The organism is Xanthomonas sp. WHRI 7945 (assembly GCF_035026585.1).
Window position 1 is genome coordinate 1 of record NZ_JAYIQP010000007.1, and the last position, 54,923, is coordinate 54,923.

53 protein-coding genes (1 of these 53 running past the window's edge) are annotated in these 54,923 nt (G+C 70.6%); 24 read left to right on the forward strand and 29 right to left on the reverse strand.

Annotation, left to right across the window (positions count from 1 at the left end; all coding sequences use genetic code 11):
- Nucleotides 1-83: 83 nt before the first annotated feature.
- From VDQ83_RS07455 to VDQ83_RS07465, 3 genes are read right to left on the reverse strand one after another with little or no spacing between them, the layout of a single operon-like run.
- Nucleotides 84-2,642 (reverse strand): ATP-binding protein, encoded by a 2,559-nt coding sequence (locus VDQ83_RS07455; protein ID WP_455434419.1) that lies wholly within the window; start codon nt 2,640-2,642, stop codon nt 84-86.
- A 2-nt stretch (nt 2,643-2,644) separates the two neighbouring features.
- Nucleotides 2,645-4,564: an EAL domain-containing protein gene (locus VDQ83_RS07460; RefSeq protein ID WP_455434420.1), complete on the reverse strand. Its 1,920-nt coding sequence runs from the start codon at nt 4,562-4,564 to the stop codon at nt 2,645-2,647.
- A gap of 41 nt (nt 4,565-4,605) precedes the next feature.
- Nucleotides 4,606-5,238, reverse strand: coding sequence for a DUF4126 domain-containing protein (locus tag VDQ83_RS07465; protein ID WP_455434421.1), 633 nt, complete (start codon nt 5,236-5,238; stop codon nt 4,606-4,608).
- Nucleotides 5,239-5,431: 193 nt separating this feature from the next.
- Here VDQ83_RS07465 and VDQ83_RS07470 point away from each other — a divergent pair, with 193 nt between their 5' ends.
- The 5 genes from VDQ83_RS07470 to VDQ83_RS07490 all read left to right on the forward strand — a co-directional run bounded on the left by VDQ83_RS07470 (nt 5,432) and on the right by VDQ83_RS07490 (nt 8,995).
- A complete protein-coding gene (locus VDQ83_RS07470; protein WP_455434422.1) occupies nt 5,432-6,166 on the forward strand; it encodes a DUF6776 family protein in 735 nt (244 codons plus the stop codon).
- Nucleotides 6,167-6,173: 7 nt separating this feature from the next.
- Nucleotides 6,174-6,626 carry a bactofilin family protein gene (locus VDQ83_RS07475; RefSeq protein WP_263396914.1) on the forward strand — a complete coding sequence of 151 codons (453 nt, stop codon included), beginning with the start codon at nt 6,174-6,176 and terminating at the stop codon, nt 6,624-6,626.
- A gap of 31 nt (nt 6,627-6,657) precedes the next feature.
- Nucleotides 6,658-7,044 (forward strand): iron-sulfur cluster insertion protein ErpA, encoded by a 387-nt coding sequence (gene erpA, locus VDQ83_RS07480; RefSeq protein ID WP_053836095.1) that lies wholly within the window; start codon nt 6,658-6,660, stop codon nt 7,042-7,044.
- Between the two features lie 47 nt (nt 7,045-7,091).
- A complete protein-coding gene (gene nudC, locus VDQ83_RS07485; RefSeq protein WP_455434423.1) occupies nt 7,092-8,030 on the forward strand; it encodes an NAD(+) diphosphatase in 939 nt (312 codons plus the stop codon).
- Between the two features lie 68 nt (nt 8,031-8,098).
- Nucleotides 8,099-8,995, forward strand: coding sequence for a hypothetical protein (locus tag VDQ83_RS07490; protein ID WP_309918535.1), 897 nt, complete (start codon nt 8,099-8,101; stop codon nt 8,993-8,995).
- Here the strand turns inward: VDQ83_RS07490 and VDQ83_RS07495 are convergent.
- From VDQ83_RS07495 to VDQ83_RS07525, 7 genes are all read right to left on the reverse strand, one after another.
- Nucleotides 8,992-9,399, reverse strand: a complete 408-nt coding sequence (locus tag VDQ83_RS07495; protein WP_309918537.1) for a DUF2752 domain-containing protein — start codon at nt 9,397-9,399, stop codon at nt 8,992-8,994. The two genes, VDQ83_RS07490 and VDQ83_RS07495, sit on opposite strands and share 4 nt — an antisense overlap.
- 5 nt (nt 9,400-9,404) lie before the next feature.
- Nucleotides 9,405-9,746: a CD225/dispanin family protein gene (locus VDQ83_RS07500; protein WP_263396918.1), complete on the reverse strand. Its 342-nt coding sequence runs from the start codon at nt 9,744-9,746 to the stop codon at nt 9,405-9,407.
- 93 nt (nt 9,747-9,839) lie between these two features.
- Nucleotides 9,840-10,262, reverse strand: coding sequence for a DUF2752 domain-containing protein (locus VDQ83_RS07505; protein WP_309918540.1), 423 nt, complete (start codon nt 10,260-10,262; stop codon nt 9,840-9,842).
- A gap of 67 nt (nt 10,263-10,329) precedes the next feature.
- Nucleotides 10,330-10,611 carry a CD225/dispanin family protein gene (locus tag VDQ83_RS07510; RefSeq protein ID WP_455434424.1) on the reverse strand — a complete coding sequence of 94 codons (282 nt, stop codon included), beginning with the start codon at nt 10,609-10,611 and terminating at the stop codon, nt 10,330-10,332.
- A 56-nt stretch (nt 10,612-10,667) separates the two neighbouring features.
- Nucleotides 10,668-10,955 (reverse strand): CD225/dispanin family protein, encoded by a 288-nt coding sequence (locus VDQ83_RS07515; protein WP_455434548.1) that lies wholly within the window; start codon nt 10,953-10,955, stop codon nt 10,668-10,670.
- Between the two features lie 104 nt (nt 10,956-11,059).
- Nucleotides 11,060-12,982, reverse strand: a complete 1,923-nt coding sequence (locus VDQ83_RS07520) for an MFS transporter (protein ID WP_455434425.1) — start codon at nt 12,980-12,982, stop codon at nt 11,060-11,062.
- A gap of 360 nt (nt 12,983-13,342) precedes the next feature.
- Nucleotides 13,343-14,233 carry a LysR substrate-binding domain-containing protein gene (locus VDQ83_RS07525; protein WP_455434426.1) on the reverse strand — a complete coding sequence of 297 codons (891 nt, stop codon included), beginning with the start codon at nt 14,231-14,233 and terminating at the stop codon, nt 13,343-13,345.
- A 106-nt stretch (nt 14,234-14,339) separates the two neighbouring features.
- Here VDQ83_RS07525 and VDQ83_RS07530 point away from each other — a divergent pair, with 106 nt between their 5' ends.
- Nucleotides 14,340-15,551 (forward strand): MFS transporter, encoded by a 1,212-nt coding sequence (locus tag VDQ83_RS07530; RefSeq protein WP_263396924.1) that lies wholly within the window; start codon nt 14,340-14,342, stop codon nt 15,549-15,551.
- On the opposite strand, the gene yccS is transcribed toward VDQ83_RS07530, so the two are convergent.
- The 5 genes from yccS to purH form a co-directional block, all read right to left on the reverse strand.
- Nucleotides 15,496-17,754 (reverse strand): YccS family putative transporter, encoded by a 2,259-nt coding sequence (gene yccS, locus VDQ83_RS07535; protein WP_455434427.1) that lies wholly within the window; start codon nt 17,752-17,754, stop codon nt 15,496-15,498. The two genes, VDQ83_RS07530 and yccS, sit on opposite strands and share 56 nt — an antisense overlap.
- Nucleotides 17,755-17,776: 22 nt before the next feature.
- Nucleotides 17,777-18,451 carry a uracil-DNA glycosylase family protein gene (locus VDQ83_RS07540; RefSeq protein ID WP_455434428.1) on the reverse strand — a complete coding sequence of 225 codons (675 nt, stop codon included), beginning with the start codon at nt 18,449-18,451 and terminating at the stop codon, nt 17,777-17,779.
- Between the two features lie 124 nt (nt 18,452-18,575).
- Nucleotides 18,576-19,865: a phosphoribosylamine--glycine ligase gene (gene purD, locus VDQ83_RS07545; protein WP_455434429.1), complete on the reverse strand. Its 1,290-nt coding sequence runs from the start codon at nt 19,863-19,865 to the stop codon at nt 18,576-18,578.
- 27 nt (nt 19,866-19,892) lie between these two features.
- Nucleotides 19,893-20,750 carry a hypothetical protein gene (locus VDQ83_RS07550; protein ID WP_455434430.1) on the reverse strand — a complete coding sequence of 286 codons (858 nt, stop codon included), beginning with the start codon at nt 20,748-20,750 and terminating at the stop codon, nt 19,893-19,895.
- 21 nt (nt 20,751-20,771) lie between these two features.
- Entirely contained in the window at nt 20,772-22,358 is a 1,587-nt protein-coding gene (gene purH, locus VDQ83_RS07555) for a bifunctional phosphoribosylaminoimidazolecarboxamide formyltransferase/IMP cyclohydrolase (RefSeq protein WP_455434431.1), read from the reverse strand.
- Nucleotides 22,359-22,436: 78 nt separating this feature from the next.
- On the opposite strand from purH, the gene VDQ83_RS07560 reads away from it, so the two are divergent.
- The 8 genes from VDQ83_RS07560 (at nt 22,437) to VDQ83_RS07595 (ending at nt 30,415) form a co-directional block, all read left to right on the forward strand.
- Complete coding sequence (locus tag VDQ83_RS07560; RefSeq protein WP_455434432.1) at nt 22,437-23,051, forward strand: CDP-alcohol phosphatidyltransferase family protein; 615 nt, start codon at nt 22,437-22,439, stop codon at nt 23,049-23,051.
- 87 nt (nt 23,052-23,138) lie between these two features.
- Complete coding sequence (locus VDQ83_RS07565; RefSeq protein ID WP_455434433.1) at nt 23,139-24,893, forward strand: bifunctional alpha/beta hydrolase/class I SAM-dependent methyltransferase; 1,755 nt, start codon at nt 23,139-23,141, stop codon at nt 24,891-24,893.
- Complete coding sequence (locus tag VDQ83_RS07570) at nt 24,890-26,227, forward strand: phosphatase PAP2/dual specificity phosphatase family protein (protein ID WP_455434434.1); 1,338 nt, start codon at nt 24,890-24,892, stop codon at nt 26,225-26,227. Before VDQ83_RS07565 ends, VDQ83_RS07570 begins: the two co-directional genes overlap by 4 nt.
- Nucleotides 26,224-26,658 (forward strand): hypothetical protein, encoded by a 435-nt coding sequence (locus VDQ83_RS07575; protein WP_455434435.1) that lies wholly within the window; start codon nt 26,224-26,226, stop codon nt 26,656-26,658. Before VDQ83_RS07570 ends, VDQ83_RS07575 begins: the two co-directional genes overlap by 4 nt.
- A 13-nt stretch (nt 26,659-26,671) precedes the next feature.
- The gene (locus VDQ83_RS07580) at nt 26,672-28,162 is read left to right on the forward strand and encodes a TIGR04222 domain-containing membrane protein (RefSeq protein WP_455434436.1); all 1,491 of its coding nucleotides are present in this window, start codon (nt 26,672-26,674) and stop codon (nt 28,160-28,162) included.
- Nucleotides 28,162-28,815 carry a CDP-alcohol phosphatidyltransferase family protein gene (locus VDQ83_RS07585; RefSeq protein ID WP_455434437.1) on the forward strand — a complete coding sequence of 218 codons (654 nt, stop codon included), beginning with the start codon at nt 28,162-28,164 and terminating at the stop codon, nt 28,813-28,815. Before VDQ83_RS07580 ends, VDQ83_RS07585 begins: the two co-directional genes overlap by 1 nt.
- Nucleotides 28,812-29,444, forward strand: coding sequence for a lysophospholipid acyltransferase family protein (locus VDQ83_RS07590; RefSeq protein ID WP_455434438.1), 633 nt, complete (start codon nt 28,812-28,814; stop codon nt 29,442-29,444). The genes VDQ83_RS07585 and VDQ83_RS07590 overlap by 4 nt, the downstream gene beginning before the upstream one ends.
- Nucleotides 29,441-30,415, forward strand: coding sequence for a phosphatidate cytidylyltransferase (locus VDQ83_RS07595; RefSeq protein ID WP_263396939.1), 975 nt, complete (start codon nt 29,441-29,443; stop codon nt 30,413-30,415). The genes VDQ83_RS07590 and VDQ83_RS07595 overlap by 4 nt, the downstream gene beginning before the upstream one ends.
- Nucleotides 30,416-30,733: 318 nt before the next feature.
- On the opposite strand, the gene fis is transcribed toward VDQ83_RS07595, so the two are convergent.
- From fis to VDQ83_RS07610, 3 genes are all read right to left on the reverse strand, one after another.
- The gene (fis, locus tag VDQ83_RS07600) at nt 30,734-31,006 is read right to left on the reverse strand and encodes a DNA-binding transcriptional regulator Fis (protein ID WP_003471008.1); all 273 of its coding nucleotides are present in this window, start codon (nt 31,004-31,006) and stop codon (nt 30,734-30,736) included.
- Between the two features lie 115 nt (nt 31,007-31,121).
- Nucleotides 31,122-31,622 (reverse strand): DUF3426 domain-containing protein, encoded by a 501-nt coding sequence (locus VDQ83_RS07605; protein ID WP_455434439.1) that lies wholly within the window; start codon nt 31,620-31,622, stop codon nt 31,122-31,124.
- A gap of 614 nt (nt 31,623-32,236) precedes the next feature.
- On the reverse strand, nt 32,237-32,605 hold the full coding sequence (locus tag VDQ83_RS07610; RefSeq protein ID WP_263396941.1) for a helix-turn-helix transcriptional regulator: 369 nt from the start codon (nt 32,603-32,605) through the stop codon (nt 32,237-32,239).
- Between the two features lie 161 nt (nt 32,606-32,766).
- On the opposite strand from VDQ83_RS07610, the gene VDQ83_RS07615 reads away from it, so the two are divergent.
- Nucleotides 32,767-33,252 carry a hypothetical protein gene (locus VDQ83_RS07615; RefSeq protein WP_455434440.1) on the forward strand — a complete coding sequence of 162 codons (486 nt, stop codon included), beginning with the start codon at nt 32,767-32,769 and terminating at the stop codon, nt 33,250-33,252.
- A gap of 43 nt (nt 33,253-33,295) precedes the next feature.
- Here the strand turns inward: VDQ83_RS07615 and prmA are convergent, their stop codons facing one another.
- Nucleotides 33,296-34,216: a 50S ribosomal protein L11 methyltransferase gene (gene prmA / locus VDQ83_RS07620; RefSeq protein ID WP_455434441.1), complete on the reverse strand. Its 921-nt coding sequence runs from the start codon at nt 34,214-34,216 to the stop codon at nt 33,296-33,298.
- Between the two features lie 194 nt (nt 34,217-34,410).
- Here prmA and VDQ83_RS07625 point away from each other — a divergent pair, with 194 nt between their 5' ends.
- Entirely contained in the window at nt 34,411-35,340 is a 930-nt protein-coding gene (locus tag VDQ83_RS07625) for a hypothetical protein (protein ID WP_455434442.1), read from the forward strand.
- Nucleotides 35,337-35,690 (forward strand): hypothetical protein, encoded by a 354-nt coding sequence (locus VDQ83_RS07630; RefSeq protein WP_263396945.1) that lies wholly within the window; start codon nt 35,337-35,339, stop codon nt 35,688-35,690. The genes VDQ83_RS07625 and VDQ83_RS07630 overlap by 4 nt, the downstream gene beginning before the upstream one ends.
- 104 nt (nt 35,691-35,794) lie before the next feature.
- Here the strand turns inward: VDQ83_RS07630 and VDQ83_RS07635 are convergent, their stop codons facing one another.
- A complete protein-coding gene (locus VDQ83_RS07635; RefSeq protein WP_455434443.1) occupies nt 35,795-36,538 on the reverse strand; it encodes an SDR family oxidoreductase in 744 nt (247 codons plus the stop codon).
- A 100-nt stretch (nt 36,539-36,638) separates the two neighbouring features.
- Here VDQ83_RS07635 and VDQ83_RS07640 point away from each other — a divergent pair, with 100 nt between their 5' ends.
- Nucleotides 36,639-37,529, forward strand: coding sequence for an AraC family transcriptional regulator (locus VDQ83_RS07640; RefSeq protein ID WP_455434444.1), 891 nt, complete (start codon nt 36,639-36,641; stop codon nt 37,527-37,529).
- A gap of 236 nt (nt 37,530-37,765) precedes the next feature.
- Here the strand turns inward: VDQ83_RS07640 and accC are convergent, their stop codons facing one another.
- From accC to VDQ83_RS07660, 4 genes are all read right to left on the reverse strand, one after another.
- Nucleotides 37,766-39,133 (reverse strand): acetyl-CoA carboxylase biotin carboxylase subunit, encoded by a 1,368-nt coding sequence (gene accC, locus VDQ83_RS07645; RefSeq protein ID WP_263396948.1) that lies wholly within the window; start codon nt 39,131-39,133, stop codon nt 37,766-37,768.
- 144 nt (nt 39,134-39,277) lie between these two features.
- The gene (gene accB, locus VDQ83_RS07650) at nt 39,278-39,757 is read right to left on the reverse strand and encodes an acetyl-CoA carboxylase biotin carboxyl carrier protein (RefSeq protein WP_263396949.1); all 480 of its coding nucleotides are present in this window, start codon (nt 39,755-39,757) and stop codon (nt 39,278-39,280) included.
- A gap of 93 nt (nt 39,758-39,850) precedes the next feature.
- A complete protein-coding gene (aroQ, locus tag VDQ83_RS07655) occupies nt 39,851-40,297 on the reverse strand; it encodes a type II 3-dehydroquinate dehydratase (RefSeq protein ID WP_455434549.1) in 447 nt (148 codons plus the stop codon).
- Between the two features lie 305 nt (nt 40,298-40,602).
- Complete coding sequence (locus VDQ83_RS07660) at nt 40,603-40,926, reverse strand: winged helix-turn-helix transcriptional regulator (RefSeq protein WP_309918618.1); 324 nt, start codon at nt 40,924-40,926, stop codon at nt 40,603-40,605.
- Nucleotides 40,927-41,071: 145 nt separating this feature from the next.
- On the opposite strand from VDQ83_RS07660, the gene gstA reads away from it, so the two are divergent.
- Both gstA and VDQ83_RS07670 read left to right on the forward strand, forming a co-directional pair.
- Nucleotides 41,072-41,701: a glutathione transferase GstA gene (gene gstA, locus VDQ83_RS07665; protein ID WP_455434445.1), complete on the forward strand. Its 630-nt coding sequence runs from the start codon at nt 41,072-41,074 to the stop codon at nt 41,699-41,701.
- A gap of 267 nt (nt 41,702-41,968) precedes the next feature.
- A complete protein-coding gene (locus VDQ83_RS07670) occupies nt 41,969-43,372 on the forward strand; it encodes an FAD/NAD(P)-binding protein (protein ID WP_455434446.1) in 1,404 nt (467 codons plus the stop codon).
- A gap of 435 nt (nt 43,373-43,807) precedes the next feature.
- Here the strand turns inward: VDQ83_RS07670 and VDQ83_RS07675 are convergent, their stop codons facing one another.
- The 5 genes from VDQ83_RS07675 to VDQ83_RS07695 form a co-directional block, all read right to left on the reverse strand.
- Nucleotides 43,808-44,335 carry a hypothetical protein gene (locus VDQ83_RS07675; RefSeq protein ID WP_455434447.1) on the reverse strand — a complete coding sequence of 176 codons (528 nt, stop codon included), beginning with the start codon at nt 44,333-44,335 and terminating at the stop codon, nt 43,808-43,810.
- A gap of 493 nt (nt 44,336-44,828) precedes the next feature.
- Nucleotides 44,829-45,407: a TlpA disulfide reductase family protein gene (locus tag VDQ83_RS07680; RefSeq protein ID WP_455434448.1), complete on the reverse strand. Its 579-nt coding sequence runs from the start codon at nt 45,405-45,407 to the stop codon at nt 44,829-44,831.
- Nucleotides 45,404-47,695 carry a protein-disulfide reductase DsbD family protein gene (locus VDQ83_RS07685; RefSeq protein ID WP_455434449.1) on the reverse strand — a complete coding sequence of 764 codons (2,292 nt, stop codon included), beginning with the start codon at nt 47,693-47,695 and terminating at the stop codon, nt 45,404-45,406. Before VDQ83_RS07685 ends, VDQ83_RS07680 begins: the two co-directional genes overlap by 4 nt.
- Before the next feature lie 4 nt (nt 47,696-47,699).
- Nucleotides 47,700-48,032: a divalent-cation tolerance protein CutA gene (gene cutA, locus VDQ83_RS07690; RefSeq protein ID WP_263396957.1), complete on the reverse strand. Its 333-nt coding sequence runs from the start codon at nt 48,030-48,032 to the stop codon at nt 47,700-47,702.
- Between the two features lie 446 nt (nt 48,033-48,478).
- A complete protein-coding gene (locus VDQ83_RS07695) occupies nt 48,479-50,245 on the reverse strand; it encodes an endonuclease (protein ID WP_455434450.1) in 1,767 nt (588 codons plus the stop codon).
- Nucleotides 50,246-50,518: 273 nt separating this feature from the next.
- Here VDQ83_RS07695 and VDQ83_RS07700 point away from each other — a divergent pair, with 273 nt between their 5' ends.
- The 4 genes from VDQ83_RS07700 to VDQ83_RS07715 form a co-directional block, all read left to right on the forward strand.
- Nucleotides 50,519-50,806, forward strand: coding sequence for a co-chaperone GroES (locus VDQ83_RS07700; protein ID WP_263111158.1), 288 nt, complete (start codon nt 50,519-50,521; stop codon nt 50,804-50,806).
- A gap of 137 nt (nt 50,807-50,943) precedes the next feature.
- Complete coding sequence (groL, locus tag VDQ83_RS07705) at nt 50,944-52,590, forward strand: chaperonin GroEL (RefSeq protein ID WP_263396959.1); 1,647 nt, start codon at nt 50,944-50,946, stop codon at nt 52,588-52,590.
- Nucleotides 52,591-53,049: 459 nt separating this feature from the next.
- The gene (locus tag VDQ83_RS07710; RefSeq protein WP_455434451.1) at nt 53,050-54,123 is read left to right on the forward strand and encodes a 3-deoxy-7-phosphoheptulonate synthase; all 1,074 of its coding nucleotides are present in this window, start codon (nt 53,050-53,052) and stop codon (nt 54,121-54,123) included.
- A 612-nt stretch (nt 54,124-54,735) separates the two neighbouring features.
- Nucleotides 54,736-54,923: the 5' portion of a GIY-YIG nuclease family protein gene (locus VDQ83_RS07715; RefSeq protein ID WP_455434452.1), read on the forward strand. Its footprint extends 97 nt past the window's final position; 188 of the gene's 285 nt are visible here — the first part of the coding sequence; its start codon is at nt 54,736-54,738; the stop codon falls past the right edge of the window.

Genomic DNA, 54,923 nt, shown 5'->3' on the forward strand with positions numbered 1-54,923 from the left:
GACTTCAGTCGCGACGGGCTTTACCGGGAAGGCCCGTCGCGACTGAAGTCGCTCCCACAGGTATTCCCACAGGTCTAAGCGAGCTAGGGCGCGGGGCTTTCGGCCGCGTCGCGCAAGGTGTTGCGGTAGCCGTTCAAGGCCAGCCGCGCGCGTGCGAATTCGGCGATGACCAGCGCCACCGCGACCGCGGGGCGCTCCAACTGGTGGGCACGCACGCCGGCCTCGATGCGCAAGGCCGCGGCCGACAGCGCCAGTGCGCCGACGTTGGCCGCCGAGGACTTCAGCGTATGCGCCGCGTCGCGCAGCGGCTCCAGTTGCGGGATCACGGCGGCCTGCTCCAGGCGCTGGATCAGCTGCGGCGCATCGCCCAGGAACAGTTCCACGATCTGCGCGGTGGTCGCGCTGCCGGCAAGCTCGCGCAATTCGTCGAGCACGGCGATGTCCAGCACCGGCAGCGGTGTCGGCGGCAGCGGTGCCAGATCGGCGGTGCTGATGCTGGTACTGGTGGCGCCGTCGCTATTGTTGTCGCTGCTGCTATTGCTATTGCTGGAAGCGGACGCTGCGATTGCCGCTGTCTGCGTCTGCGTCTGCGTCTGCGTCTGCGTCTGCGTCTGCGCGGATTGCGCTGTCTGCGCACTCGCCGTCTCCGCATCCGCCGGCAGCGCGGCACTCTCCGGCGCGGTCTGCGCCGGCGCGGCATTGGCGGCGCGGTGCGGCAGCCAGCGCTGCAGGCATTGCGCCAGCAGCTCGCGGCCGACCGGCTTGGACAGGTAGTCGTCCATGCCGGCCTCCAGGCAGCGCTGGCGGTCGCCGGCCATCGCATTGGCGGTCATCGCCACGATCGGCAGCCGCGTCCGTCCTGCCGCCGCTTCGGACTGGCGCCATTGGCGGGTGGCGGCGTAGCCGTCCAGCACCGGCATCTGGCAGTCCATCAACACCAGGTCGTAGGCCTGCGTGGCCAGTTGCGCCAGCGCGGCGGCGCCGTCGGCGACGCTGTCGCTGCGGTAGCCGAGCACGTCGAGCAGTTTCTGCGCGACCAGCAGGTTGACCGGGTTGTCCTCGACCAGCAGCAGCCGGTAGTCGGCGGCCGGCGAGGCCGGCCCGATCGCGTCGGCCGGGCCCGCGGCGGTGGCGGATGCCGATGCCGATGCCGCCGCGGCATCGCGCTGCGGATCGGAAGCGGGTTCTTCGGGCAAGGCCGGCGCGGCCGCGGAGGCGAGGGCCGCCGCCGGCGCCAGCGCGAGCATGCCGCGCAGGTCCAGGTCCGCCGCCTGCCGCGACAGCAGCGCGCCGTGGGCGCGGATTTCCTCGGGGATCTCGGTGTCGCCGTACAGCCAGATCAGGCGCATCGCGTGCGGCGCCGGCAACCGCGTCACCGCGCGCTGCAGCGCCCGCGCGCTCTGGCGCAGCCCGTCGAGGTCGCCGATCACCAGGTCGTAGGGCGGGGCGGCGGCGTTGCCGGCGCGCAGCCGCTCCAGCGCTTCCTGGGTCGAGTCGACCTTGCTCAGCTGCACGCCCCAGTTCGGCAACAGCGTTTTCAGCCGCTGGTACAGGCGCTGGTCGGCGCCGACCAGCAGCGCGTGCAGCCGCGGCAGGCTGCCTTGGGCCTGCGGCAGGTCGCCGATCACCTTCAGCAGCGGGATCTCGAACCAGAACGTGGCGCCCTGGTCGCTGCCCGATTCCACGCCGATGCGCCCGCCCATCAGGTCGACGATGCGTTTGCAGATCGCCAGGCCGAGCCCGGTGCCGCCGTACAGGCGGGTGGTGGACGCATCGGCCTGGGTGAAGGAGCGGAACAGCCGCTCCTGCTGCTCGGGGCTGATGCCGATGCCGGTATCGCGCACCTCGAAGCGCAGCAGGTGTTGCGCCGGGGTCTCGCCGAGGCGGCGCACGCGCAGCTCCACGCTGCCGCGCGCGGTGAACTTGATCGCGTTGCCGATCAGGTTGCTCAGCACCTGCCGCAGCCGCAGCGGATCGCCGCGGACCGGCAGGCGCACCGCCGGATCCAGCTGCAGCGCCACGCGCAGGCCCTTGGCCTCGGCCGCGCGCTGCATCAGCTGCAGCATGCCGTCGAGCAGTTCGCGCAGGTTGAAGCTGGTGATCTCCAGCTCCAGCCGGTTCGCTTCCAGCTTGGAGTAGTCGAGGATGTCGTCGACGATGCGCAGCAGCTGCAGCGAGGAGTCGTTGGCGGCGCGCAGCATCTCGCGCTGCTCGGTGCCGAGCTGGCCGCGCGCGATCAGTTCCAGCATCGGAATGATGCCGTTGAGCGGGGTGCGGATCTCGTGGCTCATCGTGGCCAGGAATTCGCCCTTGGCCATCACCGCGGCCTCGGCGGCCTGCTTGGCCTGCACCAGTTCGCGTTCCAGCCGCTCGCGCAGGTGCACGTCGCGCTGCAGCGCGTCGCGTTCGGACTCGGCCAGCGCCGCGCGTGCCGACGCCGCATCCAGTGCGCGCGCCTGTTGCCGTGCGCGCCAGGCGGCGAGCGCGGCCAGCAGCGCGGCGGCGCCGATGCAGGCCGGCGCCAGCAGGTGCCACGGCGGCGGCGGCGCCAGTGCCGGCAGCGCCAGCGGCGCGGCGGCGAGCGCGAGCGCCGCGCTCGACGCGGCCAGCCACGGCAGGGGCCGGCGCCGGCGTGCGGGCATCGCTACAGCACCGCGTTCTGGAAATCGAAGTTCAGTTCGTCGCCGACCGACTGCACCAGGTTGCCCTGGATGAAATCGACCCCGCCCATCCACATCGCCGCGGCGGCCTGCGCTTCCTCGATCTGCTGGCCGATGATCATCAGCCCGGCGCGGTGCGCCAGGTCGATCGTGGCGCGCAACTGGTCGCGCAGTCCGGCATCGGCATGCGCGTTGGCGAAACGCGCCGACAGGCGCAGGTAGCCCAGCGGCAGCTGGCCGAGCAGCGCCTCGTTTTCGGCGCCGGGCTCGAACTGGCTGAGGCAGAACTGCACGCCCAGCGGCATCAGCCGGGCGCAGAACTGCTGCAGCGTCACCGTATGGATCAGTGCGTCGTCCAGGCGCAGGTCGATCACCAGCGAGGTGCCGGTGACGCCACGGCGGCCGATCGCCTCGACCAGCCAGTCGGCGAAGGCGCCGCGCGCCAGCGTGCGCGAGGACTGCGACACGAACAGGCGTAGCGGCGGCGTGGCGTGCTGGTACAGGTGCAGCAGGCCGAGCGCGTGGTCCAGCACCTGCTGGTCGAGGTCGGCGATGCGCCCGCCGGCCTCGGCCGCGGGCAGCACCTGCCCGGCCGACAGCAGGGTGCCGTCGCGCTGGCGCAGGCGCAGCAGCACCTGGTATTGCGCGGTGTCGCCGCCGGCGACGGCGACGATCGGCTGGTAGGCCGGTTCCAGCTGGCCTTCGAACATCGCGATGCGACCCAGGTCCTCTTCCTCGCGCGGCGGCGCGTACGCGGCCACGCCCTGCGGATGCAGGCGCGCCTGCAGCGCGGTGCGCTCGACCGCTTCCAGCGCGCTGCCGGCGTCTTCGAACCCTTGCGCCAGGTCGGCGTAGCCGATCGCGCAGCGCAGGTGCACCGCTTCGTCCTCGCGCAGCGGGAAGGCATGGTTGGCCAGGGCTTCGCGCAGGGCCTGCGCGCGCTGCCGCAGCGCGTCCAGATCGTCGCCCTGGGCCAGCAGCAGGAAGCTGTTGTCGTTGAGCCGGGCCAGCGGCTGCGGCGCGGTGACGCTGGCCAGGCGGCGCCCGGCCTGGGTCATCAGGCGTTCGAACGCGGCATAGCCGTAGCGCTCGCGCAGGCCCAGCGCGCTGGCGATCTCGATGAAGAACAGGCCGCCGCCGCGGGTGCGCAGCGACTCGCCGAGCAGCTGCAGCACGTGGCTGCGGGTCGGTAGGCCGGTCTCGGGATTGTTCAGCGGCACGCCGTCGCTGGCGCTCTGCTGCGCCTGCTGGCGCGCGCGGCGGATGCGGTTGGAGACGGCGGCGATCAGGTGCCGCGGCCGGATCGGCTTGGTCAGGAAATCGTCGGCGCCGCTGTCGAGCACTTCGTACTGCAGTTCCGGATCCGGATCGCCGGTCAGGAACACGATCGGCAGCAACTGGTGCTGCGGTTGCTGGCGGATCAGCGCGGTCAGGCGCATGCCGTCCAGGCCGGGCATGTGCAGGTCCATCAGGATCAGGTCGGGCCGGTACTCGGCGATCGCCTGCTGCACGCCTTCGGCCTGCATCTCCACCTGCGCCTGCATGCCGGCGCCGTGCAGCACGCTCTGCGCGAACAGGGCCTGCGAGCGGTCGTCCTCGACGATCAGGATCCGGTACGGCGCGTCCAGTGGCTGCGGCGGCGTGGTGGCGGCGTTCGGCGTCTCCGTCGCGCCTGGCGGACTCGGCGCCACGTCGGCGGCGGCCTGGTGGTCGGTGGCGGGTGCGGCCGGCGCTGCAGCGTCCTGCGCGTTCGGCACCGCAGCGGGCGCCGTCACTTCTTGCGCCTCGGGCACGGCATCGGCGGCCCAGCGGCGCCAGTAGTGCGGCGGCGGGGTTTCGGCACGGACGTTGCGCGAACGCGGGTCGTCGCGGCTGGGAAGCGGTGCGGTGTCTCTGGCGGCCATCGCGTCTTTATCCTGGTGCACGCGCAATTATGCGATGAAGTTCACGAAGACAGGGAGCCGTCCCGGTTCGGCCTGGCCACGGCGGCGTCCGCAGGCACCGCCAGCAGGCGGCGCACGCCGCGCCACAGGGTGCGCCACACCCACCACACCAGCAGCGCTCCCAGCACGCTGGCGCCCAGCACCACGATCAACGCCAGCCACGGATGCGCCAGGGCCAGCGCCAGCGTGGCGATCACCACCGAATCCTCGGTCAGCGAGGCGATCCAGTTGCTGGCCGGTTCCGGCGAGGTGTTCAGCAATGCGCGCGAGCCGGATTTCAGCACATGGCTGGTGAGCGCGATGCCGGCGCCGGTGGCCAGCGCGCCGGCGCCGAACTGGCCATCCGGCGACAGCGTGGCCGCGGCCAGGAACGCGCCGGCGGGGATCCGGGTCAGGGTCTGCAGCAGGTCCCACACCGAGTCCACGCCGGGGATCTTGTCGGCGAAGAACTCGGCCAGGGCCAGCGCGCCGGAGGTGCCGAGCACCCACCACGACTCGGTCGCCTGCAGCGCCTGCGGCAGGTCCAGCCAGCCGAGCAGACCGGCCATGCCGACCCCGAACACGGTCAGGTAGACGCGGATGCCGGCCAGCCAGGCCAGCAGGATGCCGATTACGAAGAGGTGGGCGTCGGTCATGGCGAGGCGCTCCTGGGTGCGCGCGTGTGGCGGCCACTATCGGCCAAGCGTGCGGCGAAGGCCAGCATGCGGCGCGCCGCTGCGCTGGCGGCGATTGGTCCGGCGCCGGTCGGGAGCCTGGCTTACACTAGCTGGCCGGCCGAACCCCCGCGAGGATCGACGCCGCTGCCGCCTCGGTGGCGCGGCTTTGACGATGAACCGACCCGTCCCCCGTTTCCAGATCGTGCCCAACGGCGCCGCGCCAGTGCGCGGGCGCGGCCTGTGGCTGCTGATCGCCGTCGCCTGGCTGCTGTCGCTGGCCGGGACCTGGCTGCTGGCCAGCCGCCAGGCCGCGCCGGAACTGGGCGATGTGCGCACCCAGTTGCGCGAGGCCGAACGCAAGCTGCAGGCCCAGCAGCGGCAGATCGAGACCCTCAACCAGCGCCAGGCCACGCTGGCGCGCTCGGACCAGATCAGCCGCGCCGCCAACAACGCGGTGCAGAGCTCGCTGGCCGAGCGCGACGAGGAGATCGCCGGGCTGCGCGCCGACGTGGCCTTCTACGAGCGCCTGGTCGGCGCGACCAGCCAGCGCAAGGGCCTGACCGTGCATTCGGCGGAGTTCTCGGCCGAGGCCGGCGGCACCTGGCACTACAACGTGGTGCTGACCCAGAACCTCAACCGCGGCGCGATCAGCCAGGGGCAGATGCGCCTGGCGGTGGAAGGCGTGCGCGGCGGCAAGCTGACCAGCGTGGGCTGGGACGAGCTGCACCAGAAGAGCGACGTGCCCGGCCAGGACTATTCGTTCCGTTATTTCCAGCAGTTGGACGGCAGCGTGATCCTGCCCAAGGATTTCACCCCGCAACGGGTGCGAGTATCGCTGTCCGGCGGAGGGGCGCCGGTCACCCAGAGTTTCGATTGGACACTGGCCGGCAACGGCAAAGGGGAATAGGCAGCTTATGTTCGGAAGCAAGAACGGTCGCAGCAGCGGCCAGACCGTGGTCGATACCTTGATCGGCGCGCAGGTGGTGATCCGGGGCGATCTGGTGTTCAGCGGCGGCCTGTACGTGGAAGGGCGCATCCTCGGCAAGGTACTGGCCGAGGACGGTGCGCCGGCGACGCTGACCCTGTCCGAGCACGGCAGCATCGAGGGCGAGGTACGTGCGCCGATCGTGATCATCAACGGCCAGCTGATCGGCGATGTGCATGCCGCCGAGCGCGTGGAACTGGCGCCGAAGGCGCGGGTGCAGGGCAACGTGCACTACCAGGTGGTGGAGATGAACGCCGGCGCGCAGTTGACCGGGCGGCTGATCCACGCCGGCAGCATGGCCGCGCTGGCCCCGCCGGAACACCTGCACGAGGAGCCGCAGGCCGAGCCGGCGCAGCGCGTGCTGACCAAGGCCGAGGCTTGATTCGGCCAGCGGCCGCCCCCATCCTGCTGCCATGAGCACTCTCGTTTCCCTGCCCAGTGCCGCGCCCGCGCCCGACTACCAGTCGCTGGAGCGGCCGCTGAACTTCACCCAGGCCGCCGCGGCCAAGGTGCGCGAGCTGATCCGCGAGGAAGGCAACGACGCGCTGGCGTTGCGCGTGTACATCCAGGGCGGTGGCTGTTCCGGTTTCCAGTACGGCTTCGAGTTCGACGAGAACCGCGCCGAGGACGACCTGTCGGTGCGGACCGACGAGGTCACCCTGCTGGTCGATCCGCTGAGCCTGCAGTACCTGATGGGCGCGGAAGTGGATTACAGCGAAGGCCTGCACGGCGCGCAGTTCGTGATCCGCAACCCCAACGCCAAGACCACCTGCGGCTGCGGCAGCAGCTTCAGCGTGTAACACGCTGCGGCTTGCCGGATGCGTGGTTTGCCTGCACCCTGCGCCGCATGTCCGAACTGACCTCCGCTTCCTTCGTTTTCGCCGACGCGGCCGTCGACCGCGCCGATGCGCTGCGCAACGATCCCGAGGCGCTGCGCCGCGCTTGGCCCACCGCGCGCCTGCTGCTGCTCGATGCCGACGGCAACGCCTACGCCGACGCGCAGGGGCAGCCGCTGACGCTGACCGGCGCATCGCTGGGCGACGCGGTCGCGCAGGCGATCTTCCTCGGCCTGCGCGACGGCACGGCCTGGTTCGCGCTGGCCGCGGCCGCGCTCGATGCCCAGCTCGACCCGCCGCAGCGCATCGACCTGCGCCGCGCCGCGGCCGAGTGGCCGGCCGCCGCGTCGGGCCTGTTCGCCTATGCGCGCGGCATGCTCCACTGGCAGTCGCGCACCCGCTTCTGCGGGGTCTGCGGCGGCGCCATCGCGTTCGGCCGCGGCGGCTTCCTCGGCACCTGCACGCAGTGCGCCAGCGAACACTATCCGCGCGTGGATCCGGCGGTGATCGTCGCGGTCAGCGACGGCCGCCGGCTGCTGCTGGGTCGCCAGGCGAGCTGGCCGGCGCGGCGCTATTCGGTGATCGCCGGGTTCGTCGAACCCGGCGAGTCGCTGGAACAGACCGTGGCGCGCGAAGTGGCCGAGGAAACCCAGGTGCGGGTCCGGCCCGGCAGTTGCCGCTACTACGGCGCGCAGCCATGGCCGTTCCCCGGTGCGTTGATGCTCGGGTTCCGCGCGCTGGCCGAACCCGATGCGCCGCAGGTGGATGGCGAACTGGAAGACGCGCGCTGGGTCGAGCGCGACGAGATCGGTGCCGCCCTGCAGCGTGCGGCTACGCTCGGCGACAGCGACAGCGCCGACGACGGACACGGCCTGCGCCTGCCGCCGCGGATCTCCATCGCGCACGCGCTGGTCGTGGACTGGTACCGCCGCGACGGCGACCACGCCTAGCCGTTGCGCCGGTCCGGCGCGGCGGTTGCCACTGCGCACACGCTTCAGAACGGTCCCGGAGGACCTGCATGTTCACTACCCTCGTCGCTGTGATCGTTGCGCTGGTGCTGGGCCATGTCGCGCCCGGCATGGTCGCCTCGTTGCGGCGCTTCGATGCCTACGGCGACTGGCTGTCGTGGCTGGATGCGCACACCGGCGAGGGCAGCGCCTGGCGCGGCCGCTACGGCATCGCGCTGGCGCTGCTGCCGGCCGTGCTGCTGGTGGGCCTGCTGCAGTGGTTGGTCAGTGCGCCGCACCTGGGCCTGCTGGCCTTGCTGTTCGGGGTGCTGGTGCTGGCCTTCAGCTGGGGGCCGCGCGACCTGGATACCGACGTGGAAGCGGTGATCGAGGCCGACGACGTCGCCGCGCGACGCGTCGCGGTGGCGCAGCTGCAGGCCGACGGCGGGCCGCTGCGCGAGGATCCGGCCGGGCTGGTCGAGGCGGTGGCGGTCAGCGCGCTGCGGCGCTGGTTCGCGGTGCTGTTCTGGTTCCTGCTGCTGGGGCCGGTCGGCGCGCTCGGCTATCGCCTGCTGGCGCTGGCCGCTGCCGGGCCGTACGCGCCGCGGCTGCCGCTGACCACCGCACTCGGCGCGCGCACCGCGCTGGCGGCGATGGAATGGCCGGTGGCGCAGCTGATGACCTTTTCGCTGGCGCTGGTCGGCAACTTCGAGACCGTGTTCGGCGCCTGGCGCGCGGCCGGCGGCAACCGTTGGCAACTGGACAGCGGCTTCCTGGGTCCGGTGGCCTGCGCCAGCGTGCGCGGTGAGCTGGACGAGGAGGCGCACGACTACAGCGATGCCGGCATGGCGGTGCCGGCGCTGCGGCGCCTGCCGGAACTGCGCGATGCGATGAGCCAGATCTGGCGGGTGCTGCTGTTGTGGCTGGTGCTGCTGGCGTTGCTGGTGATCGCCGGCTGGGTCAGTTAGCCCGGCGCGAGCAGGGTGAACGGGAACCACGGCAGGTTGCGCGCGATCCAGTAGCCGGGCAGCGCCAGCAGCCAGAAGTTCGGCCGCGATACCACGGCGACCACCGGCGCGAACCACGCCGCACGCCAGCCGGCCTTCCATGCGATCAGTCCCGGCAGCACGGCCAGGCCCAGCATCGCCCCGGGATTCATCGCGAAGGCGCCGAGCGGATCCAGATGCACCAATGCGTGCAAGGCGCGGGTCATGCCGCAGCCGGGGCAGTAGTAACCGGTGAGCGCATGGAACAGGCACGGCGCGAACGGATTGTCCGCGGCGTTGGGATCGAACCGGTACAGCATGGTGGCGCCGGCCGCCGCGATGGCGGCGCCGGCGCCGAGGCACGCCCGTTGTTGCCAGGCGCGCATGCCGGTCAGCTCATCTGCTGCATCTGGTTCACGTAGTCCATGTAGCCCTGCATGCCGCCGGTGGCGACCATGCCGACGTTGATCAGCAGGCCGATGATGGCCAGCGCGGTGGTCACCCAGCACCAGGTCTTGGCGTTGTTGGAGGCGCGCCGCGCGCCGTCCAAGTCGCCCTGGTTGAGCAGCCCGTTGACCTTGCTGGAGAACACGATCGCGACGATGCCCGGAATGATCGACGGGCAGCACAGGCAGAAGCCGAGCACCGTGGCGATGATCGCCCAGGCCAGGTGATTGGGGATCGCGCCGGGCGCGGGGGCGGGCGGGGGCGTGACGGGGCTGACGGTGCTCATGTGGATCTCCTTGAGTGGCTATGCGCTGGGCATGGGGGGGAGTCTAGACGAGGTGGCCGCCCGGCCTCCATCTTTTGGCCCGCGCCATTGCGCTCAGTGCGGCGCCAGCAGCGCGAACGGAAACCACGGCAGGTTGCGCAGCACGGCGTAGCCGAGCAGCAGCCACAGCCACAGGCGCGGATCGGCGAGGATCTTCAGCAGCGGCGCCAGCGGGCGCATGCGCAGCCCGGCGGCGTTGAGCGCCATGATCGCCAGCAGCGGCAGGGCCACCACCAGCAGCGGGTTGCTCGCCAGCGCGTGGGCCAGATCCAGGTGCACCAGCGCGTGCAGGCAGCGGGTGCTGCCGCAGCCGGGGCAGTACAGCCCGGTGAGGGTATAGAACGGACAGGCCGGCAACGGATTGCCCGGCGTATTGGGATCGACCCGGCGCAGCACCAGCGTCGCCACCGCAGCGGCAGCGCTCAGCGCGGCCAGCGGCAGCCAGCGGGGCAGGGGACGACCGCGCAGAAGCAGCATGTTCGGAAAGAAACGCAGGCGATCGGCAAGGGCCGCCGCTGCGCGCGGCAGCGGCAGCCCGGCGCGATCAGTACGACGCGGACTGCTGCATCATGCCCAGGCCGCCCAGGGCGAAGATGAAGATCAGGTACAGCACGACCAGCACGACCCAGGCGATGACCGAGTAGATCGCCCACTTCTTGGCCTTCTCCGACGAGTCGCGGGCGCCATTGATGTCGCCGGCGGCGAGCTTGGTGTTGACCTGCGAGGCGAACACGATCGAGACGATGCCCAGCGGCAGGCAGCAGAACAGCGTGCTCAGGATCGCCCAAACGAGATTGTTGGACACTTGCGGTGCGGTGGTATTCATCCGTGTTACTCCGGTTGCGTGGTGGAACGAGGGAAAAAACGAAAAGGCGGGGAGGTTCAGTGTCCGAGCAGGCTGCCGAAGATCGCCAGTCCGCCGAACAGCAGGAACCACAGCGCGAGCAGGATCGGCGCGGCGAGCGCGGACCACATCGCCCACAGGCCGGCCTTGCGCGACGCCTCGCGGGCGCCGGCGACATCGCCGGCGGCGCGTTTGCCGTCCACCTGCGAGGCGTAGACGATCGACACCACGCCCAGCGGCAGACAGCAGAACAGCGTGGACAGAATCGCCCACACCAGATTGTTGGGGACGTAGATGCCCGCGCCGTTGGGCGGTGGTGGTGGCAAAACCTGACTCACTCTCGACCCCTGAAATGGACGCCGCTGCAGCATGCAGGCGTCTCCCCGGCGCCTAATCTACCTGAAGCGGCGTTTCCAGGCACCCCAAAGGTTCAGGCGGCATCCCCGCGCAGCTGCCGCACCTGCGCTTCCAGCAGCTCGGCGCTGGCCTCGGCGGCCGCCACCGGCGGCCCGGCGATCACCTCCACGTGCGCGCGGAAGCGGCGCGGCACGCGCATGCGCCGCAGCCGCGAATCGCGCTTGCTCCACATGCTGGTCCACATGTTGCGCAAGGCCATCGGCAGCACCGGCACCGCGCGGCGCTCGACGATCTTCTCCATGCCCGACTTGAACTTGGCGATTTCCCCGTCCTTGGTCAGCGCGCCCTCGGGGAAGATGCACACCAGTTCGCCGTCGGCCAGCGCCGCATCGATCTCGTCGAACGCGCGCTGCATCAGCGCCGGGTCCTCGCGCGCGCCGGCGATCGGGATCGCCTTGGCGGTGCGGAAGATCCAGCGCATCACCGGGATGTTGAAGATGCGGTAGTACATGACGAAGCGCACCGGCCGCGGGATCGACGCGGCCAGCACCAGCGCGTCCATGTAGCTGACGTGGTTGCACACGATCAGCGCCGCGCCCTCGTCGGGGATGTGCCGCTCGATGCCGTGCAGGCGCAGCCGGTACAGCGCGCGCACCATCACCCAGCTGAGAAAGCGCATCAGGAATTCGGGGACGATGCTGAAGATCCAGATCGCCACCACCGCATTGGCGATGGCCAGCGCCAGGAACACCTGCGGGATGCTCAGCCCCGGCATCGGCACGCGCACGCCGAACAGGGTCAGCTGCTGCATCTGCAGCGCGATGCCGACCACCGCGGCGATGACGATGAACATCGAGTTCTGGATGTTGAGCCCAGCGATGACGCGCGACAGTTCCGCCTTGGGCGTGCGGCTCTGGATCAGCGCGAACAGCGGCACCACGAACAGGCCGGTGCACAGGCCGATGCCGACCAGGTCGAGCATGATCCGCCAGCTGCCGGCCTGGCGCACGAACTGGCCGATGTCCAGCCCGGCCTGCAGCGCGCCGCCGGGGCGGGCGAAATACAGGTCGAGCATGAACGCGCTGATGCCGAACGCGCCCAGCGGCACCAGGCCGATCTCGACGGTGCGCCCGGACAGCTTTTCGCACAGCAGCGAGCCGGTGCCGGTGCCGATGGAGAACAGCGCCAGGGCGAAGATGTACAGGTCTTGCGCGCCGCCGAGGTTGAGTTCGGCGTAGGTCGGCAGCTGCGCGGTCAGCACCGTGCCGATGAACCAGAACCAGGACACGCCGAGCACCGCGTTGCGCACCGCCAGCTGGCGCCGGGTCAGGCGCATGATCGCCAGCGACTCGGGCACCGGGTTCCAGTTGATCTTCAGCTCCGGCGCGCCGGCATCGACCTTGGGGATCAGCCGCGCGACCAGGTTGCCGGCGACCGCCAGGGCGATCACCGCGGTGGCCGCGGCGACCGGGCCGTGGCTGCCGGCGATCTGGAAGATCAGCCCGCCCAGGATCATGCCGCACAGGATCGAGATCGAGGTGCCCATCTCGACCAGGCCGTTGCCGCCGGTCAGTTCCTCCGGCTTGAGCACCGACGGCAGGATCGAGTACTTCACCGGGCCGAACAGCGTGGACTGCAGGCCGGTGCAGAACAGCGCGACCAGCAGCACGGCCATGTTCTCGGTCAGGAACCCGACCGCGGCCAGCGACATGATTGCGATCTCCATCGTGGTGGTGATGACCACCAGCCGCGATTTCTCCAGCTTCTCGGCGATCTGCCCGGCCAATGCGGAGAACAGGAAGTACGGCAGGATGAACAGCGCCGGCGCCAGGTTGGTGTACAGCGTGCGCTGCTCGGGGGTGACGCCCAGATAGAACAGCAGGCCGATGATCGCCTGCCGGTACACGTTGTCGTTGAACGCGCCCAGGCCCTGGACCACGAAGAACGGCAGGAAGCGGCGCTGTTTCAGCAGGGCGAACTGGCTATGGCCGGACATGCAGGCTCCTTTGCGAACGCGCGCAGCCTAGCAGGTTCGTTGCGCGGCGGAGGCGGGTGGCGCGGGGCAGGCGTGCTGTGATGCGGCCGGTGCCTGCGGTGCCGTCTGTGGGGACACGCGTGTTGCGGTTTGGAGGGGTGCCAAGGTGTCTTGCTCCGTTCGTCGCGACTGAAGTCGCTCCTACAGGGAGCGCGTGTTTGCGAACGCGCAGAGGCGGGGCTGCGGCCGTGCAAGGCGGCCGGTGCCTGCGGTGCCGTCTGTGGGGACACGCGTGTTGCGGTTTGGAGGGGGCGCCATGGTGTCTTGCTTCCGTTCGTCGCGGCTGAAGCCGCTCCTACAGGGGGGGGCGGTGCGAGCCGGTTAGCTGGCTTCGCTGGCGTCCGCCTGCCCCTGCCGCAGCAGCGCGATCAGCGCGCGCGCGGCCGGGGTCGGGTCCGCGCGCCAGGTGGCGTAGGTCAGGAAGCGGAAGCGCTCGCGCAGCGCGATCACCGCCACGCCGTGCATCGCCTCGGCCATGGTCTGCGGCACGATCGCCAGGCCCAGGTCCTCGACCACCAACTGGCGCTGCAGGTCGGCATGGGTGACTTCGTACTGCAGGCGCTGGCGCAGGCCGGCCTCGGCGAAGGCGCGGTCGATGATGCCGCGCACGCCGGCGCCGGCGATCAGCCCGGCCATCGGCGCGTCCTCCAGTTCGTGCAGCGCCACCTCGGTGCGCGCGGCGAAGCGGTTGCCGGGCGCGGCGATCAGCGCCAGCGGTTCCTCGTGCAGCAGCAGGCGCTGCTCGGGCAGGACAATGTGCGGGCCGACCCCGACCAGGGCCACGTCCAGCCGGCCTTCGCCCAGTTCGAGCAGCAGCGCATCGCTCATGCCGGTGCGCAGGTGCACGTCGACCGCGCTATGCGCGTCGCGGAAGCGGCGCAGCAGCGCCGGTACCTGCACCGTGGTCAGCGAGGAGATCTGGCCGATGTGCAGGCGCCCGCGCACCGTGCCCAGGGTCTGCGCCATCTCCTCGTGCAGGCGCTCGGCCGCGCGCAGGGTCTCGCGGGCGTTGTGCAGGAACACCTCGCCGGCGGCGGTGGTGCGCACCTGCCGCGCGCCGCGCTCGAACAGCCGCGCGCCCAGCGCCTCCTCGATGTTGGCGATCTGGTGGCTCAGCGCCGACTGCACGGTGTGGCAGCGGCGTGCGGCAGCGGTGAAGCTGCCTTCCTCGGCGACGGCAACGGCGAATTCGAGCTGGCGCAGGGTCAGCATGGCATCTAAAAAAAAGATGGGTGGAGTGAAAACAATACATTGGAAAGATCGGTCGTGCCGGCCCAGACTGGCGCCATTCCTTCCGCTCCCCCTTGGATTCCCGCTCATGGACACCTCCCCGCACGCCCCGATGCACCGTGGCCTGGTGCTGCTGATGGCCGCCGCCACCGGCCTGGCGGTGGCCAGCAACTACTACGCGCAGCCGCTGCTGGAGGTGCTGGCGCAGACCTTCTCGATCGACGTGCGCAGCGCCGGCGCGGTGGTCACCACCGCGCAGCTGGCCTACGCCGCTGGCCTGCTGTTGCTGGTGCCGCTGGGCGACCGCTTCGAGCGCCGCAGCCTGATCGTGGGGCTGTACGCGCTCAGCGCGGTGGGCCTGCTGATCAGCGCCGCCTCGAGCAGCTTCGCGCTGCTGCTGGTTGGCACCCTGGTCACCGGGTTGAGCTCGGTGGCCGCGCAGATCCTGGTGCCGTTCGCCGCCACCCTGGCCGCGCCGCACGAGCGCGGGCGGGTGGTCGGTACGGTGATGAGCGGGCTGCTGCTCGGCATCCTGCTGGCGCGCACCGTCTCCGGGCTGCTGGCCGGCGCCGGCGGCTGGCATACCGTGTACTGGGTGGCCGCGGCGCTGATCCTGCTGGTGGCGGCGCTGCTGTGGCGCGCGCTGCCGCGGCATCCGGGCAACCCGCGGTTGTCCTATCCGCACCTGATCGGCTCGGTGCTGGCACTGCTGCGCGACGAACCGGTGCTGCGTTCGCGGGCGATCCTGGGCGGGCTGCTCTTCGCCGGGTTCAGCATGTTCTGGACCACGCTGGCGTTCCTGCTGTCCGGCCCCGACTACGGCTACGGCACCGCCACGATCGGCCTGTTCGGCCTGATCGGCGCCGCCGGCGCGTTCGCCGCCAACCTGTCGGGCAAGCTCGCCGACCGCGGCGCCGGGCACTGGGTGGGCTGGGGCGGGCTGGCCATGCTGCTGCTGTCGTGGCTGCTGCTGGCCGCCGCGCCGCACTCGCTGTGGCTGCTGATCGCCGGGGTGCTGTTGCTGGACGTGGCGGTGCAGGGCGTGCACATCGGCAACCAGCACGTGATCTACCAGCTGGATCCGAAGGCGCGCAACCGCATCACCTCGGCCTACGTCACCTGCTACTTCATCGGCGGCGCGATCGGCTCCAGCCTCGGCACCGCGGCCTACGCCTACGCCGGCTGGCGCGGGGTGGTGGTCGGCGGCGTGGCGCTGGCGGTGGCGGCGCTGCTGTGGATGGGCATCAGTGTGCGGCCGGCACCGCAGAAGGCGGCGTTGGCGCCGACGCCGGAGCGGTGACCGCATGCGCGGCGGCGCGCAGCTTGGGCAGCAGGCGCAGGGTCAGCGCCAGCTGGTTGCGCACCAGCCGCCGCTTGGCTTCGTCGATCCCGTCCTCGTGTTCCAGCGCATCGGCCATCGCCACCTCGGCCGATTCGTCGGCCGGCGGCAGCGCCTGGCGCTGCGCCAGCGCGTCGGCGATCGCGCCCAGGGTGTCCTGCAGGTAACCGCCGGCGCGGTCGATGGCCGGGTCGGCTTCGCCGGCCAGCGCGGCGCGGTGCGCGCCCAGTGCCGACAGGTAGCCGAGCAAGGTGTTAGACAGCGCCAGGAAGCGGAAGCCGGCATCCAGATTGCGGCGGTAGCGGCCGGGTTCGCGCAGCATGTTGGACAGCGCCACCGACAGCGCGGCGTCGGCGTTGTGCATGTCGCGGCGGGCGATGCGGTAGGGCAGGTCGTCGCGCATGCCGCTGCGGTATTGCTCGAGCACCTGCGCCAGGTAGCGCGCGCAGCTGGCCAGCACGGTCGCCATCACCTGGTTGAGGCGGCGGCCCTGCCAGTCGGGCAGGATCAGGAACGAGGCCGCCGCGGCGATCGCGCAGCCGATCAGGGTGTCGAGCAGGCGCGGCCAGATCAGTACGAAGCCGTCGCCGAGCAGGTTGAAGCAGAACAGCGCCATCACCGTGATCGCCGCGGTGGCCAGCATGTAGCGGTCGGTGCGGGTGACGAAGAACAGCAGTGCGCCGGCCAGGGCGAACAGCAGCTGCAGCTCGGTGCCGGGAAACAGCTGCATCAGCGCCCAGGTCGCGCCCAGGCCGATCAGGGTGCCGGCGATGCGCTGCGCCAGGCGCAGCCTGGTCGCGCCGTAGTTGGGCCGGCACACGAAGGCGGTGGTGAGCAGGATCCAGTAGCCGTTGCTGGCGTGCATGGCCTGCATGATGGCGTAGCCGACCACCAGCGCGATCGCCATGCGCAGCCCGTGCCGGAACAGCACCGAGCCGGGGGTCAACTGCTGGCCGATGCGCACCAGCATTTCGCGCAGCGTGTGCGGCGAGGAGTCGCGCAGGCGCGTGTCGAGGGTGTCGCTGGTGGTGTCGGACTGCGCGGATTCGGACAGCCGCCGCTCGATGCTCTGCAGGTTGGTCACCAGCAGTTCCAGCGAGCCGAGCAGCCGCGTCTGGCGCGGATCGGCGCGGGCGTGCAGGAAGTCCAGCGACTGGCGCAGGTCGGTGGTGGCCAGCTGGGTCTGCTCGCCGTACTCGAACGGCTGGCGCAGCCGGATCGCCTCGCCCAGCGCGGCGCAGGCCTTGCCCTGCAGGGCAAGCAGGCGCTGGCAGCGGTACAGCACGTCGCTGTGGAAGAACGCGTCGGTCAGCGCTTCGTAGGGATAGTGCGAGGAGCTGGCGCGTTCGTGGAAATCCTGCGCCATGTAGTACAGCCGGAAGTACAGGCCGGACTGCACGCCGGGCCGGCCGGAGCGGCCGAAGCGGCTCATGATCGCGGTCTTGGCCGCGTTCAGGGCCGCCACCACCTGCGCGTTCTGCTCGGCCAGCGCCAGCCGCCGCGCGTGCAGGTCGCTCTGCCGCACCGGTTCGAACAATGCGGCCTTGAGCCGCAGGTAGCGGCCGAGTTCGAAGAACAGCCGCGACAGCCGCTCGCGCACCGGGCGGTTGGCGAACAGCACGGTCCACAGGATCGACAGCAGCCCGTACCAGGCGGCGCCGAGCATCAACAGGCCGATGCCGTGCCAGGCGCTGCCGCCGACGTGGCCGGCGCGGCCGCCGTGGTCGATGCCGATCATCGCGTAGATCGCCAGCGCGACCGTGGCCTGGGCGATGGAGGCGTAGCGCTCGCCGAGCGCGCCGAGCAGGGTCAGGGCGAAGGTGGACAGCGCCATGCCGGCGACGAACGCCAGCGGATACGGGAACAGCAGCACCACCGCGGCCGCGGCCGCGGCGAAGCACAGCAGCGACAGCAGCACCGACTTGATCCGGCCCAGCCAGTTGTCGTCGGTCTCGGCGATGGCGCTGGCGATGGCGCCGAGGAAGATCGCCGGCAGCGCCGTCAGTTGCTGCTGCTGCCAGCACACCCCCATCGCCACGCCCAGGGCGATGAACACGCGCAGGCCGTAGCTGGCCTTTTCGTGGGCCCACAGGCGGCTGAGGCGCGATTCGATCGAGGATTTCGGCACGGCGACACGATAACGCAACGCTGGCGCCCGGCGCATCGCGTCGCGCAGTCCCGTCCTCTCAGATCCGCAGTTGCCGCAGGCGCGCCTCAAGCAGTTCCGGAAAGCGCTTGAACCAGGTCTGGTTGAGTGGCGAGGGATGCGGCAGCGGGTGCAGGGCGAAGCGCCGCGACGTGCCGCGCTCGGTCTGCAGGTCGACCTCCAGGCTCATGTTGAAGCGGGCATCGTCGGCCCAGAATGCGTCCAGCTGCGCGCGCACCTCCTTGGGCTGGTCGATGCCGAACCACAGGAAGGCTTCGCGGCCGAGGGTGACGATGTCGCGGCCGCGCCACTGCTCGATCAGCAGGCGCCGCATCAGCGGATGGAAGCGTCGCTTCACCTGCATCGACCAGGCCTTGTTGCCGAGCGGTTTGTACGGCACGGTGTTGATCCAGAAGAAGTCGCGGCCGATTTTCAGCGAGGCCGCGAAATCCGGCATCGGCTGGCCGTCGTGCAGATGCCGGTACAGCGCCTTGCGCACGAGCTGCCCGCCGCTGCCGACGAAGGGTTCGCCGTGTTCGACCTCGCTGCGGCCCGGGTCGCGGCCGAAGAAGCACAGCCGCGCGTTGCGGCGGCCCAGGCCGATGATCGGCTCGAGCGGATCCTTGTCATAGTCTGCGTAGACCTTGGTATCGATGCCGTCGGTCTGCGCCGCCAACTCGCGGAATTGGGCGTGGAGGTCGGGATCCAGTGCCATGGAATGTCCTCGAATACCGATGGTGCAACCTGTAGGAGCGGCTTCAGCCGCGACAGATCCTATGGATCCCTGCGTATAGGGTCTGTCGCGGCTGAAGCCGCTCCTACAGAGGGCTACGTGCGGCCTATGCGCCGCGTTCGCGCGCGATCGCGCGCCAGCCGATGTCGCTGCGATGGAATTCGCTGGGCCACCGGATCTGCGCCACGCCGGCATACGCATTGCGCTGCGCGTCGGACACGCTGTCGCCCAGCGCGGCCACGCACAGCACACGGCCGCCGGCGCTGAGCACGCGGCCCTGCGCATCCAGTGCGGTGCCGGCATGGAACACCTTGGCGCTGGCTGGCACCTGCTCCAGGCCGGAAATCGCCTCGCCGGTGATCGGCGATTCCGGATACGGCGCCGCCGCCAGCACCACGCCCAGCGACGGACGCGGATCCCACTGCGCTTCGGTCGCATGCAGTTGTCCGTCGATCGCCGCCTCGACCAGCTCCACCAGGTCCGACTGCAGGCGCAGCATCACCGGCTGCGTCTCCGGGTCGCCGAAGCGCACGTTGAACTCGATCACCTTGGGTGCGCCGCTGGCATCGATCATCAGCCCGGCATACAGGAAGCCGGTGAACGGCACGCCGTCGGCGATCATGCCCTGCACGGTCGGTTCCACCACCTCGCGCATCACCCGCGCGTGCACCTCGGGCGTGACCACCGGCGCCGGCGAATACGCGCCCATGCCGCCGGTGTTGGGGCCGGTGTCGCCGTCGCCGACGCGCTTGTGGTCCTGACTGGTGGCCATCGGCAGCGCGGTGGCGCCATCGACCATGGAGATGAAGCTGGCTTCCTCGCCGTCGAGGAATTCCTCGATCACCACGCGCGCGCCGGCGTCGCCGAACGCATTGCCCGACAGCATGTCGCGCACCGCCGCTTCGGCCTCGTCCAGGGTCATCGCCACGATCACGCCCTTGCCCGCGGCCAGGCCGTCGGCCTTGACCACGATCGGCGCGCCCTTGGCGCGCACGTAGGCCAGCGCCGCGTCCACCTCGGTATGCACTTCGTAGAACGCGGTCGGGATGCCGTGGCGGGCGAGGAATTCCTTGGCGAACGCCTTGCTGCCTTCCAACTGCGCGGCCTTGGCCGTGGGCCCGAAGATGCGCAGTCCGGCGGCGCGGAAGCGGTCGACCACGCCCAGCACCAGCGGCACTTCCGGGCCGACCACGGTCAGCGCCACCGCTTCGTCCTGCGCCAGTTTGAGCAGGCCGTCCAGGTCGTCGACCTTGATCGCCACGTTGCGGCACTTGGGTTCAGTGGCGGTGCCGGCATTGCCCGGGGCAACCAGCACGTCGCTGACGCGCGGGGACTGGGCCAGCTTCCAGGACAGGGCGTGTTCGCGGCCGCCGGAACCGATGACGAGGATTTTCAAGGCGTGTCTCGTGATGTCGAAGGAGGGCTATTCGCAGGCTTCGCGCTGCATCGAATCGGGGAACGGATAGGCCCAGCGGGCCGCGTCGAACGCGAACACCTGGGTGGTGCCGAGCTTCTTGCCGCAGGACATGCCGGTTTCCTCGATGGTCACCGGCCACACCCGCGCGGCCGGATCGCTGTCGTCCACGGCGAGCTTGAAATCCACGTCGAACAGCTCCGCCTGGCACTGCGCGGCGGTCTGCTGCGGATCGCGGCCTTCGTCGCTGCAGTCCAGCGCGCCCTGGTTGTCGATGTGCTGGCGCACCGAGCCGGCGTTGACCAGGCCCTTGGGGCCGGGCAGCACCAGGTCCTGCGATTCCAGCACCAGGCCTTGCCCGATCCAGCTGCTGTAGACCACGAAGCCGTAGAAATCGCTGCCCAGCCGCAGGATGTCCACCGCGCCCGGATCGCCGTCGCTGCCGAAGCCGTCGGCCAGCTTCTCGGCGACCACCGCCAGGCCCTGGCCGTCGTCGCGCAGGATCAGGAAGTCGATCAGCCCGGGATTGGCATGGCCGCCGTCGTCGAGCCGATGGCACACCGCCAGCAATTGCTGGATCTGGCTGCCGACCACCACCGGCTGCTCGGCGCAGACCTCGCTCTGCACAGCCTGGCCATCGGCCTGGCCGGACCAGCTTTCCGACAGGCGCGCCTGCTTGCCGTAGCGCGTCTGCAGGAAGGCCTGCAGGCGCTCGGTGCGCGGCACGTGCGCGGCCTGCGCCGGCGCCGCGGTCGCTGCCGGTGCGGCCGGCGCTGCGGCTGGAGCGGGTGCGGCGGTCGGCTTGCACGCGACCATGCCGAGCGCGAGCAGCAGCGGCAGGCCGTGGCGCAATGGAGTGCGTTTCATCGTTTTCGATTCCTTGGCCGCTCAGTGGCGGAAATGCCGCACGCCGGTGAACACCATGGCGATGCCGTGTTCGTCGGCGGCGGCGATCACCTCGCCGTCGCGCAGCGAGCCGCCCGGCTGGATCACCGCCTTGATGCCGGCGGCCGCGGCCGCGTCGATGCCGTCGCGGAACGGGAAGAACGCATCGGAGGCCATCACCGAGCCTTCCACCACCAGGTCCGCGTCGGCGGCCTTGATCCCGGCGATGCGCGCCGAATACACCCGGCTCATCTGCCCGGCGCCGACGCCGATGGTGCGGTGGTCCTTGGCGTAGACGATCGCGTTGGACTTGACGTACTTGGCCACCTTCCACGCGAACAGCAGGTCGGCGAACTGCGCCTCGGTCGGCGCCAGGCGGGTCACCACCTTGAGTTCGTCGCGGGTCACCACGCGGTCGTCGGCGGTCTGCATCAACAGGCCCGAGCCGATGCGCTTGGTATCGATGAAGCCCCGGCTGGCCGGCGCCAGCGCAATGCGCAGCACGCGCACGTTGGCCTTCTTCTTCGCGTATTCGAGCGCGCCGTCCTCGTAGTCCGGCGCGATCAGCACTTCGACGAACTGGCGGTCGAGGATGACCTTGGCGGTAGCCGCGTCCAGCGTGCGGTTGAAGGCGAGGATGCCGCCGAAGGCGCTGGTCGGATCGGTCGCGTAGGCCAGTTCGTAGGCGTCGCCGCAGCCGGCGCCCACCGCCACGCCGCAGGGGTTGGCGTGCTTGACGATGACGCAGGCCGGCGCGTCGAACTGGCGCACGCATTCCCAGGCCGCATCGCTGTCGGCGATGTTGTTGTAGCTCAGTTCCTTGCCCTGCAGCTGCTCGAACGTCGCCAGCGAACCCGGGGCCGGGCACAGGTCGCGGTAGAACGCGGCCTGCTGGTGCGGGTTCTCGCCGTAGCGCAGGTCCATGACCTTGATGAAGCTGCCGTTGGCCTGCGCCGGGAACGCGGCGCGCACCGGCACCTCGCTCGCAGGGTCGGTCACCGTGGACAGGTAATTGCTGATCGCCGCGTCGTACTGCGCCACGCGGTTGAACGCGGCCACCGACAGCGCGAAGCGCTTGGCCGCCGACAGCTGGCCGTCGTGCGCCTCCAGTTCGGCCAGCAGGTCGGCGTACTGCGCCGGATCGGTGGCCACCGCCACGCGCGCGAAGTTCTTGGCCGCCGAGCGCAGCATCGCCGGGCCGCCGATGTCGATGTTCTCCACCGCCTCGGCGAGCGTGCAGTCGGCCTTGGCGGTGACCGCCTCGAACGGATACAGGTTCAGCACCAGCAGGTCGATCGGCGCGATGCCGTGTTCGGCCATCACCGCATCGTCGGTGCCGGCGCGACCGAGCAGCCCGCCGTGCACCAGCGGGTGCAGGGTCTTGACCCGCCCGTCCATCATTTCCGGGAAGCCGGTCAGTTCGGAGACGTCCTTGACCGGCAGCCCCGCGTCGCGGATCGCCTTGGCGGTGCCGCCGGTGGACAGCAGCTCCACGTTGCGCGCGGCCAGCGCGCGGGCCAGGTCGAGCAGGCCGGTCTTGTCGGAAACGGACAGCAATGCCCGGCGCACGGGCAGGAAATCGGAGGACATGGGGGCAGGGCACACATCGGAGCGGGGAGTGGATATTGTAGGCTGCGCCGCCCCGGCATGGACCCTCAGGACCCCGCAATGGTTTCGATCTACGCATTGAAAGGACGCTTCCAGGACCTGCTGCGACCCGGGGTGCGCGGCCTGTACCGGCTCGGCGTGACCGCCAACCAGGTCACCGTGGGCGCGGCCGCGGTGTCGTTGCTGGTCGCCGCCTGGGTGTTCTGGCGCGCGCCGGCGCAGCCGCTGTGGTACGCGCTGCTGCCGGCGTGGATGCTGCTGCGCATGGCCTTGAACGCGGTCGACGGCATGCTGGCGCGCGAGTTCGGGCAGCAGTCCAAGCTGGGCGCCTACCTCAACGAATTGAGCGACGTGATCGCCGACGCGGCGTTGTACCTGAGCCTGGCCAGCGTGCCCGGCGCGAGCGCCGGCTGGCTGTGGGCGCTGGCGCTGGCGGCGGCATTGACCGAGTATGCCGGGGTGTTGGGGCTGATGGTCGGCGCCGGACGGCGCTACGACGGACCGATGGGCAAGAGCGATCGCGCCTTTGCGATCGGCCTGCTGGGGCTGCTGCTGGCCGCTGGCTGGGTGGGGGCGAAGACGGTGGACGGGTTCGCGATCGTGCTGGCGCTGCTGTGCGCGGCGACGGTGCTGCGGCGCGTGGCCGCCGGCCTGCGCGAGGCGGCCTCGCGCTGAACCGCGGCACGCGGACCACAGCCACGACACGGATGCGATAGCGACACTCACGGCAACAGCGGTACCACGACAGGGAATCGGCAACGGATGCGGCAGGTCAGCGAAAGCGAGTTTTGCAGTTTCGACGGAACACGGTTGTTCTACCGGCACTGGCCGGCCACGGCGCCAGCGGCGCAACCGCGCGCGGTGGTGCTGTTGCATCGCGGCCACGAGCATTCGGGGCGGGTGCTGCACCTGGCCGACGAACTGGGCCTGGACGACTGCGCGATGTTCGCCTGGGATGCGCGCGGCAACGGCCGCTCGCCCGGCGTGCGCGGCGATGCGCCCGGCTTCCCGGCGCTGGTGCGCGACCTGGACAGCTTCATCGCCCACATCGGCGCCACGCACGGCATCGCGGTGCAGGACATCGTGGTGATCGCGCAGAGCGTGGGCGCGGTGATCGCCAGCACCTGGGTGCACGACTACGCGCCGCCGCTGCGCGCGCTGGTACTGGCCTCGCCGGCGTTCAAGGTCAAGCTGTACGTGCCGTTCGCGCGGCCCGGGCTCGCCTTGATGCACAAGCTGCGCGGCAATTTCTTCGTCAACAGCTACGTCAAGCCGCAGTGGCTGACCCACGACCCGGCGCGCGTGGCCAGCTACCGCGACGATCCGCTGATCACCCGGCCGATCTCGGTGCGCGTGCTGCTGGGCGTGTACGCCGCGGCCGACCGCGTGGTCGGCGATGCGCAGGCGATCACCGTGCCGGTGCAGTTGCTGGTGTCCGGCGACGATTTCGTCGTGCACCGCGGCCCGCAGGACCGCTTCTACGAGCGGCTGTCCTCGCCGGTGAAGGAGCGCCACCTGCTGCCGGGGTTCTTCCACGACACCCTGGGCGAGCGCGACCGCGCGCCGGCGCTGGCGCAGATCCGCCGCTTCGTGCGCGAGCGCTTCGCCGAGGCGCCGGCGCTGCCCAGCCTGCTGCAGGCGCACCGGCGCGGGCCGACCTTCGAGGAATCCGAGCGGCTGTCCTGGCCGCCGGAAAAATACAGCCTGCAGGACCTGCGCTGGCGCTTCGTGCGCGCCAACCTGCGCTTCGGCGGCACCCTGTCCGAAGGCGTCGCGCTGGGCCTGCAGACCGGCTTCGATTCCGGCAGCACGCTGGACTACGTGTATCGCGACCGCGCCATCGGCAAGGGTCCGCTGGGTCGCTTCATCGACCGCAACTATCTCGATGCGATCGGCTGGCGCGGCATCCGTGTGCGCCGCACCCACCTGCACGAACTGCTGCGCCTGGCCATGCAGCGCCTGCGCGCGGCCGGCGCGCCGGTGCGCGTGCTCGACATCGCCGCCGGCCACGGCCGCTACGTGCTGGAGGCGCTGGCCGGCGCCGAGCAGCGTGCCGATGCGATCGCGCTGCGCGATTTCAGCGCGTTGAACGTGGAGCGCGGGCGCGCGCTGATCGCCGAGCTCGGCGCCGCCGACATCGCCCGATTCGAGCAGGGCGACGCCTTCGACCGCGACGCGCTGGCGGCCCTGCAGCCGCGGCCGACGCTGGCGGTGGTATCGGGCCTGTACGAACTGTTTCCCGACAACGACCAGGTGCTGCGCTCGCTGCAGGGCGTGGCCGCCGCGGTCGAGCCGGGCGGCTATCTCGCCTACACCGGCCAGCCCTGGCATCCGCAGCTGGAGTTCATCGCCCGCGCGCTGACCAGCCACCGCGGCGGCGCGGCCTGGGTGATGCGCCGCCGTACCCAGCAGGAGATGGACGAGCTGGTGCGCGCGGCCGGGTTCCGCAAGCTCGAGCAACGCATCGACGAATGGGGCATCTTCACCGTGTCGCTGGCGCAGCGGATCGCGCCGTGAGCGAAGCGGCACCGCGGCCGTGGCGGCGGGCGCTGGGATGGCTGGCGCTGCTGGGGCCGTTCTTCTTCCTCAGCTACGGCCTGGCCAACACGCTGGCCGAGCGGCGCGCGGGCGTGCCGTCGCTGCCGTTCGCGTGGGAAACGCAGATCCCGTTCTGGCCGTGGACGATCGTGCCGTACTGGTCGATCGACCTGTTCTACGTGGCCTCGTTCTTCGTCTGCCGCACCCGCGCCGAACTGGACACCCACGCCAAGCGGTTGCTGACCGCGCAACTGCTGGCGGTGGGCTGTTTCCTGCTGTGGCCGCTGCGCTTCAGCTTCGAACGGCCGCCCAGCGAGGGCGTGTTCGGCTGGCTGTTCGCGGTGCTGCTCGGGTTCGACAAGCCGTTCAACCAGGCGCCGTCGCTGCACATCGTGCTGCTGGTGGTGCTGTGGGTGCGCTATGCGCAGCATCTGCACGGCCTGGCGCGCGGCGTGCTGCACGCCTGGTTCGCGCTGATCGGCATCTCGGTGCTGACCACCTACCAGCACCATTTCCTGGACATTCCCACCGGCCTGGCCGCGGGCTGGTTGTGCGTATGGCTGTGGCCGCAGCGCATCGCGCCGCCGTGGAGCGCGCTGGCACTGGCGCGCGATCCAGCGCGCTGGCGCCTGGCCGCCGCCTACCTGGCCGGCAGCGCTGCCTGCGTCGCGCTGGCCTGGGCGATCGGCGGCGCGGGCTGGTGGCTGTTGTGGCCTGCGCTGTCGCTGCTGCTGGTCGCGCTCGACTACGCGCTGCTCGGCGCGCTCGGCCTGCAGAAGCGCACCGACGGCCGCCTCAGCCTGGCCGCGCGCTGGCTGTACGCGCCGTACCTGGCCGCGGCCTGGCTCAACTCGCGCGCCTGGACCCGGCGCGATCCGGCGCCGCGCGAAATCGCCGACGGCGTCTGGCTGGGACGCGTGCCCGGTCGCGGCCAGCGCGCGGCCTTCGCCGCGGTGGTCGACGTCAGCGCCGAACTGTCGCTGCGCGATGTCGGTGCGCACGATCGCACGGTGCCGATGCTGGACCTGGTCGCGCCACCCGCCGATGCCTTGCGCGCCGCCGCCGCCGCGATCGAGGCCGCACGCCACCACGGCCCGGTGCTGGTGTGCTGCGCGCTGGGCTATTCGCGCAGCGCCGCCGCGGTCGCCACCTGGCTGCTGCACAGCGGGCGCGCCGCGGAACTGGATGACGCGCTCGCGCTGCTGCGCGCGCGCGCATCGCGGGTCGTGCTGGGTCCCGCGCAGCGCGACGCCATCGCCGCCGCATGCGCCGCGCCGGCCGCAGCGCTGCAGGCCTTGGAGCAGCCGGCATGAGCACGCGGTTGCAGCTGCGCACGATGGCCGCGCTGCTGCGGCAGGCGGCGCCGCTGGATCGGCTGTCGCTGACGCTGCTCGCCGTCGCCTTGTTGCTGGGCGCGTGGTACGCCAATGCCGGCGCAGCGCTGGCAATGGCGCTGTGCCTGCTCAGCGTGCTGGCCGGGTTGCTGCAACGGTACTGGGCCGCGCGCGTCGGCCTGGACGTGGCGCTGCTCGACGCGGTGCTGGCCGAAGCCGATCCCGACCAGGCCGGCGCCGATCTGGACGCCGCGCTGCACCGGCTCGGCCTGCTGCGGCAGTTGCCACCGCCGCGCGACTGGTCGGCACGCTGGCGCGGCATGCGTGGCTTGCTGCTGCGGCAGGTCGCATGCCTGGCGCTGCAACTGCCGGCGCTGCTGGCGGCGCCGATCGCGGCGCAGTTCGCATGACGGAGCGCAGACCATGACCGCATCCGCCGATCCGGCGCCGCTTTCCCATGCCGATGCCGCGCAACAGGCATTGTGGCAGCGCCTGCAGGCCTACCGTTTCGGTGAGGACGACGACGCGTTGCCGGTGTTCGTGCGCCGCGTGGCCAAGGAAGCCAAGGTCTCCCTGGCCGAAGCCGCGCAGGCGGTGGAGGAATACCGGCGCTTCTGCTTCCTGGCCTGCAGCAGCGCCGACGCCGAAGTCACGCCCAGCACGCTGATCGACCAGGTCTGGCATACCCACCTCACCGACACCCACGAATACTGGCAGCGGTTCTGCCCGGACGTGCTGCAGACCACGCTGCACCACCGACCTGGGCGGGGCGACGCCGCCGACGCCGACCGCCACGCGCTGCAGTACCGGACCACCTTGGCGCGCTACCGCCACCATTTCGGCGAACCGCCGGCGGCATGCTGGCCGGCGCCGGGCGATGCCACAGCGCCGCAACCGTGGCTGCGCAGCGATGTCCCGGCGCGGCGTTGGCCGATGCCAAGCGAGGGCGGCAAAGCGCTGTGGCTGTGGTTGCTGGCGACGCTGCTGCTGGGCGGGTGGCTGAGTTCGATCAACACCGCCGCCTCGCCGCTGCACTGGCGCGGCGGTTCGTTCCTGCTGCTGTTCCTGGCGGCGATCGGGCTGGCCTGCGCATTGGCCGCACGGCTGCGGCGCGCGGTGCGCGGCCTCGGCCAGCAGCGCGCGGTCCGGCAGGTGGACAACGCCGAACTGGCGTTCCTGGCCGGCGGCAGCGAGCGCGTGGCGGACATGCAACTGGCCTTGCTGATGGCGTGCGACGCAGTGCAACTGGCGCCGTCGAGTCTGCGTGGCAGCCACCGCGACGCGGCCCAGCTGCAGGTCACGGACGCTGCAGTGCCGGCGGCGCTGCAGCGCGCCCTGCTGCTGGTGCGCGCCAACCCGAAATTGCCGCTGGCGCTGCAGGCATTGCGCGACGATGCGTCGCCGCTGCGCAAGGCGTTGATCGGCAAGCGCCTGCTGCTCGGCCGCGGGCAAGCCTGGTGCGCGCGTCTGCTCGGCGCCGCGCCGCTGCTGGCGCTGTGGATCGCCGGTGCGCTGAAGATCGACATCGGCCTGCAGTTGCAGCGCCCGGTCGGCTTCCTGGTCGCGGCGATGGTGCTGGTGACGATGCTCGCGCTCGGCTTCCTGTTGACGCCGCCGCGGCGCAGCGTCGCCGGCGAGTGCTTGCTCGCCGAGCGCGACAAGGCATGGCGCGCAGGCGCCGGATCGGCGCCCGCGCCGCAGGCGTTGCACCTGGCGTCGCCCTTGGCTCTGGCCGGAACCGGCGTGCTGCTGGGGACCCCATGGGCGGACTACCACGCGTTGCGCACGCCGATCGTCGCCAGCAGTGGCAACGGTGGCGGCAGCAGCTGCACCAGCGGCAGCAGCGGCGGCGATGGAGGCGGCGGCAGCAGTTGCAGCAGCGGTTGCGGCGGCTGCGGCGGAGGAGGCGACTGATGGCACGACCGAGCATGCGCGAACGCTGCGCGCAGTGGCGCGCACGCCTGGCTACGGCGCTGCGCGCGCGCGGCGCCACGCCGAACGGCCTGTCCTGGACCGCGACCGGCTTCGCCGCGTTGGCGGCGCTGATGTTCGCGCTGGCCTGGCGCGAGCCGCCGCGCGACGCGGCCGGCTTGCTGCTGCTGGCCGCGCTCGCCCTGCAGGGGCGGCTGCTGTGCAACCGCTTGGACGGGCTGATGGCGCGGCAGGCGCAGATGATCGGCCGCGCCGGCGAGGTCTACAACGAGGCGCCGGATCGGCTCTCCGATGTGCTGGTATGCCTGGGCGTGGGCTACGGCCTGCAGCACGTGCTGAGCTGGGGCGCCGAGCTGGGCTGGGCGGCGGCCTTGCTGTGCGTGGGCACCGCCTACGTGCGCATGCTCGGCCTGGCCTGCGGCGTGCGCGAGCCGGTGCAGGGGCCGATGGCGCGGGTGCAGCGCATGCACTGGCTGTCGCTGGCGGCGTTGTTGGCGGCCGCCGCGCTGCTGCTGCAGCGTAGTGCCATCGCCGAAATCTTCCTGGTCCTGACCCTGGCGCTGCTGATCGGCGGCGCCGCGTTGACCATCGTGATCCGCCTGCGCGCCATCGTGCGCGAACTGGAGTGGAAATGATCGAACGTCTGATCGCCCGCGGCTGCAGCGCCGCGATCCGCACCCTGACCGGCGCGCGTGCGTTCTGGCGCGGCTGCATGCCGTCCAGCGAGCGCCGCGTGTACTACGGCAACCACGCCAGCCACGGCGACTTCGTGCTGATCTGGTCGTCGCTGCCGGCGTCGCTGCGGCGCGAGGTGCGGCCGGTGGCCGCGGCCGACTACTGGCAACGCGACGCGCTGCGCCGCTATCTGATCCACGCGGTGTTCAACGGCGTGCTGATCGAGCGCGAGGCCGCGCAGCGCACCCGCGATCCGATCGACTGCCTGTGCGAAGCGGTCGACGGCGGCGGCTCGCTGATCCTGTTCCCGGAAGGCACCCGCAACACCGACGAAGGCGTGCTGCCGTTCAAGAGCGGCATCTACCACCTGGCGCGGAACCGGCCGGAACTGGAATTCGTGCCGGTGTGGATCGACAACCTGAAGCGGGTGATGCCCAAGGGCAAGTGGCTGCCGCTGCCGCTGCTGTGCACCACCACCTTCGGCGCGCCGCTGCGTCTGGACGCCGGCGAGGACAAGCAGGCGTTCCTGGAACGCACGCGCGCGGCGCTGCTGGCGCTGTCGCCGGAACAGATGGAGGCCGCGCGATGAACCCGATCGCCTTCAGCGACCACCTGCAGCAATCCTCGCTGCGCCAGCAGACCATCTGGCTGTTCCTCGGCATCGCCGCGGTGCTGCTGCTGGCCACGCTGATCTCCGAGACGCTGCGCTGGCGCGCGCGCGAACGCCCGACCGCGGTGCTGGACAACCTGGTCGCGCGGATCCGCGCATGGTGGGTGATGGCGGCGGTGGTGGCGCTGGCGTTCGTGTTCGGGCGCATCGGCGTGATCGTGCTGTTCGCGCTGGTGTCGCTGTTCGCGCTGCGCGAGTTCATCACCCTGGCGCCGACCCGGCGCGGCGATTACTACGCGTTGCTGGCCGCGTTCTACATCGTGCTGCCGTGGCAGTACTGGCTGGTGTGGAGCGGCTGGTACGGCCTGTACACGCTGCTGATCCCGGTCTACGCGTTCCTGGTGCTGCCGATCCTGGCCACCATCGGCGGCGACACCACGCGCTACCTGGAACGCACCGCCAAGGTGCAGTGGGGGCTGATGATCTGCGTGTTCTGCATCTCGCACGTGCCGGCGCTGCTGAACCTGGAGATCCCCGGCTACGAAGGCCGCAACCTGCTGTTGTTCGCGTTCCTGGTGATCGTGGTGCAGTCCTCCGACGTGCTGCAGTACGTGTGGGGCAAGCTGATCGGCAAGCACCTGATCGCGCCGAAGCTGTCGCCGTCCAAGACCGTGGAAGGTTTCGTCGGCGGCCTGCTGTCGGCGAGCCTGCTCGGCGCGGCGCTGTGGTGGATCACCCCGTTCTCGCCGCTGCAGGCGTTCGCGCTGGCGCTGGTGGCCAACCTGATGGGCTTCTTCGGCGGCCTGGTGATGTCGGCGATCAAGCGCGACCGCGGCATCAAGGACTGGGGCCACATGATCGAAGGCCACGGCGGCGTGCTCGACCGGCTGGACTCGGTGTGCTTCGCCGCGCCGGTGTTCTTTCACTTGATTCGGTATGGGTGGGTGTGAGTGGAACTCGGGACTCGGGACTCGGGACTCGGGACTCGGGACTCGGGACTCGGGATTTTCGCAAGTTCGCCGCATTTGCGCTGTTCTGTGGAAGGGGCTCCGACGCGTTGCCGGTAAGGCATCGGGGCTGAAGCCCCTCCTACAGAAAAGCGGCGCGCCGGAGCCGCAAAAAAAAAGGCCGCTTTTTCTTAAAAAGCGGCCTTTTTTGCATCAAATCGCTTGACGGGAATTTGCTCCGGCACAGCATCCTGCAGTCCCGAGTCCCGAGTCCCGAGTCCCGAGTCCCGAGTCCCGAGTCCCGAGTCCCGAGTCCCGGCCTCACGCCAACCCGTATTCCTTCAGCTTCTTGCGCAAGGTCGCGCGATGGATGCCGAGCATCGCCGCGGCGCGGCTCTGGTTGCCTTCGCAGTGGTTGAGCACTTCCACGAACAGCGGGATCTCCATCTCGCGCAGCACGATCTCGTACACGTCGTCGGCGTCGCAGCCATCGAGGTCGCGCAGGTAGCGGCGCACGGACTGCGCCACGTGTTCGCGCAGCGGCGGCTTCGGCGCGCCGCGACTGGAGTCAGGACGAGTGGTGGCAGCGTTCAAGTTCGACGGGTCCCCGGATGACGGCGGCGCCGGAGGGCTGGAGGGCCGGCGCGGGGGGACGAGTCTAGCGCGTGGCCTGCCCGGCTGCCATCGCGGATCGTGGTGCCACAGCGTTTCAGTGGAAGTCGAAGCTGAATGCCGCGGTCTCCGCCGCCGGTTCGCGCACTTGGAACGCCACCTGCGCGCTCTGCCCGGGCGCCAGCGTCGCCGCGTCGGGGCGGGTGCGGCCCAGGTACTCCTCCGGGCGCAGCACGCGGCTGCCGATGGTGCGGCCGTCGGCGTCGGCCAGCGACAGTTGCAGCAGCGGCCAGGCCTGCGCCCAGCGCGCGTCGTTGCGGAACGTGGCCTGGATCTGCAGCGTGCCGGCGCGGCCTGGCAGCGGCCGCACTTCGCGGCTGAGCATGGTGAACGCGCTCGGCTCGCGCCATGGCGGCAGGCTGCAGCGCAGCGCCTGGCACACGCCGGCCACCCAGGGCCGCCAGCGCGCGTCGGCGCCCAGCCGTTGCCGGTCGGCGATCAGGATCTGCAGCGCCAGCAGCAGGCCCAGCCCGGCCAGCGCGATCCATTGCCACCGCGCGGCGCGCAGCACCGGCCGGCGCGGCGCGCTGGGTTGCATGAAGCTGGGCGCGATGGGCGTCGTGGCGGAGGTGAGGGCCGGTTCTGGCGATGGCGTCGGCTCGAGTTCGGGGTCTTGCTCCAGGGCTGCGTCCACTTCGTAAGCCGATGCGCCGGCGCGCGACGCGCTCGACTCACCGGCCTCGGAAGCGGGCGGTGGCGGCGTGGACACCGCGGCGGCGAGCGATGCGTCCGTGTCCGCCTCAGTCCCCGCCTGGGGCACCAGCGCAGATGCGGACGGAGGTGCCGGCGCGGGTTCGGCGTGGGGCGCAGCGCCGGTACCGGTGCCGGGATCACCGCCTGCGCTGGCGGTCGCGCCCGGGTCCGCGTCCGCCGGCGCGGCGGCATCGGCCTGGTCCGGCGCAGGCCGATCGGGCTGGCGCAGCAGGGTCGCGAGGCTGGGGCGGGGCGGGGTGGGATCGGGCATGCGCGGGGACGACGGCGGCGGCAACGAGAGCGCTATTCAAGCACGCGCGGGAACGGGCTGCAGGGCCGGGCGGCGTTCCCGCGTCCTGTAGGAGCGGCTTCAGCCGCGACAGGCACTCCGCTCAGCTCCGTCTCGCGGCTGAAGCCGCTCCTACAAGGGCGCGCGGACGCGGCTTGGGTCTGTGCCGCTCAGCGCCGCTTCCGGCCGGCGCCGATCAGGTCCAGCAGGCCGGCGCGCTGGCGCGGGCTCAGGGTCTCGAAGCCGTCGAGCAGGCGCGCCTGCTGGTCGGACAGCTGCCGGTAGTGCGCGGCTTCCTCGGCCACGGACAGCGGTTCGCCGAACACGCGTTCGCCGCGGCCGGTGGCCAGGTATTCGAAGGTCAGCCCGCTGCGGCGGGCCAGTGCGATGAGGTGTTCCACCGCCGGCGCGGTGCCGTCGGCCATCTCCCACTGCGCCACGGCGCTGCGGGTCACCGCCAGGTCCAGCGCCAGCGCTTCCTGGGTGAGACCGGTCAGCTTGCGCGCCTCGCGCACCCGTTCGTACAGCTTGCTGCTCACGCTCACCTCCGCAGGGGAGGCGAGATATAGCCGCGTCGACTGGAGAAGTTGGTTCGTACGGCTTTCAATCGCCGCTTTGTTGTTGATACTGTCAACCGTGACGGGTGGGCGTGGTGAAGATGCGCGCCGCCCGCCAGGGATCGCCCAGACCGACCGCTGCCATGGACCAGGACGCGCCGATGCACATGCAGGATGCCCACCCGCGGGACGCCCGCCACCCCCGTTTCGCCCGCGCGCCGCTGTGCGCGCAGCGCCGCCCGCGGCCGCCGCCGGGGATCGGCGTGCGCCGCTACCGGATCTGGGCCGACGCCGGCGACGGCCGCCGCGCGGTCAGGCAGGGCTGGTCGTGGCAGGTGTTCGCGCTGCCGTATCCGCCCGCGCCGCCGGCGCGGCTGCCGGTGGCGCTATGGCTGCTGCCGCACGCCGCGGCCTGGATCGTCCTGGTGCAGGCGCTGGGCGCAGCGGCGGTGTTCGCCTTGGCACTGGAGCTGGCCTGGCGGCTGCCGCAGGCGTGGCGCGGCCATCGCTGGCACGAACGCCGCCTGCGCGCACAGGGCTGGCGGCCGCGTGCGCGGGTGCTGGCGATCCACGCCGAGGCGGCGCTGCTGACGGTGGCGATCCGCAGCCTGGCTGCAGGGCGGCGCTGAACGTACCGGCCCGCACGGCCAGGGCAACGGCGGCGTGCCGGCCTCAGCCGCGGCGCACGCCGTCGATGCGCATCCAGTCGCCGTCCTGTTCGCTGCGCAGCTGCTCGAACCACGGCGCGTAGCGCTGCAGCAGCTCCTGTTCCTGGCCGTGCAGGATGCCGGACAGGGCGATACGCCCGCCCGGCGCCACCCGTTCGGCCAGGGTCGGCGCCAGCGCGTCCAGCGCCGAGGCGAGGATGTTGGCGACCACCACCGGGTAGGTCGCCGGCGGTTCGTCGGCCGGCAGGTGCACGGCCAGGCGCGCGCCGACCGCGTTGCGCTCGGCGTTGTCGTGCGTGGCCAGCAGCGCCTGCGGGTCGTTGTCCACGCCCACCGCCGCGGCCGCGCCCAGCTTCAGCGCGGCCAGCGCCAGGATCCCGGAGCCGCAGCCGAAGTCGAGCACGCGCGCCTGCGCAAGGGCGCCGTCGGCGGCCAGGGCGTCGAGCCAGCGCAGGCACAGCGCGGTGGTCGGGTGGGTGCCGGAACCGAACGCCAGGCCCGGGTCCAGCCGCACCACGGCGGCCTCGGCGCCGCGCGCCTCCTCCGGCAGGTCGTGGTTCCACGGCACGATGAAGGTGCGCGCGCCGAAGCGCATCGGCTGGAACTGGTCCAGCCAGGCGCGTTCCCAGTCCTGGTCGTCGACCTTGCGGAACGTGGCCTGGGCCCAGTCCAGGCCCGGGTCGAACGCGTCCAGCGCGGCCAGCAGCAGCAACGCGTCCTGCTCGGCGGGAAACAGCGCGCTGAGCACCAGCGTGCCCCACAGCGGGGTCTCGCCGACGCCCGGTTCCAGGATCGCGCGCTCGTTGCTGGTGTCGGCCTCGGCGTCGAGCAGGGTGACCGCCAGCGCGCCGACGTCCTCCAGTGCGTTCTCGTAGCGGGGCTGGGTGGCGTCGGTGCAGCGCACAGTCAGTTCGAGGAACGGCATCGGTCGGGCACGAGGAGGAATGAGCGCGCATCTTAGACGACCGCCGCAGCGGCTCGGCTGCGGCGCCGCCCCACCCCGCGGCCGCTCCCGTATGTCGTGGGCCGCCATCGGCTGCGCTAGACTGCGACATTGCGCGGCCGCCGGTTCCAAGGGCTTGCCGCCATTGCCGCCTGTCGCCCTTATCGCCTCCGCGCATGCCCCTCGCCGTGTCCCGCAAAACCTGGCTGTTGCTGGCGCCCGCTGCGCTGCTGCTCGGCGTGGTCGCGTATCGCGCCGCGCTGCCGGTGGCCGCGCCGGCGCCGCCGGCCGCCGCCACGGCGATGGCGACGCCCGACGCCGTGGCGGTGCCGACCCAGGACCGCCGGCGGTCGACGTCGGTGCAGGCGCTGCCGCTCGACCGCCGCGCCGCGCTGGAGCGCAGTCCCGACCTGTACCGCTCGGCGCAGCAGCTGTCCGCCGCCGTGGCCCAGGGCGATGCCGACGCGTCCTGGCTGCTCAGCCGCATCTACGACTATTGCGCCGGCTATGCGATGGATCCGGCCGGCTTCGCCGCCGACACCCGCGCCATCGACGCGGCGCGGCTGCCGACCTCGGCACGCATGGTCGCCGCGCGCGCACGCGTCGGCAGCCGCTGCGCCGGCTTCGTGCCCGGCGACGGCCTGACCCGCCAGGCCATCGTCGCCCAGCGCGTGCAGGCCGCGCGCGGTGGCAACCTGGCTGCGGAGGCGGCGCTGCTAGCGCTGGGGCAGCCCCTGCAGCCCTCGGCCGACTACAAGCGCGACCTGGTCGAACGGGTCCGCGCCTCCGGCGATCCCGATGCGTACATGGCACTGGCGCCGGCGATGGGCCTGGCCGCCAGCGGCGACGACAGCCTGGACGAGCGCATCGCCGGCACCGCCTTCACCGAATTGGCCTGGCAGCTGGCGGCATGCCGGCTGGGGCTGGATTGTGGCCCGGACAGCGAGTTGATGACCCGCTATTGCGCCAACGGCGGGATCTGCGCGCAGGACCCGACCCAGGATTTCAGCAGTTTTGTTTTCGACGCCGCGGTGCCGCGGCAAGGCACGGACACGATGAACGACATGGTCAACCGTCTGGTAGGCAGGACAGGAGCAGGCTCATGAAATACCGGCAATGGCTGCACGGCGCCAAGTTCTGGTTCTGGGTGCTGGCCCTGGTCGCCTACTCGGCGGCGGCGGCCGGCTTGCTGCTGATCGACACCAGCGAGCAGCGCTATCGCGGCCTGTCCAAGGTCGAGCTGACCACCGCGCATGCCGCGCCCGACCTGCGCCGCGCCGGCGCCGCACAGGTCGCGGCGATCTACCGCGCGCGCAGCGGCATGCCGTTCTCCACGCTGCCGCCCGGCAGCACCTTCCAGATCGTCTGGCCGGACGGCTCGACCGAGACGGTGATGATCGTCAGCCCGACCTCGAGCCTGGGCGCCGAGCCGGTGCAGGGGACCCAGGCAAAGTAGCCGGGATTCGGGATTCGGGATTGGGGATTCGCAAAGGCGGGTCTCCGGTTCCGATCTGTTAGTGCTGCCTGACGTGCCAACGCTCGCGGCGCCGCGCGGTACAGCTAGCGCTGTTCGGACAGCGCCACGGCATCGGCGCCGGCCGGGAAATGCAGTCGCTCGGAAGCGTCGTTGGCCGCGTGCCAGATCGCCTGGGCGACATCGCTCGCCGTGGTCACCGCCGCCGGTTGGCCCAGGCGCGAGAACACTTCGTGGGCAAACGGCGCGTAGGCGTCCGGGATCAGGCCCTGCATGCGCTGCTGCCCGTTGGCGGTGAACTGGGTGGACGGGCCGTAGCCGGGCTCCACCAGCTTGACCCGCACGCCGAACGCCTGCAGTTCGTGGCGCAGCGACGCGGTGAAGCCCTGCACCGCGGTCTTGCTCGCGGTGTACGCGGCCACCAGCGGGAACGGCGCGAGCGTGGCGCTGGAGGTCACGTTGACGATGACGCCCGCGCCGCGCTCGCGGAACCGGGGAATCGCGGCCTGGCACATCGCCATGACGCCGAAGGTATTGGTCTCGAACACCTCGCGCACGGTCGCCATCGGCGTGGCCTCGAACGCGCCGAACAGCCCGATGCCGGCATTGTTGACGAGCGCGTCGATGGGGCCGGCCGCCTGCAGCGCCCGCGCGATGCTGTCGGGCTGGGTCACGTCCAGCGCCAGCATGCGCAGCTCGGGCGCGGCCGGCAGCAGCGCCGGTTGCGGCTGGCGCATGGTGGCCACGACGTTCCAGCCTTGGGCCAGGAAGTGGCGCGCGGTTTCCAGGCCGTAGCCGGAGGAGCAGCCAGTGATCAGGACGGTCTTCATTTCGTTCTCCAGGAGTGAGTGGACTCGGGAAGAAACGATAGGCCTGCCGCCTCGGATGATCGATAATGCGGAATCCGTTTTGTTTTAGCGAAAGTCCGAAATGCACGATCCGCTTTCCGAGCTCGTCCGTCTGCTCCACCCCCGCGCGGTGTTCGCCAACCTCATCAGCGGCAAGGGCAACTGGGCGGTGCGCTATGCCGAGTACGGGCAGCCGGGGTTCTGCATCGTCCTGGAAGGCAGCGCCGTGCTGGCGGTGGACGGGCATGCGCCGGTCACGATCGGCGCCGGCGATTTCGTGCTGCTGCCGACCACGCCGGCGTTCACGCTCTCCAGCCTGGTGCCGGCGCCGCCGGTGTTCATCGATCCGAAGATCGTTCCCGGCGGGCAGGGCGAACGGCGCCATGGCGATCCGGACGGCGCGCCGGACATGCGCTCGTTGGGCGGCGCGTTCGAGTTCGACGGCGCCCATGCCGGGCTGCTGGTCTCGCTGCTGCCGGCGGTGGTCCATGTGCGGGGCGCGGGCCGCCTGATGCAGCTGGTGCAGATGGTGGGTGAGGAATACCAGGACCGGAAGCCGGGCAACGACTACATGCTGTCGCGGCTGGTCGAGATGCTGCTGGTCGAGGCCATGCGCTGGACGACGGCCGGCAGTGCGCCGCCGGGCCTGCTGCGCGGCCTGGGCGACGAACGGCTGGCGCTGGCGCTCACGCGGATCCACGCCCGCATCGACCACGCCTGGACGGTGGGCGAGCTGGCGCGCGCGGCGGCGCTGTCGCGCTCGACGTTCTTCGAGCGGTTCACCCGCACCGTCGGCGTGCCGCCGATGGAGTACGTGCTGGCCTGGCGCATGCAGGTGGCCAAGGACCTGCTGCGACGCGGATCGAACGTGTCCGAGGTGGCGCAACGCGTCGGCTATGGCTCGACCAGCAGCTTCAGCGTCGCCTTCAGCCGCCACGTGGGCGAAGCGCCTAGCCAATACGCCAAGCGCTGACGCAAAACGCGGCGGCGATGCCGATGGCAGTGTTTTGCAACGCCATCTGCGAGCAATCCGAAGTAGCCGGATGCGATCGCCAATCTGCCGCGCAACGCGCATCCGGCGAAGGCTTGCCCAAGGCGCGTCCTGGCAGCGACTAGAACCGGTCGCCTGCCATCACCAGGAATGGATCAGGACCCGGGTCCGCATTTGCGAATCCCGAATCCGAAATCCCAAATCCCAAATCCCGGCTCTCAAACCAACGCGATCGACTTGTTCTTGCGCTCTGCCAGCCGCTTTTCCAGGTAGTGGATGTTCTGCCCGCCGGCCTGGAAGCCCTTGTCGCGCATGATCCGCTGCTGCAGCGGGATGTTGGTCTTGATCCCGTCCACCACCATCTCGCTCAGCGCCACGCGCATGCGCGCGATCGCGGTGTCACGGTCGGGGCCGTGCACGATCAGCTTGCCGATCATCGAGTCGTAGTTCGGCGGCACCTTGTAGCCGCTGTAGATGTGCGTGTCCACGCGCACGCCGGGGCCGCCGGGCGGGTGGAAGCCGGTGATCAGGCCCGGGTTGGGCATGAACGTCTCCGGGTCCTCGGCATTGATGCGGCACTCGATCGCATGGCCGCGCAGCACGATGTCGCTCTGCTTGATGCTCAGCTTCTGCCCGGCGGCGATGCGCAACTGCTCGCAGACCAGGTCGATGCCGGTGATGCGCTCGGTGACCGGGTGCTCGACCTGGATGCGCGTGTTCATTTCGATGAAGTAGAAGCTGCCGTTCTCGAACAGGAACTCGAAGGTGCCGGCGCCGCGATAGCCGATGCGCACGCAGGCGTCCACGCAGACCTTGCCGATCTCGTTGCGCAGCGCTTCGCTGATGCCCGGCGCCGGCGCTTCCTCCACCACCTTCTGGTGGCGGCGCTGCATCGAGCAGTCGCGCTCGCCCAGGTGGATGGCGTTGCCCTGGCCGTCGGCCAGCACCTGGATCTCCACGTGGCGCGGATTCTCCAGGAACTTCTCCATGTACACCTGGTCGTTGCTGAAAGCGGCCTTGGCCTCGGACTTGGTGGTCTCGATCGCCGCCTTCAGCGCCGCCTCCGAATGCACCACGCGCATGCCGCGGCCGCCGCCGCCGCCGGCCGCCTTGATGATCACCGGGTAGCCGATCTCGCGCGCGACCTTGGTGTTGGCGACGATGTCGTCGCCCAGTGGGCCGCCCGAGCCGGGCACGCACGGCACGCCGGCGGCCTTCATCGCGCGGATCGCCTCAACCTTGTCGCCCATCAGGCGGATGGTGTCGGCCTTGGGCCCGATGAAGATGAAGCCGGACTGCTCCACGCGCTCGGCGAAGTCGGCGTTTTCCGACAGGAAGCCGTAGCCGGGATGGATGGCCTGCGCGTCGGTGACCTCGGCCGCGGCGATCAGCGCCGGGATGTTGAGGTAGCTCTCGGCCGAGGACGCCGGGCCGATGCACACCGACTCGTCGGCCATCGCCACGTGCTTGAGGTTGCGGTCGACGGTGGAGTGCACCGCGACCGTGCGGATGCCGAGCGTATGGCACGCGCGCAGGATGCGCAGCGCGATTTCGCCGCGATTGGCGATGACGACTTTATCTAGCATTAGATGGGATTCCGAACGCGGGGTTGTCTCTTCGGGACCGGGGACCGGGGACCAGGGACCGGAAAGAGCAGGAGCCAAGCGCGGCGCGCTTTTTTGGCTTTTGCCTTTCCCGGTCCCCGGTCCCTGGTCCCCGGTCCCGGCGGCTCAGCCAATCACGAACAACGGCTGATCGAACTCCACCGGCACGCCGCTCTCGCTGAGGATCGCGACGATGGTGCCGGAGACGTCGGCTTCGATCGGGTTGAACATCTTCATCGCCTCGATGATCGCCAGGGTCTCGCCGGCCTTGACCGCCTGGCCGACGCTGACGAACGCGGGCTTATCCGGCGACGGCGAGGTGTAGAAGGTGCCGACCATCGGCGCGCGCAGCACGTGGCCCTCGGGCAGGGCGTTGCCGGGCTTGGCGGTGCCGCCGGTGGAGGCCTCGGTGGGCGAGCTCATCGGCATCGGCGCGGCCGCCGGCGGCGCGGCGGGGGCCGGCGCGGCGTACTGCGGGGCGCTGGCCATCATGCCCGTGGGCGTGCGCGCCAGGCGCACGCTTTCCTCGCCTTCCTTGATCTCGATCTCGGCGAGATTGGATTCTTCCAGCAGGTCGATCAGCTTCTTGATTTTACGGAGATCCATAACGGCCTCTTGAGGTGAATCGGGGAAAGACCGGGCACGCGGCCCGGCGAACTCGAAAAGAAGGGGCGCCGCGCGCTGCAGGCGGGGTGCAGCTCATGCGCTGGTCCCCAGCCGGGCCAGCGCCGCGTCCATCGCATAGCGGTAGCTGTCGGCGCCGAAGCCGCAGATCACGCCGACCGCGTGGTCGCTGAAATAGCTGTGGTGGCGGAACGGCTCGCGGCTGTGCGGGTTGGACAGGTGGATCTCGATGAACGGGAGCGCCACCGCCGCCAGCGCGTCGCGCAGCGCCACCGAGGTGTGGGTGAACGCGGCCGGGTTGATCAGGATGAAGGCGGTGCCGTCGCCGCGCGCGGCCTGCACCCGCTCCACCAGCACGTGCTCGGCGTTGGACTGCAGGCTGTCGAGCTGGTGCCCGGCGGCCGTGGCCTGCGCGAGCAGCGCCGCATCGATCTGCGCCAGTGTCGCGTGCCCATAGACCCCCGGCTCGCGGGTGCCGAGCAGGTTGAGGTTGGGGCCGTGCAGCAGCAGCAGTCGCGCCATGGAAGACAAAGCAGCGGAAAGGGCGGCAGTCTGCGCGAAGCCGGCATTACTGTCCAGTTCGGCGAAGTTGCGCATGTTTTAAACGGATGTTTGGTTCTGCGACGGCTTGGGGCGCAAGCGATGGATCATCCCTGCCGCCCGCGCCATCCTGTCCCAGCGCAGCGGCCGAACCGGCGGGGGATGGAGGACGATGTGCCGCTCCAGGTCGCGGGAAGGTGAAGCGCGATGCTGCGTGGCACCGCGCATTTCCGCCACCAGCGCTGGCGCCCGATCCCGCACCAGCCGCCAGCCCCGCGCCGCGCCGCTCAGCCGGCAGCCCGCGCCTTGAGCCACAGCCCGAATTCCTTCATCACCGCCACCACGGGCTCCAGGCGGCGACCGTCCTCGGTCAGCGCGTACTCGACCTTGACCGGCACGGTCGGATACACGGTGCGCTGGACCAGGCCCGCTTCTTCCAGGGCTCTCAGGTCCAGGGTCAGCATCCGTTGCGAGATCGCCGGAATGTCGCGCCGCAGGACGTTGAACCGCTTGGGCCCGTCCAGCAGGTACGACACCAGCAACAGCCGCCATCGTCCGCCCAGCAGGCGCATGGCCTCTTCCACGGAGCAGCCGGAAACGTTGTCTTTCATCGCGGGCTCCTCGGGACTCGGCGCCAGGTATAAATTATGTACCTATACAACACTATAGTGCCTTCTTCCTTTTTTATACCCGGTTCCTAGAATGCAGCGGCCGCTCCGCCGAGACCGGCAGTCCCGCCTGTTTCTGGAGATCGCAATGAAGCTGTACTACATCCCGGCCGCCTGCTCGCTCGCGGCGCATATCGTGCTGCACGAGCTCGGCCTCGCCGCGACCCTGGTGAAGGTCGACCACAGGACGCACCTGGCCGAGGACGGAGCGGATTTCCATCGGGTCAATGCACTGGGCTACGTGCCGGCGCTCGAACTCGACGACGGCAGCGTGCTGCGTGAAGGCCCCGCCATCGTCCAGTACCTGGGCGACCGCAAGCCGGAACTGGGCCTGGTGCCGCGCGATGGCAGCATGGAGCGCTATCGCCTCCAGGAGTGGCTGAACTTCCTGAGCACCGAGATCCACAAGGGCTTCATTCCCCTGCTGTATGCGCGGCTCGCCGGCCAGTACGTGGACACCGCGCGGCCGAAGCTGGAGCAGCGCTTCGCCTGGATCGACGCGCAGCTGGCCGATCGCCGGTTCCTGATGGGAGACGCCTTCACTGTCGCCGACGCCTATCTGTACGCGCTGGCCGGCTGGGGGCAGGCGTCCTGGCTGACGTCGCACTACAAGGCCGACATCCACTTCGACGGCTTGCAGCATCTGGAAGCGTGGTACCGGCGCGTGCATGCGCGGCCTTCGGTGCAGCAGGCGCTGGGCGAAGAAGGGCTTCAGTAGGTCGACGTCGCGCCTGCGTGTGCGTCCTTGGCGTGTCGTGGGCAACGCGGGAAACGATCGCTTCGTACGGGCAATCGGGCATTTCCACGGCCACGCGCCGAGCGCGTGGACGCCGTCGCCAAGGCCTGCCGGACGCGGCTCATGTAGCAGGCGCATGTGCTGATGCCCGATCGGCATGCGCCGCAACGCGCGCATTAACCGGCGATTTACACCTACGGCCGGCATCCCGGGCACAAAGGACGCCCCGACCGGCCAAGAGTGCGAGCCATGCGAATTGCGATCATCGGCGCAGGATTCTGCGGCAACGTGCTGGCCGCAGAGCTGGCCCGCCAGGGAGCGGCCAGCCGCATCACCCTGGTCGGCGTGGCCGACACCTTCGGCCGCGGCATCGCCTACGGCGCGGCACGCCCGGAACATCTATTGAACGTGCGCGCCAAGGACCTGGGCGTGGACCCGCAGGATCCGGGCGGGTTCGCCGACGCCTTGCAGCTCGATGCCGCGCAGCGCCTGGAATTCCTGCCGCGGCTGCGCTACGGCCGCTACCTGGAGCAGCACCTGGACGCGGCGCTGGCCGCGTCGGCCGTCGAGGTGGCGCGGGTGACCGAGGAGGCGGTGGCGGTGGAGCGCGATCCGGACGGCTTCCGCATCTTCCTGGCCAACGGCGAGGACGTGGTCAGCGACGTGGTGGTGCTGGCGATCGGCGCACTGCCGCCGGCGGCGCTGCCGGGCATCGGCCCGCGCCTGGCGGTGCACCGGCGCTATATCGGCTGGCCGTGGCAGGACGGGGTGCTGGACGAGGTGTCGCCGCAGGCGCGGCTGTTGCTGGTCGGCACCGGCCTGACCATGGCCGATGTCGCGCTGACCCTGCGCCGCCGTGGCCATCGCGGCCCGATCACCGCGCTGTCGCGGCGCGGCCTGGCGCCGCAGGCGCACCTGGCGGTGCCGGGCGCGCCGGTGACGCTGCCGCCGAGCGTGGCGCAGGCGCTGCGCCACCACGATCTGGCCGGCCTGGTGCGCAGCCTGCGCCAGCTGACCACGGTGGTGGAAGACTGGCGCAGCGTGGTGGATGCGCTGCGCCCGCACCTGCAACCGTTCTGGCAGGGCCTGGCGCCGGCGGCGCGCGCGCGCTTCCTGCGCCACCTGCGCCCGTACTGGGAAGCGGCGCGGCATCGGCTGGCGCCCACCGCGGCCAGCGCGCTGGCGCAGTTGCAGCAGCAGGGCCAGTTGCGCATCCGCGCCGGGCGCCTGTTGCGCGCGCGGCTGGGCGAACACGCGGTGGAGGCGGTGATCCGCGATCGTGCCAGCAGCAGCGCGCGTACCGAAGACTTCGACGTGCTGATCCGCGCCACCGGGCTGGACACCGACGTCGCCCGCACCAGCCATCCGCTGGTCGCGTCGATGCGCGATGCCGGCCTGCTGCAGGCCGATCCGCTGGGCCTGGGGCTGGTCGTCGACGCGCGCCTGCAGGTGCGCGACGGCAGCGGCCATCCGGTCCCCGGCCTGTACTGCCTGGGGCCGCTGCTGCGCGGCGTGCTGTGGGAGATCACCGCGGTGCCGGAACTGCGCGCCGGCGCGCAGCGCCTGGCCGCGGAGCTGGCGGCGCTGGGGCAGGCGCGGGTTACAGGTGGCGGCGTCGGCGTCGGCGGCGAGGCGCAGCGGCAGGCGCTCTAGCCCAATCCCGATCCAGGCGACGATTCCCTGTAGGAGCGGCTTCAGCCGCGACCGGGTTTACTGGTAGTGCCTGTCGCGGCTGAAGCCGCTCCTACAGGTGGATTGCGGCCAGCGGACCGGGTGCGCTGCAGAAGAGACTTCAGCCCCGACCGCGACCAGGCCGGATCAAGCGTGATCGCGCCGGTCGTGGCGATGGTCGTTCAACCAAGAAGTCCGCCATCGCGCCCAGTGCTGCACTTCGCCCGGCGCGAACGGGCCGAGTTTCTGCTTGACCGTGCGGCCGTGGGTGTCGATCGGCGCGCTGTACGGCAGCAGGCCCTGGGTATCGCCCAGGCGCGCGCTGGCGTCGGCGAAGTTGCGGTTGTTTTTAAAACGGATGTTTCGTTATGGCGGGCGCTGCCGCGGCGCGAAACGCGCCTGGCGCCCGGCTCGCCCTCATCCGCCGGCGCCCGATTCGCGTCCCCGCGCCCGTCTGGCGAGCCACATGGCCGCCGGCCATGCGATGCGATGGGCCGCAGCGGAGATCCCCGCCACCACCAGGGCGATGATGCCTGGAAGCACCGAGCCGAACACGAACGTCATGCCGAGCACGAAACCGAAGCCGTACTCCGCGCGGTAGGCGGGCACCACGAGGCCCGAGGCCACTATCGCCAGAAACAGCGCCGACGCCGCTGGCTCGTTGCCGGCGACGAAGGCCGCCGACAGCGCCGCGCCCGCGGCGAGCGCCGCGACGAAGGCGGCCAGCGCGCGCGGCAGTGCCGAAGGGCTGGCGTGCGCCCTGCGGCCGACCGACCGTCCGGCCAGGGCGCCCAGCAGCGGAAGCACGATCAAGCCCCACCAGTTCGAGATCGCGGGCAGGTCGGCGCGGTCGAGCAAGTGGTGGCTCTTGACCCCGCCGTGCGTGTATTCCCAGCCCAGGTGCAGTGCGGTCGCCGCGAGGGCAAGTCCCAGCGCGACCGGCATCAGCCAACGACGATCCTGTTTCGGCATTCCCATCCCCAGTGTGAGCAGCCGTCTTGGCCAGGTTGAACCGCTGCGGCCGCGGGTGGCGCGGGCGGCCGCTTTGTTCGATTCGATGGTAGGCCGTGCTTGAACGCACACAACGTGCTGGGCGGCATCGTGACTTCCAGCCCTTGGTCGCGGATTTCGCCCCCGACCCTCACCCCAGCCCCTCTCGGGCGAGAGGCTTGTTGCTTGCCCATTGCTTGCCATGCGCCGCAGCGAGGGATCCCGCTCCGGCTCGGTCAGCCGTTCGGCGACCGCCAAGCCAGCGCGGTGCGCCGCGCGCCCGGTGTGGCGAGCAAGCCTGGCTTCGCGAGCAGGATGGGCTTGGAGCGGCCGCGTTGACCACGCCGCCGCGAAGATTCAGCAGTCGGTGTCGGATGCCGCGCCGTCTGCGCAAGCACACGCGCGACGGCACATGCGCAGGACGCAGCATCGTTCCGGAAGATCGCGCCTACGGCAGTCGCGCCCAGCGCTTCGCTTCGCCCGGCGCGAACGGCCCCAGTTTCTGCCGCACGATGCGGCCGTCGGCGCCGATCAGCACGCTGTAGGGCAGCAGGCCCTGGGTATCGCCCAGGCGCACGCTGGCATCGGCGGGGCCGGGCGTTTCCAGCGCGATCGGGTAGGCGATCGGCACCCGTTGCAGGAAGGCGCGCACGTCCTCGGGGCGGTCCAGGGCGATACCGAGCACCTGCAGGCCGTCGGCCGGCTGCGCCTGCGCCAGGCGGTCGAGCTCGGGCATCTCGCGCACGCACGGCTCGCACCAGCTGGCCCAGACGTTGACCAGCAGCGGGCGACCGCGGAACCGTTCCAGGGTCAGGCTGCCGCCGTCGAGCGTGGGCAGGCGCAGCGCCGGCGCCATGTCGCCGGGGCGGGCCGCGGCCACGCCTGCGGGTGCGGCGGGACCGGTGGTCGCCGTGCCGGTGGCCGGCGCCTGGGCCGTCGGCACGCGCCACCACAGCTGCGCGGCGGCCACGCCCAGCACCGCCGCCACCGCGGCGACCGCAAGCAGCCGCGGCGGCGTGGCCTTCATCGCGCCGCGCGCAGCAGGGCGTCCTCGACCACCGCCTGGCTCAGCACCGGCGGCAGCACGGTCGGCGGCGCGCCCGGGCCGTAGACCACGTACAGCGGCACGCCGACCGCCTTGTGCTCGGCGAGGAAGGCGCTGATGCGCTGGTCCTCGTTGGTCCAGTCGCCTTTCATGTACACCGCGTCGACGCGCTTGAGCGTGTCGCGGAAGGCGTCGCCGCTGAACACGTTGCGCTCGTTGGCCTTGCAGGTCACGCACCAGTCGGCGGTCATGTTGACGAACACCACGCGGTTGTCGGTGCGCAGCCGGTCCAGCATCTCCGGCGAGTAGGCCACCGTGTTGCGCTCCACCGTAGCGCCGGGCGCCGGCAGCCGGGTCACGCCCCAGGCCGGCACCAGCGCTAGCAGCAGCAACACGCTGGCCAGGCGCATGCCCGCCTTGTGTCCGCGCCAGCGCGCGCGCTCGAACCACCACAGGCCCAGCGCCAGCAGCGTGGCGCCGACCAGCAGCAGCGCCACCGCATCCACGCCGCGCTGCTTGCCCAGCACCCACAGCAGCCAGATCGCGGTCAGGTACATCGGGAACGCCAGCACCTGCTTGAGCGTTTCCATCCACGCGCCGGGCTTGGGCAGGCGCCTGGCCAGCGAGGGCACGAAGCCGATCAGCAGGAACGGCAGCGCCAGCCCCAGGCCCAGGGTCAGGAACACCAGCATCGCCATCGCCGGCGGCGCGGTCAGCGCATAGCCCAGCGCCGGGCCCATGAACGGGCCGATGCAGGCGCTGGACACCACGCAGGCCAGCACGCCGGTGAAGAAGTCGCCGACCGGGCCGCTGCGGGTGGACAGCGACTGGCCCAGGCCGCCGAGGTTGGCGCTCAGGGTGAACACGCCCGACAGGCTCAGGCCGACCACGAACATCAGGTACACCAGCACCGCGACGAAGCCCGGGCGCTGCAACTGGAAGCCCCACAGCAGGCGCGCGGCGACGGCGATGCCGCCGACCACGGCGAAGGACACCAGCACGCCCAGCGTGTACCACAGCGCATGGCTGCGCGCGCGGCTGCGGCTCTCGCCGCTCTGCGCCACGCCCAGCACCTTCAGCGACAGGATCGGCAGCACGCACGGCAGCAGGTTCAGCACCAGCCCGCCGCCCAGCGCCAGCAGCAGCATCCACAGCAGGTTCTGCGGCTCGGCCTGCGGCGCGGTGCTGCGCGCGGCGTTGTGCGCGGAGGCATCGGGCGGCGTCGCCGCGTCGGCCGCGGTCACCGGGGTCGCGGTGTCGGCGGCCGCGGCGCTGGCGTCGGCCTGGCTGCTGTTGAGCGGCGTCACCAGCAACGGCGCCACCTCGGCCTGGCCGTCGGGGCTGACCTTGCCCTTGGGCAGCGACAGCTTCACCCGCCGGGTCATCGGCGGATAGCAGATGCCCTCGCTCTGGCAGCCCTGGAAGGTGGCGACCAGGGTCGCCTCGGCCGCATCGGCGCGCTGGCGCTGCAGCGGCACGGTGACCTCGGCCTGGTCGAAATACACCACCACGTTGCCGAAATGCTCGTCCTTGTGCGAGCGGCCCTGCGGCCACTGCGGCATGCCGGTGCGGATGCCGGCGGCGCCTTCCAGCGCCAGCGCGGTGCGGTCGCGATACAGGTAGTAGCCCGGCGCCGGGGTGAAGCGCAGCAGCAGGGTATTGCCGTCGCCGACGATGGCCTCGAAGCCGAACGCCTGGTCCGACGGCAGCGGCAGCCCCTGCACGGCGCTGGCGCCGGCGCCGGCGCCGAACAGCGGCTTGGCGGCGGGGCCGGCGTTGCCCGGACCGCTGCCGGGCAGCGGCGAGGACGCGGCCGCGGCCGCACCGGTCTCCTCCGCCGGCAGCGCCACGCTGAGCAGGCGCTTCTGCGGCGGATAGCACACCCCGGCATCGGCGCAGCCCTGGTAGCGCACTTCCACCTGCAGCGTGTCCACGCCGCTGGCGGCGGCGCCGGTCTGCACCGCGCTCAGCTGGCCGCGGTAGGTTTCCACTTCGCCGAAGTAGGGGTCGGTCTTCTTGTGCCCGGCGGGCAGTTGCAGGGTCGGGTTGGCCTTGAAGCCGCTCTCCACCCGCACCGCGATCCGGTGCCGGTACAGGTAGTAGCCGTCGGCGATCTTCCAGTGCAGCGCGATGCGGCCGCGCTCCGGTGCCTGCGCGGTCAGCACGAAGGCCTGGTCGACCGGCAGCAGGTCCTTTTCGTTGATCGCCAGGGCGGGGAATGTGGCCAGGGCCAGCAGGCACAGGGCGGCGAGACGGTGCAGCAAGGTCATCGGCTTACGGTTCCTCACGGGTTTCGGCATGCACCCACTGCAGGTAGGCGGGCAGGCCGCCGGCGACCTCGAGCTCGATCAGTTCGGGGACGTCGTAGGGATGCAGTTCGCTCAGCCGCCGCTGCAACGCGGGGACGCGGTCGGCAGCGGTCTTGATCAGCAGCAGCACTTCCTCGGCCTGCTCCACGGCGTCCTGCCAGCGATAGGTCGACTGCACGCCGGGCAAGCGGCTCACGCACGCGGCCAACCGTTCCTCGACCAAGACCTGCGCGATGCGCGCGGCGCTGGCCGGATCGGGGCAGGTGCTGAACAGCAAACGGAGCGGGGGCGAAGACATGCGGCCGACAGTATAGGGACGCCGGCAGGGCTTTGCCGGCGCGTATGGCAGCGGGTCCGCGGACGGCGGCGGCCGGTTGCGATGGCGTGCGCGGAAGTCGGCGATGGCCGCCGCGCCGTGCCTGCGCCGGTACCGCCGCCAGAGGCGGACGTGTGCGGATGCCGTCGGCGGGCGGCGGTTCTAACCAGGCAAGCAGATTTCATGACGCCGGCGGCGATGCCGGCGTGTTCTGGTGCCGCGCGATTGCCGCAGTTGCGGCACGGCACGCAGCGTCGCGACGCCTCGTGCAGCCGTGGAGCCCGGTCGTGTGTGTGCCTGTCGTCCCAGGGGTGCAGAATGCAGGCGATGGCGGCGATGCACGCGCCGCGCGCAGGAGCGACCGGGGCGATGCCCAGGCCGCGCCGCCAACCCTGGCGCGCCGCGATCGGCGCGCGCCAGGGGATACGTCAGTTGAGCAACTGGCAGCTCGCCGGCTTGGCCGAGGTGAACAGCCCGGAGGTGGCCCACTCCGGATGGTCGATGAACGGGTTGCGGTTGCCCTGGAAGCTGTAGATCACTTCGTTGCGGGCGCGCTCGGCATCGTCCGGCGGATCCAGCTGGCTCCAGGTGATCAGCGTCGACAGCAGGCCCATGTAGGCCGGCGAGGCCGAGGTCTGCACGATCTTGCTGCGGTCGTCGGTCAGCTCCAGGTCCGGCTCGGACTGCCCGGTGCCGGCGTCGGTGCCGCCCTCGTAGCGGATCGCCATGTACATCACCGCGCGCGCCATGTCGCCCTTGCGGTGGTTCCAGACCTCGAAGCTGCCGCCATTGCCGTCCGGGGTGCGCACCCAGTTGGAATTGCCGGGGTAGCTGCCGCTGCCGCCGCCGAAACCGGCGTTGGCCTCGGTGATGCGCTCGCCGCAGTTGCTGTCGCAGTTCGCGTACGGCTTGTTGCCGCGGTCCGCGTTCCAGGTGGCGTCGGTCAGGTACAGCATGTGCGTGTCGGTGTACGGCGCGTAGGGCAGGCCCTTGTCGCCGCTGGCCGAGCCGAAGCCGAGCGAGTTCGGCCAGCTGTGCTCGCGGTTGTAGCGCAGGCCGCTGCCGCTGCCGGCGCGGTCGCTGACCTTGGCGTAGCTGCGGTTGCGGTAGGCGTCGAGGATGCGCCCGCTGTTGTTCGGGTCCTCGTCGGCGATCTCCAGGATGGTCCAGGTGCTGGTGCCGGAGCTGCTGCTGTACGGGTAGACGGTGTGGCCCTTGATCGTCTCGTGCAGCGAACAGCGCAACTGGCTGGCATTGGCGGTGTTGACCCGCGAGTAGTAGCCGGTGCTGCCGCCGCCACCGCTGGCGACGCTGAAGGCGATGCTGCCGTCCTGCGCCGGATGCGCGCCGCCGGCGTCGCTGACCCGCGCGGCGAGGATGCTCAGGCTGCAGCTTTCGCCGGCGGCCAGGGCGGTGTTGGTGGAGATCGCGAACTGGCTGCCGCTGTTCGGGTAGCTCAGCGCCACCGTGCCGGACTGGCTGCAGCTCAGCGCGAACGCGCCGCTGGCCAGGCTCACCGTCTCGCTGAAGGTCACCGCCAGGTCGCCGGCGGCGGGGAAGTTGCTGGCGCCCTGGGTGGGCGTGGTCGAGACCACCGACGGCGCGGTGTTGCTGCTGCCGCCGCTGAAGCTCTGGCCGCTGTTGCAGGCGCCGAAGCTGCTGGCCGAGCTGCCGGCCCAGGTGAAATTGGCGGCCGCGCTGCCGTTGCTGCCGCGCAGCTGCAGCGAGGTGCCGGCCGCGGTGCTGTTGCTCTCGCTGACCGGCAGGTTCTGGCTGGTCAGCCCCGATGCCGGGCCGCCGCCGCCGGTGATCGCGCCCTCGTAGCTGAGGAACTGCACCACCTGGCCGCTGCCGTCGACCAGCGCCACGCCGTCGTTGGCACCGTTCTGCACGCCGTTGCTGGCATAGCCGACGGTGGCGATGCGCACCTGTCCGCCGCAGCTGACCAGGCTGCCGGCCGGCACCGCGGTATTGGCGTACGCCACCGCGGCACCCGGATTGCTGCCGTTGTACAGGTAGACCTTGTAGCCGCTCAGGCTCTCGCCGGCGGTGGCGACGATCTCCACGCCCTCGCCGGTATCGCCGGCGGCGGTGGCATCGTCGTAGTGCAATTCGTTGATGAACACGGCGGCCTGGGCGGGGCCGACCAGGGCCAGCAGACAGGCGAGGGGTAGCGCAACGGCGGATGGCTTCATCGACAACTCCTTTTGGATGGTCCCCCCTGGGTCTGCGAGACTAGCCTGCCTCTGTGACAGCGTGCGGAATCCGGGTACCAGTTCCGCAGCCCGGGCGGGCGGCAGGGCGAAATTTTTTGCGGCCGGCCCTTGAAAGGGCGCCGACCAGCACCACATCAAGCGCATCCCGGCACACCGGGTTTTTTCGCGAGCGTTGCTGGCAGTCGTCACATGCGAGTGCTAACATCGCCAGCCTTTCCCAGACCAATCAATCACTTAAGAGGGTCTCTCTCAATGAGCATCAAGCCGCTTCACGACCGCGTCGTAGTCAAGCCGATCGAAGCCGACGAAATTTCCGCCGGTGGCATCGTGATCCCGGACTCGGCCAAGGAAAAGTCCACCAAGGGCGAGATCGTGGCCATCGGCAGCGGCAAGCCGCTGGACAACGGCAGCGTCCGCGCTCCGGCGGTCAAGGTCGGCGACAAGGTCATCTACGGCCAGTACGCCGGCTCCAGCTACAAGTCCGAAGGCGTCGAGTACAAGGTGCTGCGCGAAGACGACATCCTGGCGATCGTCGGCTAAAACGCCGCCGATCGCGGGATTCGGGAGTGGGGATTCGGGATTCGCGCTGCGCTCGCCGCGGCGCGGTCCCGGGTTTCCCCCGAATCCCGCTCTTGGCCAATCCCTAATCCCCAATCACGAATTCCGGAGTTACACACATGGCTGCCAAAGATATCCGTTTCGGTGAAGACGCTCGTTCGCGCATGGTGCGCGGCGTCAACATTCTCGCCAATGCCGTCAAGGCCACCCTGGGTCCGAAGGGCCGCAACGTCGTGCTCGAGAAGAGCTTCGGCGCCCCGACCATCACCAAGGACGGCGTCTCCGTCGCCAAGGAAATCGAGCTTGCCGACAAGTTCGAGAACATGGGCGCGCAGATGGTGAAGGAAGTCGCGTCCAAGACCTCCGACAACGCCGGCGACGGCACCACCACCGCCACCGTGCTGGCGCAGGCGCTGATCCGCGAAGGTTCCAAGGCGGTCGCCGCCGGCATGAACCCGATGGACCTCAAGCGCGGCATCGACAAGGCCGTCGTGGCCGCCGTGGCCGAGCTGAAGAAGATCAGCAAGCCCACCGCCGACGACAAGGCGATCGCCCAGGTCGGCACCATCTCGGCCAACTCCGACGAGTCGATCGGCAACATCATCGCCGACGCGATGAAGAAGGTCGGCAAGGAAGGCGTCATCACCGTTGAAGAAGGCTCGGGCCTGGACAACGAGCTGGACGTGGTCGAGGGCATGCAGTTCGACCGCGGCTACCTGTCGCCGTACTTCATCAACAACCAGCAGAGCCAGTCGGCCGACCTGGACGACCCGTTCATCCTGCTGCACGACAAGAAGATCTCCAACGTCCGTGACCTGCTGCCGGTGCTGGAAGGCGTCGCCAAGTCGGGCAAGCCGCTGCTGATCGTCGCCGAGGAAGTCGAAGGCGAAGCGCTGGCGACCCTGGTGGTCAACACCATCCGCGGCATCGTCAAGGTCGTGGCGGTCAAGGCGCCGGGCTTCGGCGACCGTCGCAAGGCGATGCTGGAAGACATGGCCGTGCTGACCGGCGGCACCGTGATCTCCGAGGAAGTGGGCCTGGCGCTGGAGAAGGCGACCATCAAGGACCTGGGCCGCGCCAAGAAGGTGCAGGTCTCCAAGGAGAACACCACCATCATCGACGGCGCCGGCGAAACCACCGGCATCGAGTCGCGCATCAAGCAGATCAAGGCGCAGATCGAAGAGACCTCTTCGGACTACGACCGCGAGAAGCTGCAGGAGCGCGTGGCCAAGCTGGCCGGCGGCGTGGCGGTGATCAAGGTCGGTGCCTCGACCGAGATCGAGATGAAGGAAAAGAAGGCGCGCGTCGAAGACGCCCTGCACGCGACCCGTGCGGCCGTGGAAGAAGGCGTGGTCCCGGGCGGCGGTGTGGCCCTGGTGCGCGCGCTGACCGCGATCGGCGAGCTGAAGGGCGCCAACGAAGATCAGACCCACGGCATCCAGATCGCGCTGCGCGCGATGGAAGCGCCGCTGCGCGAGATCGTCACCAACGCCGGCGAAGAGCCGTCGGTGATCCTGAACCGCGTCAAGGAAGGCACCGGTAACTTCGGTTACAACGCCGCCAACGGCGAGTTCGGCGACATGGTCGAGTTCGGCATCCTGGACCCGACCAAGGTGACCCGTTCGGCGCTGCAGAACGCCGCGTCGATCGCCGGCCTGATGATCACCACCGAAGCGATGGTGGCCGATGCGCCGAAGAAGGAAGAGCCGGCCGCCGGTGGCGGCATGGGCGGCGGCATGGGTGGCATGGGCGGCATGGATTTCTGATCCGCGCCGGCGCAAGCCGACCTGCAGTACGCAGTCGAAAGGAGCCCCGCAGCGATGCGGGGCTCTTTTTTTGTGCGCGGTGGGATGTGTTCGACTTGAGCCGGGACTCGGGACAGGGGACTCGGGACTCGGGACTCGGGACTCGGAAGAGCCGAGAGCCGGCCTGCGCGCGAGAACCTGCCCTGCGAGTCCCGAGTCCCGAGTCCCGAGTCCCGCCGCCACAGTTGCATCAGCAACTGTGGCACCCGCAAAAATCCTGTGCTATCAATGCATCCCATGAACGCCAACCGCAGCTTTTATTTTTGGTACTACGGTTTTCCGATGCCGCTGGCGGAGGAAGGAATGCGTTCACCCTGAAGGAAACTTCAGCCGCATCCCCGAAAGCCGCCAGCGAACCTGGCGGCTTTTTTCATGCCGCCGGACCTGGCTCCCCACCCAGACCCCCGACGAGAGATTCCCATGGCTCCCCACACCGACGATCTGCGCATCCGCAAGATCGAACCGCTGACCCCGCCCGCCCAGTTGCAGTCGCTGCTGCCCTGCGACGAAGAAGCCTCGCAGACCGTCGCCGCTTCGCGCGCGGCGCTGCACGAAATCCTGCACGGCCGCGACGACCGCCTGGCGGTGGTGATCGGCCCGTGCTCGATCCACGATCCGGTCGCGGCGATGGAGTACGCGCAGCGCCTGCGCCCGCTGCGCGACGCCTACGGCGATGCGCTGGAGATCGTGATGCGGGTGTACTTCGAGAAGCCGCGCACCACGGTCGGCTGGAAGGGCCTGATCAACGACCCCAACCTCGACGGCAGCTTCGACATCAACAAGGGGTTGCGCCTGGCGCGCGGCCTGCTGCGCGACATCAACCGCCTCGGCCTGCCGGCCGGCGTGGAATTCCTCGACATCATCTCGCCGCAGTACATCGCCGACCTGGTGGCCTGGGGCGCGATCGGCGCGCGCACCACCGAAAGCCAGGTGCACCGGGAAATGGCGTCGGGGCTGTCGTGCCCGGTCGGGTTCAAGAACGGCACCAGCGGCGACGTCAAGATCGCGGTCGATGCGGTCGGCGCGGCCTCGCATCCGCATCATTTCCTGGCGGTGACCAAGGACGGGCAGACCGCGGTCGCCGCGACCACCGGCAATCCCGACTGCCACGTGATCCTGCGCGGCGGCAAGCTGCCCAACTACGATGCGGCCAGCGTCGACGCCGCCGGCCAGGTGCTGGAGAAGGCCGGGCTGCCGGCGCGGCTGATGGTCGATGCGAGCCACGCCAACAGCGGCAAGAACCCGGACAACCAGCCGAAGGTGGTCGAGGACATCGCCACCCAGCTGGAGGCCGGACAGACCCGCATCGTCGGAGTGATGGTGGAAAGTCACTTGGTCGGCGGGCGCCAGGAACTGGTCGACGGCCAGCCGCTGGTCTACGGGCAGAGCATCACCGACGGTTGCATCGATTGGGGCAGTTCGGTGCAGGTGCTGGAGCGACTGGCGCAGGCGGTGCGCGCGCGGCGCCAGGCGCGGTTGTCGCAGGCGGCCTGAGCAAGGCGGCAAGACCACACGGCACGCGTGCCACTCTCACGCGTGCCGCTTTTCTGTAGGAGCGGCTTCAGCCGCGACGAGCGAAGGCGCGATCTCTCCACCTCCGGTGACAACAGGGGTGGAAGCTCTTCCACAGCGCGCGTAGCAGGGGGGCGCAGTCCTTGTAGGCGGCTTCAGCGCGACATGCCGGCGTCGCCAGCAAAGGCTGGGGGCGCGTCCGATGCGGCGCCAGACATGGGCCGTCGAAGCGCTGTTGATCCGGTGGCAAGTCACAGGCGACGCACGAGATGTCCGTTGCGTATCGCCTAAAAAAGACCCGGCCGTGCCGTCGAATCCAAAGGGAGAGAGCCTCGTCATCGACGGCATCCGGCCGGTGGTGAATTTATGCGCCTGCGCCGTGGCTGTGGTTTGCCGGCGTGTGCCAGGGACTGGCAAGGTGTTCGGGTTGCGTTAAAGCCGGTTTCGTGGCGGTTCAGCGCGGCGAGGCGATCGCGATGATCGGCATCGATGGGATGGGTTGGATCGGCAGAGACATGCCCAGAGGTCGAGCGCATAGGGCAATGCAACGCTGCAGACGGTGGCGCGAAGCGCGCGCTGGCCGATAATGCGCGCATGGCCGCCTCCACGCCCTGGTTCCTGTATCTGCTCGAATGCCGCAACGGCAGCTACTACGCGGGCATCACCGTCGACCTCGAGGCGCGCTTCCAGGCGCATCTGCGCGGCACCGGCGCCAAGTACACCCGCGCCAACCCGCCGCTGCGGCTGCTGGCCAGCCGCGCCTACCCGGACCGCGCCGCCGC

Bases quoted from the DNA above. Each gene is read 5' to 3' on its own strand.
- VDQ83_RS07475 (WP_263396914.1), top strand. From the start codon at position 6,174: ATGTTCGGAAGCAAGAACGGTCGCAGCAGCGGCCAGACCGTGGTCGAT.
- cutA (WP_263396957.1), bottom strand. From the start codon at position 48,032: ATGTCTTCGCCCCCGCTCCGTTTGCTGTTCAGCACCTGCCCCGATCCG.
- VDQ83_RS07660 (WP_309918618.1), bottom strand. From the start codon at position 40,926: ATGAAAGACAACGTTTCCGGCTGCTCCGTGGAAGAGGCCATGCGCCTG.
- VDQ83_RS07635 (WP_455434443.1), bottom strand. From the start codon at position 36,538: ATGAAGACCGTCCTGATCACTGGCTGCTCCTCCGGCTACGGCCTGGAA.
- VDQ83_RS07510 (WP_455434424.1), bottom strand. From the start codon at position 10,611: ATGAATACCACCGCACCGCAAGTGTCCAACAATCTCGTTTGGGCGATC.
- VDQ83_RS07490 (WP_309918535.1), top strand. From the start codon at position 8,099: ATGTTCACTACCCTCGTCGCTGTGATCGTTGCGCTGGTGCTGGGCCAT.
- VDQ83_RS07560 (WP_455434432.1), top strand. From the start codon at position 22,437: ATGGTTTCGATCTACGCATTGAAAGGACGCTTCCAGGACCTGCTGCGA.
- VDQ83_RS07580 (WP_455434436.1), top strand. From the start codon at position 26,672: ATGACCGCATCCGCCGATCCGGCGCCGCTTTCCCATGCCGATGCCGCG.
- accB (WP_263396949.1), bottom strand. From the start codon at position 39,757: ATGGATCTCCGTAAAATCAAGAAGCTGATCGACCTGCTGGAAGAATCC.
- VDQ83_RS07575 (WP_455434435.1), top strand. From the start codon at position 26,224: ATGAGCACGCGGTTGCAGCTGCGCACGATGGCCGCGCTGCTGCGGCAG.
- VDQ83_RS07625 (WP_455434442.1), top strand. From the start codon at position 34,411: ATGCCCCTCGCCGTGTCCCGCAAAACCTGGCTGTTGCTGGCGCCCGCT.
- VDQ83_RS07710 (WP_455434451.1), top strand. From the start codon at position 53,050: ATGGCTCCCCACACCGACGATCTGCGCATCCGCAAGATCGAACCGCTG.
- VDQ83_RS07465 (WP_455434421.1), bottom strand. From the start codon at position 5,238: ATGACCGACGCCCACCTCTTCGTAATCGGCATCCTGCTGGCCTGGCTG.
- VDQ83_RS07700 (WP_263111158.1), top strand. From the start codon at position 50,519: ATGAGCATCAAGCCGCTTCACGACCGCGTCGTAGTCAAGCCGATCGAA.
- prmA (WP_455434441.1), bottom strand. From the start codon at position 34,216: ATGCCGTTCCTCGAACTGACTGTGCGCTGCACCGACGCCACCCAGCCC.
- VDQ83_RS07675 (WP_455434447.1), bottom strand. From the start codon at position 44,335: ATGCCGGTCGCGCTGGGACTTGCCCTCGCGGCGACCGCACTGCACCTG.
- VDQ83_RS07640 (WP_455434444.1), top strand. From the start codon at position 36,639: ATGCACGATCCGCTTTCCGAGCTCGTCCGTCTGCTCCACCCCCGCGCG.
- VDQ83_RS07595 (WP_263396939.1), top strand. From the start codon at position 29,441: ATGAACCCGATCGCCTTCAGCGACCACCTGCAGCAATCCTCGCTGCGC.
- VDQ83_RS07630 (WP_263396945.1), top strand. From the start codon at position 35,337: ATGAAATACCGGCAATGGCTGCACGGCGCCAAGTTCTGGTTCTGGGTG.
- VDQ83_RS07565 (WP_455434433.1), top strand. From the start codon at position 23,139: ATGCGGCAGGTCAGCGAAAGCGAGTTTTGCAGTTTCGACGGAACACGG.
- VDQ83_RS07520 (WP_455434425.1), bottom strand. From the start codon at position 12,982: ATGTCCGGCCATAGCCAGTTCGCCCTGCTGAAACAGCGCCGCTTCCTG.
- VDQ83_RS07455 (WP_455434419.1), bottom strand. From the start codon at position 2,642: ATGCCCGCACGCCGGCGCCGGCCCCTGCCGTGGCTGGCCGCGTCGAGC.
- VDQ83_RS07530 (WP_263396924.1), top strand. From the start codon at position 14,340: ATGGACACCTCCCCGCACGCCCCGATGCACCGTGGCCTGGTGCTGCTG.
- purH (WP_455434431.1), bottom strand. From the start codon at position 22,358: ATGTCCTCCGATTTCCTGCCCGTGCGCCGGGCATTGCTGTCCGTTTCC.
- VDQ83_RS07680 (WP_455434448.1), bottom strand. From the start codon at position 45,407: ATGAAGGCCACGCCGCCGCGGCTGCTTGCGGTCGCCGCGGTGGCGGCG.
- VDQ83_RS07590 (WP_455434438.1), top strand. From the start codon at position 28,812: ATGATCGAACGTCTGATCGCCCGCGGCTGCAGCGCCGCGATCCGCACC.
- aroQ (WP_455434549.1), bottom strand. From the start codon at position 40,297: ATGGCGCGACTGCTGCTGCTGCACGGCCCCAACCTCAACCTGCTCGGC.
- erpA (WP_053836095.1), top strand. From the start codon at position 6,658: ATGAGCACTCTCGTTTCCCTGCCCAGTGCCGCGCCCGCGCCCGACTAC.
- VDQ83_RS07550 (WP_455434430.1), bottom strand. From the start codon at position 20,750: ATGAAACGCACTCCATTGCGCCACGGCCTGCCGCTGCTGCTCGCGCTC.
- VDQ83_RS07470 (WP_455434422.1), top strand. From the start codon at position 5,432: ATGAACCGACCCGTCCCCCGTTTCCAGATCGTGCCCAACGGCGCCGCG.
- nudC (WP_455434423.1), top strand. From the start codon at position 7,092: ATGTCCGAACTGACCTCCGCTTCCTTCGTTTTCGCCGACGCGGCCGTC.
- VDQ83_RS07685 (WP_455434449.1), bottom strand. From the start codon at position 47,695: ATGACCTTGCTGCACCGTCTCGCCGCCCTGTGCCTGCTGGCCCTGGCC.
- gstA (WP_455434445.1), top strand. From the start codon at position 41,072: ATGAAGCTGTACTACATCCCGGCCGCCTGCTCGCTCGCGGCGCATATC.
- VDQ83_RS07500 (WP_263396918.1), bottom strand. From the start codon at position 9,746: ATGAGCACCGTCAGCCCCGTCACGCCCCCGCCCGCCCCCGCGCCCGGC.
- VDQ83_RS07540 (WP_455434428.1), bottom strand. From the start codon at position 18,451: ATGGCACTGGATCCCGACCTCCACGCCCAATTCCGCGAGTTGGCGGCG.
- accC (WP_263396948.1), bottom strand. From the start codon at position 39,133: ATGCTAGATAAAGTCGTCATCGCCAATCGCGGCGAAATCGCGCTGCGC.
- VDQ83_RS07585 (WP_455434437.1), top strand. From the start codon at position 28,162: ATGGCACGACCGAGCATGCGCGAACGCTGCGCGCAGTGGCGCGCACGC.
- VDQ83_RS07615 (WP_455434440.1), top strand. From the start codon at position 32,767: ATGGACCAGGACGCGCCGATGCACATGCAGGATGCCCACCCGCGGGAC.
- yccS (WP_455434427.1), bottom strand. From the start codon at position 17,754: ATGCGCCGGGCGCCAGCGTTGCGTTATCGTGTCGCCGTGCCGAAATCC.
- VDQ83_RS07605 (WP_455434439.1), bottom strand. From the start codon at position 31,622: ATGCAACCCAGCGCGCCGCGCCGGCCGGTGCTGCGCGCCGCGCGGTGG.
- VDQ83_RS07670 (WP_455434446.1), top strand. From the start codon at position 41,969: ATGCGAATTGCGATCATCGGCGCAGGATTCTGCGGCAACGTGCTGGCC.
- VDQ83_RS07495 (WP_309918537.1), bottom strand. From the start codon at position 9,399: ATGCGCGCCTGGCAACAACGGGCGTGCCTCGGCGCCGGCGCCGCCATC.
- VDQ83_RS07525 (WP_455434426.1), bottom strand. From the start codon at position 14,233: ATGCTGACCCTGCGCCAGCTCGAATTCGCCGTTGCCGTCGCCGAGGAA.
- groL (WP_263396959.1), top strand. From the start codon at position 50,944: ATGGCTGCCAAAGATATCCGTTTCGGTGAAGACGCTCGTTCGCGCATG.
- VDQ83_RS07695 (WP_455434450.1), bottom strand. From the start codon at position 50,245: ATGAAGCCATCCGCCGTTGCGCTACCCCTCGCCTGTCTGCTGGCCCTG.
- VDQ83_RS07505 (WP_309918540.1), bottom strand. From the start codon at position 10,262: ATGCTGCTTCTGCGCGGTCGTCCCCTGCCCCGCTGGCTGCCGCTGGCC.
- VDQ83_RS07460 (WP_455434420.1), bottom strand. From the start codon at position 4,564: ATGGCCGCCAGAGACACCGCACCGCTTCCCAGCCGCGACGACCCGCGT.